The organism is Arthrobacter sp. AQ5-05 (genome assembly GCF_003287975.1).
Classification (GTDB): Bacteria; Actinomycetota; Actinomycetes; order Actinomycetales; family Micrococcaceae; genus Paeniglutamicibacter.
On the sequence record NZ_QMKQ01000007.1, the window covers coordinates 1 to 57,671 of the forward strand.

50 protein-coding genes (1 of these 50 running past the window's edge) are annotated in these 57,671 nt (G+C 67.3%); 11 read left to right on the plus strand and 39 right to left on the minus strand.

Features of this window, described 5'->3' with window-relative positions; genetic code table 11:
- Window positions 1-486: 486 nt before the first annotated feature.
- A complete protein-coding gene (locus DQ353_RS08510) occupies window positions 487-921 on the minus strand; it encodes a phage holin family protein (protein WP_113762335.1) in 435 nt (144 codons plus the stop codon).
- Complete coding sequence (locus DQ353_RS08515; protein WP_113762336.1) at window positions 918-1,280, minus strand: PadR family transcriptional regulator; 363 nt, start codon at window positions 1,278-1,280, stop codon at window positions 918-920. The genes DQ353_RS08510 and DQ353_RS08515 overlap by 4 nt, the downstream gene beginning before the upstream one ends.
- 543 nt (window positions 1,281-1,823) lie before the next feature.
- Here DQ353_RS08515 and DQ353_RS08520 point away from each other — a divergent pair.
- Complete coding sequence (locus tag DQ353_RS08520) at window positions 1,824-2,432, plus strand: recombinase family protein (RefSeq protein ID WP_113762337.1); 609 nt, start codon at window positions 1,824-1,826, stop codon at window positions 2,430-2,432.
- A 388-nt stretch (window positions 2,433-2,820) separates the two neighbouring features.
- Here DQ353_RS08520 and DQ353_RS08525 read toward each other — a convergent pair whose 3' ends face one another.
- From DQ353_RS08525 to DQ353_RS08550, 6 genes are all read right to left on the minus strand, one after another.
- The gene (locus tag DQ353_RS08525) at window positions 2,821-3,606 is read right to left on the minus strand and encodes a GntR family transcriptional regulator (protein ID WP_181578299.1); all 786 of its coding nucleotides are present in this window, start codon (window positions 3,604-3,606) and stop codon (window positions 2,821-2,823) included.
- Window positions 3,607-3,765: 159 nt separating this feature from the next.
- Window positions 3,766-4,167, minus strand: a complete 402-nt coding sequence (locus DQ353_RS08530; RefSeq protein WP_113762338.1) for a cytochrome c oxidase subunit 4 — start codon at window positions 4,165-4,167, stop codon at window positions 3,766-3,768.
- 2 nt (window positions 4,168-4,169) lie between these two features.
- Entirely contained in the window at window positions 4,170-5,888 is a 1,719-nt protein-coding gene (ctaD, locus tag DQ353_RS08535; RefSeq protein ID WP_113762339.1) for an aa3-type cytochrome oxidase subunit I, read from the minus strand.
- Between the two features lie 6 nt (window positions 5,889-5,894).
- Complete coding sequence (gene ctaC, locus DQ353_RS08540; protein WP_113762340.1) at window positions 5,895-6,770, minus strand: aa3-type cytochrome oxidase subunit II; 876 nt, start codon at window positions 6,768-6,770, stop codon at window positions 5,895-5,897.
- Between the two features lie 205 nt (window positions 6,771-6,975).
- Window positions 6,976-7,350: a HesB/IscA family protein gene (locus tag DQ353_RS08545; RefSeq protein WP_113762341.1), complete on the minus strand. Its 375-nt coding sequence runs from the start codon at window positions 7,348-7,350 to the stop codon at window positions 6,976-6,978.
- A gap of 109 nt (window positions 7,351-7,459) precedes the next feature.
- Window positions 7,460-8,869: a dipeptidase gene (locus DQ353_RS08550; protein ID WP_113762342.1), complete on the minus strand. Its 1,410-nt coding sequence runs from the start codon at window positions 8,867-8,869 to the stop codon at window positions 7,460-7,462.
- Window positions 8,870-8,939: 70 nt separating this feature from the next.
- Here DQ353_RS08550 and DQ353_RS08555 point away from each other — a divergent pair, with 70 nt between their 5' ends.
- Complete coding sequence (locus tag DQ353_RS08555; protein ID WP_113762343.1) at window positions 8,940-9,521, plus strand: DUF3043 domain-containing protein; 582 nt, start codon at window positions 8,940-8,942, stop codon at window positions 9,519-9,521.
- A gap of 292 nt (window positions 9,522-9,813) precedes the next feature.
- Here DQ353_RS08555 and DQ353_RS08560 read toward each other — a convergent pair whose 3' ends face one another.
- Both DQ353_RS08560 and DQ353_RS08565 read right to left on the minus strand, forming a co-directional pair.
- Window positions 9,814-10,317, minus strand: a complete 504-nt coding sequence (locus DQ353_RS08560; protein ID WP_113762446.1) for a dihydrofolate reductase family protein — start codon at window positions 10,315-10,317, stop codon at window positions 9,814-9,816.
- Window positions 10,318-10,464: 147 nt separating this feature from the next.
- Complete coding sequence (locus DQ353_RS08565) at window positions 10,465-11,556, minus strand: quinone-dependent dihydroorotate dehydrogenase (protein ID WP_113762447.1); 1,092 nt, start codon at window positions 11,554-11,556, stop codon at window positions 10,465-10,467.
- 60 nt (window positions 11,557-11,616) lie between these two features.
- On the opposite strand from DQ353_RS08565, the gene DQ353_RS08570 reads away from it, so the two are divergent.
- Entirely contained in the window at window positions 11,617-12,837 is a 1,221-nt protein-coding gene (locus DQ353_RS08570; protein WP_113762344.1) for an alpha/beta hydrolase, read from the plus strand.
- On the opposite strand, the gene DQ353_RS08575 is transcribed toward DQ353_RS08570, so the two are convergent.
- From DQ353_RS08575 to DQ353_RS08605, 7 genes are all read right to left on the minus strand, one after another.
- Entirely contained in the window at window positions 12,834-13,652 is an 819-nt protein-coding gene (locus DQ353_RS08575; protein ID WP_113762345.1) for an isoprenyl transferase, read from the minus strand. The genes DQ353_RS08570 and DQ353_RS08575 overlap by 4 nt on opposite strands.
- Window positions 13,649-14,401, minus strand: coding sequence for a DNA repair protein RecO (recO, locus tag DQ353_RS08580; protein ID WP_113762346.1), 753 nt, complete (start codon window positions 14,399-14,401; stop codon window positions 13,649-13,651). The genes DQ353_RS08575 and recO overlap by 4 nt, the downstream gene beginning before the upstream one ends.
- An 87-nt stretch (window positions 14,402-14,488) precedes the next feature.
- Window positions 14,489-16,228, minus strand: coding sequence for a 2-isopropylmalate synthase (gene leuA, locus DQ353_RS08585; protein WP_113762347.1), 1,740 nt, complete (start codon window positions 16,226-16,228; stop codon window positions 14,489-14,491).
- Between the two features lie 270 nt (window positions 16,229-16,498).
- Entirely contained in the window at window positions 16,499-17,470 is a 972-nt protein-coding gene (gene era, locus DQ353_RS08590) for a GTPase Era (RefSeq protein ID WP_071215057.1), read from the minus strand.
- The gene (locus DQ353_RS08595; RefSeq protein ID WP_113762348.1) at window positions 17,467-18,777 is read right to left on the minus strand and encodes a hemolysin family protein; all 1,311 of its coding nucleotides are present in this window, start codon (window positions 18,775-18,777) and stop codon (window positions 17,467-17,469) included. Before DQ353_RS08595 ends, era begins: the two co-directional genes overlap by 4 nt.
- On the minus strand, window positions 18,777-19,250 hold the full coding sequence (ybeY, locus tag DQ353_RS08600; RefSeq protein ID WP_113762349.1) for an rRNA maturation RNase YbeY: 474 nt from the start codon (window positions 19,248-19,250) through the stop codon (window positions 18,777-18,779). Before ybeY ends, DQ353_RS08595 begins: the two co-directional genes overlap by 1 nt.
- A complete protein-coding gene (locus DQ353_RS08605; RefSeq protein WP_113762350.1) occupies window positions 19,247-20,362 on the minus strand; it encodes a PhoH family protein in 1,116 nt (371 codons plus the stop codon). Before DQ353_RS08605 ends, ybeY begins: the two co-directional genes overlap by 4 nt.
- Before the next feature lie 435 nt (window positions 20,363-20,797).
- Here DQ353_RS08605 and DQ353_RS08610 point away from each other — a divergent pair, with 435 nt between their 5' ends.
- Entirely contained in the window at window positions 20,798-21,688 is an 891-nt protein-coding gene (locus DQ353_RS08610; RefSeq protein ID WP_181578300.1) for a GerMN domain-containing protein, read from the plus strand.
- Window positions 21,689-21,812: 124 nt separating this feature from the next.
- Here the strand turns inward: DQ353_RS08610 and DQ353_RS08615 are convergent, their stop codons facing one another.
- The 3 genes from DQ353_RS08615 to hrcA are packed head-to-tail and all read right to left on the minus strand — an operon-like array spanning window position 21,813 to window position 24,806.
- The gene (locus DQ353_RS08615) at window positions 21,813-22,616 is read right to left on the minus strand and encodes a 16S rRNA (uracil(1498)-N(3))-methyltransferase (RefSeq protein WP_113762352.1); all 804 of its coding nucleotides are present in this window, start codon (window positions 22,614-22,616) and stop codon (window positions 21,813-21,815) included.
- On the minus strand, window positions 22,613-23,743 hold the full coding sequence (gene dnaJ / locus DQ353_RS08620) for a molecular chaperone DnaJ (RefSeq protein ID WP_113762353.1): 1,131 nt from the start codon (window positions 23,741-23,743) through the stop codon (window positions 22,613-22,615). The genes DQ353_RS08615 and dnaJ overlap by 4 nt, the downstream gene beginning before the upstream one ends.
- Before the next feature lie 49 nt (window positions 23,744-23,792).
- A complete protein-coding gene (gene hrcA, locus DQ353_RS08625; RefSeq protein ID WP_113762354.1) occupies window positions 23,793-24,806 on the minus strand; it encodes a heat-inducible transcriptional repressor HrcA in 1,014 nt (337 codons plus the stop codon).
- Window positions 24,807-25,085: 279 nt separating this feature from the next.
- Here hrcA and DQ353_RS08630 point away from each other — a divergent pair, with 279 nt between their 5' ends.
- Together DQ353_RS08630 and DQ353_RS08635 are read left to right on the plus strand one after the other, a co-directional pair.
- A complete protein-coding gene (locus tag DQ353_RS08630; protein WP_113762355.1) occupies window positions 25,086-25,940 on the plus strand; it encodes a DUF3097 family protein in 855 nt (284 codons plus the stop codon).
- 218 nt (window positions 25,941-26,158) lie between these two features.
- Window positions 26,159-26,572 carry a DUF4870 domain-containing protein gene (locus tag DQ353_RS08635; RefSeq protein ID WP_113762356.1) on the plus strand — a complete coding sequence of 138 codons (414 nt, stop codon included), beginning with the start codon at window positions 26,159-26,161 and terminating at the stop codon, window positions 26,570-26,572.
- 105 nt (window positions 26,573-26,677) lie between these two features.
- Here the strand turns inward: DQ353_RS08635 and hemW are convergent, their stop codons facing one another.
- Complete coding sequence (hemW, locus tag DQ353_RS08640) at window positions 26,678-27,907, minus strand: radical SAM family heme chaperone HemW (RefSeq protein WP_113762357.1); 1,230 nt, start codon at window positions 27,905-27,907, stop codon at window positions 26,678-26,680.
- Window positions 27,908-27,909: 2 nt separating this feature from the next.
- The gene (gene lepA / locus DQ353_RS08645) at window positions 27,910-29,754 is read right to left on the minus strand and encodes a translation elongation factor 4 (RefSeq protein ID WP_181578301.1); all 1,845 of its coding nucleotides are present in this window, start codon (window positions 29,752-29,754) and stop codon (window positions 27,910-27,912) included.
- 134 nt (window positions 29,755-29,888) lie between these two features.
- Between lepA and DQ353_RS08650 the strand changes: the two genes are divergently transcribed.
- Window positions 29,889-30,476, plus strand: coding sequence for a type II toxin-antitoxin system PemK/MazF family toxin (locus tag DQ353_RS08650; protein WP_113762359.1), 588 nt, complete (start codon window positions 29,889-29,891; stop codon window positions 30,474-30,476).
- Between the two features lie 24 nt (window positions 30,477-30,500).
- Here DQ353_RS08650 and DQ353_RS08655 read toward each other — a convergent pair whose 3' ends face one another.
- Window positions 30,501-31,259, minus strand: a complete 759-nt coding sequence (locus DQ353_RS08655; protein ID WP_286166690.1) for a helix-turn-helix transcriptional regulator — start codon at window positions 31,257-31,259, stop codon at window positions 30,501-30,503.
- A gap of 592 nt (window positions 31,260-31,851) precedes the next feature.
- On the opposite strand from DQ353_RS08655, the gene DQ353_RS08660 reads away from it, so the two are divergent.
- The 3 genes from DQ353_RS08660 to DQ353_RS08670 all read left to right on the plus strand — a co-directional run bounded on the left by DQ353_RS08660 (window position 31,852) and on the right by DQ353_RS08670 (window position 35,256).
- A complete protein-coding gene (locus DQ353_RS08660; RefSeq protein WP_113762360.1) occupies window positions 31,852-33,696 on the plus strand; it encodes an FAD-dependent oxidoreductase in 1,845 nt (614 codons plus the stop codon).
- 316 nt (window positions 33,697-34,012) lie between these two features.
- The gene (gene rpsT, locus DQ353_RS08665; protein ID WP_113762361.1) at window positions 34,013-34,273 is read left to right on the plus strand and encodes a 30S ribosomal protein S20; all 261 of its coding nucleotides are present in this window, start codon (window positions 34,013-34,015) and stop codon (window positions 34,271-34,273) included.
- Window positions 34,274-34,524: 251 nt separating this feature from the next.
- A complete protein-coding gene (locus tag DQ353_RS08670) occupies window positions 34,525-35,256 on the plus strand; it encodes a phosphatase PAP2 family protein (protein WP_286166691.1) in 732 nt (243 codons plus the stop codon).
- A gap of 49 nt (window positions 35,257-35,305) precedes the next feature.
- Here the strand turns inward: DQ353_RS08670 and holA are convergent, their stop codons facing one another.
- The 10 genes from holA to DQ353_RS08720 all read right to left on the minus strand — a co-directional run bounded on the left by holA (window position 35,306) and on the right by DQ353_RS08720 (window position 50,326).
- Window positions 35,306-36,304: a DNA polymerase III subunit delta gene (gene holA, locus DQ353_RS08675; RefSeq protein WP_113762362.1), complete on the minus strand. Its 999-nt coding sequence runs from the start codon at window positions 36,302-36,304 to the stop codon at window positions 35,306-35,308.
- A gap of 96 nt (window positions 36,305-36,400) precedes the next feature.
- Window positions 36,401-38,872, minus strand: coding sequence for a ComEC/Rec2 family competence protein (locus DQ353_RS08680; protein WP_113762363.1), 2,472 nt, complete (start codon window positions 38,870-38,872; stop codon window positions 36,401-36,403).
- A 576-nt stretch (window positions 38,873-39,448) separates the two neighbouring features.
- A complete protein-coding gene (locus DQ353_RS08685; RefSeq protein ID WP_113762450.1) occupies window positions 39,449-40,651 on the minus strand; it encodes a Fic family protein in 1,203 nt (400 codons plus the stop codon).
- A gap of 289 nt (window positions 40,652-40,940) precedes the next feature.
- Window positions 40,941-41,360 (minus strand): hypothetical protein, encoded by a 420-nt coding sequence (locus DQ353_RS08690; RefSeq protein ID WP_146755224.1) that lies wholly within the window; start codon window positions 41,358-41,360, stop codon window positions 40,941-40,943.
- 84 nt (window positions 41,361-41,444) lie between these two features.
- Complete coding sequence (locus DQ353_RS08695) at window positions 41,445-42,227, minus strand: ComEA family DNA-binding protein (protein ID WP_181578302.1); 783 nt, start codon at window positions 42,225-42,227, stop codon at window positions 41,445-41,447.
- A gap of 117 nt (window positions 42,228-42,344) precedes the next feature.
- A complete protein-coding gene (locus tag DQ353_RS08700) occupies window positions 42,345-43,532 on the minus strand; it encodes a DegV family protein (RefSeq protein WP_113762366.1) in 1,188 nt (395 codons plus the stop codon).
- Between the two features lie 24 nt (window positions 43,533-43,556).
- Window positions 43,557-46,073, minus strand: coding sequence for a leucine--tRNA ligase (gene leuS / locus DQ353_RS08705; protein WP_286166692.1), 2,517 nt, complete (start codon window positions 46,071-46,073; stop codon window positions 43,557-43,559).
- A 172-nt stretch (window positions 46,074-46,245) separates the two neighbouring features.
- Window positions 46,246-46,710, minus strand: coding sequence for a hypothetical protein (locus DQ353_RS08710; RefSeq protein ID WP_146755225.1), 465 nt, complete (start codon window positions 46,708-46,710; stop codon window positions 46,246-46,248).
- Between the two features lie 253 nt (window positions 46,711-46,963).
- On the minus strand, window positions 46,964-48,478 hold the full coding sequence (gene glpK / locus DQ353_RS08715; protein ID WP_113762368.1) for a glycerol kinase GlpK: 1,515 nt from the start codon (window positions 48,476-48,478) through the stop codon (window positions 46,964-46,966).
- A 141-nt stretch (window positions 48,479-48,619) separates the two neighbouring features.
- Window positions 48,620-50,326: a glycerol-3-phosphate dehydrogenase/oxidase gene (locus tag DQ353_RS08720; protein ID WP_286166693.1), complete on the minus strand. Its 1,707-nt coding sequence runs from the start codon at window positions 50,324-50,326 to the stop codon at window positions 48,620-48,622.
- Between the two features lie 195 nt (window positions 50,327-50,521).
- Here DQ353_RS08720 and DQ353_RS08725 point away from each other — a divergent pair, with 195 nt between their 5' ends.
- Window positions 50,522-51,565: an alpha/beta fold hydrolase gene (locus DQ353_RS08725; RefSeq protein WP_113762370.1), complete on the plus strand. Its 1,044-nt coding sequence runs from the start codon at window positions 50,522-50,524 to the stop codon at window positions 51,563-51,565.
- Here the strand turns inward: DQ353_RS08725 and DQ353_RS08730 are convergent.
- The 6 genes from DQ353_RS08730 to mihF form a co-directional block, all read right to left on the minus strand.
- A complete protein-coding gene (locus tag DQ353_RS08730) occupies window positions 51,562-53,673 on the minus strand; it encodes a primosomal protein N' family DNA-binding protein (protein WP_113762371.1) in 2,112 nt (703 codons plus the stop codon). The two genes, DQ353_RS08725 and DQ353_RS08730, sit on opposite strands and share 4 nt — an antisense overlap.
- A 149-nt stretch (window positions 53,674-53,822) precedes the next feature.
- Window positions 53,823-55,028, minus strand: a complete 1,206-nt coding sequence (gene metK, locus DQ353_RS08735) for a methionine adenosyltransferase (protein WP_113762372.1) — start codon at window positions 55,026-55,028, stop codon at window positions 53,823-53,825.
- A gap of 169 nt (window positions 55,029-55,197) precedes the next feature.
- Complete coding sequence (locus DQ353_RS08740) at window positions 55,198-56,499, minus strand: bifunctional phosphopantothenoylcysteine decarboxylase/phosphopantothenate synthase (RefSeq protein WP_113762373.1); 1,302 nt, start codon at window positions 56,497-56,499, stop codon at window positions 55,198-55,200.
- A gap of 109 nt (window positions 56,500-56,608) precedes the next feature.
- Window positions 56,609-56,872, minus strand: a complete 264-nt coding sequence (rpoZ, locus tag DQ353_RS08745; RefSeq protein WP_113762374.1) for a DNA-directed RNA polymerase subunit omega — start codon at window positions 56,870-56,872, stop codon at window positions 56,609-56,611.
- A gap of 107 nt (window positions 56,873-56,979) precedes the next feature.
- Entirely contained in the window at window positions 56,980-57,558 is a 579-nt protein-coding gene (gmk, locus tag DQ353_RS08750) for a guanylate kinase (protein WP_113762375.1), read from the minus strand.
- Window positions 57,559-57,569: 11 nt separating this feature from the next.
- A protein-coding gene (gene mihF / locus DQ353_RS08755; RefSeq protein ID WP_113762376.1) for an integration host factor, actinobacterial type crosses the window boundary here: on the minus strand, window positions 57,570-57,671 show its end. The gene runs 234 nt beyond the window's last position; the window shows 102 of its 336 coding nt (coding positions 235-336); the start codon falls outside the window, past its right edge; its stop codon occupies window positions 57,570-57,572.

The following is a 57,671-nucleotide window of genomic DNA, read 5'->3' on the forward strand; positions in this document are numbered from 1 at the left end:
TCAGTGCCCGCCGGCCAGGGCACCGGGTGTGGTCGTCATGCTGGTGCCGCCAACGAACCTTGGTGCACGGCTGCCGTCATCGTCACCCACCCTGACTAACCATCACCAAACAATGCGACGCTCAACAGTAACCAGTCCCGCAAGGCGAAGGCGAGCGGGCAACGTTGGAGATGTGGCTCATTCCCGATGGGTGGAACGCAGAAGCTCAGGCGTCGGGAAGAAGGCGGCCTACTCCAATTGAGGTACGTCGACGGCTCCCCAGTCGTGCTTCTTCACTTTAGTGCCGTCACGGAATCACGTTACGGACAGATCGGATGGATACGAATTAGTGACGATCTGATAGGGAGAAAGGATCCATGGGCAGCGTCGGTTGCCCACGATCAGGTTGGAGCAGCTGACGACGTCTGAGTGAGGACTTCCTTGAGGTCTGATCTATGAAGCTGCGTCTGGTCCACGCGGGCCCGCCAGCCCTGTCCTCATGGCCAATCAACGGCGCAAGCGTCGAATGGACATGACCAATGCGACGGCGCTGATGATCAAGACGAAACCGCAAACGATGAGAAGCCAACCCGGTACTGGGGCAAAGGTGGCCAGAAGCAAAGGCGTCGCTGCAAGACCCAACCAAATCACAGCGAGCGTCGCGATTACCACCAGGGCGACGCGGTTAGCGCGACTACCCTTCGTCGTAGCTGGCGCCGGGTTCATTTCAAGCTCCTGGCTAACAATCTCCACCGGAGAGCCTAGCTGCCTCAGTGCTATAGAAACAGCTTCCGGTGCAGCAACTTCAGGAAGCAGCGCAGAGATATGGGAAAGTATCTCTGCGCGGAGGGTTACTCGTCGAGATTTAGGAAGAGCCTTGGCTTGCTCATCGAAGAGTGACATGTACTTCTTTACAGACGGGTTGTTTTCGAAGTTGCTCATTTGGGTTCCTCGTCGGTAGTTTTCGTTGGCAGTGCTTTGAGCAGGGTTGCTACGGATTGGGTGAACTGTCCCCAGTCACTTTTGAAGGTTTCTGCTTCTTCCCGTCCGGTTTGGGTGATCTGGTAGTAGCGTTTGGGCCGTTCATCGCTTTCAACTTCCCATTGGCTTGTCACGAATCCGCTTTCTTGCAGTCGATTTAGCAGCGGGTAGATAGTGCCTTGACTGGTCAGTAGGCCGCCTACCGCATCGAGTTCTCTGACGAGTTGCAGTCCGTAGCGGGGGCCGCTGCATAGCAATACGAGAATGCATGGTCCGATCACTCCTCGCCGGAGTTGAGTACTTGCAGTGTTATTTGCCATGCGTTAAAAGATACCTTGCGTCGCAAGACTATGGCAATCGCCAAGGAGGGGTGATCATTGTTTTCACTAGTGACCTGCCCGTGGTTGTGCCAGCTCAAGGTGTACGGACTTCTGATCTCGGCCAGTGACTGATGCTGACTTGCGCATAGTCAGGGACGATCGTTGATGCAGTCCCGAATAACGGTTGGTCGACGGGGCCGTCAGAACCAATGTGATGGATTTGAGATCGCGCATTGATGGCGTTCCACAAGTGAACCGAACACACACTACGCTCGGACGTAGCAAGACCTATACCTGGCATAGATAGCAGAATGAATGATTTCGATGCGCAAAAGGCTCCAGTGATTCTTGTACGAATCTGGGAGCGAGGATCCTGAGGGCGAGGAGTGCTAACCGGGACACACCGCGGCCGGACATAGCATGTCGAGAAACGGTCATTTGGCGACATCCCGAACCTATCGGCGACACGCCGCGGAAACCCTGTCGGAAACCCGTGCCGGACCTCAACGTCGTCAAACCATGCAGCACCGGTATTACCGACACATGTTGATCGGATACGCGCGGGTCTCCACCGCGGACCAAAACCCTGACCACCAAACGGATGACCTGGCCCGCGCCGGTGTCGAACCGGCAAACATCTACCTCGACCAGGCCAGCGGTGCCAAGGCCAGCAGGCCCGAGCTCGACAAGGCCCTCGCCTCGGCCAACCGCGCCGGCGACCAGCTGCTCATCACCCGTCTGGACAGGCTCGGACGCTCGGTGCTCCACCTGGTGACCCTCGGTGCGGCCCTCCGGGAGCGTGGTGTGGGATTACGTGTCCTTGAGCAGGGCATCGACACCACGACCGCGGAAGGACGTGCGATGTTCGGAATGCTCTCCGTCCTGGCCGAACTCCAACGAGAACTCATCGTCGCCAACACCCGCGACGGACTCGCCGCCGCCCGCGCCCACGCCCGCGGGCGAACAGGAGGAAGACGCCCGAAGCTCTCCCCCGACCAAGCCCAGCACGCCCAGCAGCTCTACGACGCGGGGACCCATACGGTCCAACGCATCGCCGACCTCCTCCAGGTCCCGCGCTCCACCATCTACGGGCACCTCAACAAGGCAAGCATCGGACGGCGCCCCACCGCCAAAGCGACCCTGGAGGCTTAGCCCTCAATCCGTCCCCATTACTACCAAGACCCCGGAACCTGGACGCATTGGTTCGCAGGGTGGTGGCGCGGGGCGTGCCCTTGCGCATGGATGCGCTAGTTGGCGTCGGCGGAAGCCAGGCCCTGGTGGAAGACCCCTCCGGTAACCGTGTCGGGCTCTTTGAAGCGCTTGGCTGAGGCTGGCTGGACGCCGTTCCCGGGGCGCCGGAGGGGCACCTGAACCGCGCCCAGGGACGGCACCGCCGGCCGCGCGGTACATGGAAGCCGGTTCGCGGGCGCTCCCCCGGGGTTGTCACGGGCGGCAAACGCGCCACGGCAACCGGAACGGCCCGCGGCCACCGCGGGATCTCCCGGTTGCGGCCGCCCAGCGCCCCGTAGGCGCCCTGGAACTACCTCAGGGTGGTGTAGCGCGGGCTGCGGCTTCCCTGCCGCTCCAACGGCACGAAGAGCTTGTAGCGGTCCGAGCGGTAGAGCGAGACCGAATAGTCCACCAGCCCCTCCCCCACGAAGGCATACCGGGTGATGCGCAACAGCGGGAACCCGACATCAACCTGCAGCAGCCCGGCCTGCTCGCTGGTGGCCGCGGTGCTTTCGATCTGGTCCTCGCCCCACTCCAGGATCAGGTTGTAGCGTTCGTGCAGCGACTGGTAGAGGGAAATCGGCGGCGGGTCGTTCAGGAAACCGGGCACCAGCTCGCTGGGCATGAAATTCTCATCCAGGCTCATCGGCTTGCCATCAGCCAGCAGCAGGCGGCTGAAGCGGATCACCGGGGCGCCCTCGTCGATCTCCATGTGTCGCGACAGCGTGCCGGAGGCGGGAACCTCCTCGAAGCGCAGCACGTGCGCATCGGGCACCATGCCGCGGCGCACCATTTCCTCGCTGTAGGAGTTGAGCCGAACCTGCAGGTCGACCTTGGGGTGCGCGACGAAGGTCCCAACCCCGACGACGCGCTTGAGGACCTGGTCCTCGACCAGGGAGTCGATGGCCTGGCGCAGGGTCTTGCGCGCAACCTTGAATCCCTCGGCCAGCTCGCGTTCGGGCGGGAGCCGGTAGCCGGGTTGGCAGACGGTCTTGGCATGGTTGCGAAGGATCTCTCGGATCTGCCGGTACTTGCCGAGCGGAGAATCCGGGTCCAAGGCGCCCTGGACCTTTGGCTGCGGCGCGTAGGGTTTCACTTTTGCTCCATCGTCCTCGGGCCGTCTCCCGGCCCGTTCTGATTCCATTCTCGCGCATCCGGGCCCTGGGCTTAAACGCCGGAAGCGGTGTTCCGATTCCCCTCACGGGGAATCGGAACACCGCTTCCGATGATTTGGCGTGCGTGCGCCAGGCCCGTGTTAGTGGGCGTGGTTGCCGCGGCTGAACTCGTAGACCCAGCCAACGAGGCCGATGACCGTGAAGCCGACCCCGATGAACAGGACCCAGAAGCCCACGGCCAGGCCGAGGAAGCCGACTGCGGCACCGGTGCCGAGGATCAACGGCCACCAGCTCCACGGAGCGAACAGGCCAATGGCTCCCGCGTTCTCGTGGATGTCGCCGTCAACGCGGTCCTCGGGACGAGCACCGACCCGACGCGATGTGTGCAGCAGGTACCAACCGACCATGAGCGTCATGCCCACGAGCATGAACGTTGCCAGTACGCCGACCGGCTCCTTCCACTCGGTCATGATCCCGTAGACGATTCCCACCGGCAGGAAGAAGAAGACGCCGCCGAGGAAGAGCCAAGATTCTACTTTCATCTCTACTTGTCCTTCTGGTCTGCCGGGCCGAAGATCTTGGCCACCGAGGAATCCGGGGTCGAGCGTGCGCTCAGTTCCGGGTGGTGGAGGTCAAGAGCCGGGCGCTCGGAACGGATGCGCGGAATCGAGTGGAAGTTGTGGCGCGGCGGCGGGCAGGAGGTTGCCCACTCCAGCGATGCACCGAAGCCCCATGGATCGTCCACGGTGACCTTCTTCGCGTGGCGGTGCGTGGTCCAAACGTTCCAGAAGAACGGGATCATTGACATGCCCAGGATGAAGGCGAACACGGTGGAGAACTGGTTCATGGTGGTGAACCCGTCTTCGGGCATGTAGTCCGCGTAGCGACGCGGCATGCCGATGACGCCCAGCCAGTGCTGGATCAGGAAGGTGCCGTGGAAGCCCACGAACAGCATCCAGAAGTGGATCTTGCCCAGGCGCTCGTTGAGCATCTTGCCGGTCCACTTGGGCCACCAGAAGTAGAATCCGGCGAACATGGCGAACACGACGGTTCCGAAGACCACGTAGTGGAAGTGCGCCACCACGAAGTAGGTGTCCGAGACGTGGAAGTCCAGCGGCGGGGCCGCCAGGATGACGCCGGTCAGGCCGCCGAAGAGGAAGGTCACCATGAAACCGATGCTCCAGAGCATCGGGGTCTCGAAGGTGATCGATCCCCGCCAAAGGGTGCCGATCCAGTTGAAGAACTTCACGCCGGTGGGCACCGCGATCAGCATCGTCATGAAGCCGAAGAACGGTAGCATGACCTGGCCGGTGGCGTACATGTGGTGCGCCCACACCGATACGGACAGTGCCGCAATCGAGATGGTCGCGAAGATCAGTCCCTTGTAGCCGAAGATCGGCTTGCGGGAGAACACCGGGAAGATCTCCGAAACGATGCCGAAGAACGGCAGCGCAATGATGTAGACCTCGGGGTGTCCGAAGAACCAGAACAGGTGCTGCCACAGCATCGGGCCGCCGGCTTCGGGATCGAAGACGTGTGCGCCGAAGCGGCGGTCCGCACCCAGTGCGAACAGCGCGGCTGCCAGCGGCGGGAAGGCCATCAGGATCAGGATCGCGGTGATCAGCGTGTTCCAGGTGAAGATCGACATGCGCCACATGGTCATGCCAGGGGCACGCAGGCAGATGATCGTGGTGATGAAGTTGACTGCGCCCAGGATGGTGCCGAAGCCCGACAGTGCCAGGCCGAAGACCCAGAGGTCACCACCGACGCCGGGGCTGAAGGTGGTGTTCGACAGCGGAGCGTAGGCGAACCAGCCGAAGGAGGCTGCGCCCTGCGGGGTGAGGTAACCGGCCAACGCGATGGTCGAGCCGAAGGAGAAGAACCAGAAGGCCAGGGCATTCAGTCGCGGGAAGGCCACGTCCGGTGCGCCGATCTGCAGCGGCATCATCACGTTGGCGAACCCGGCGAAGAGCGGGGTTGCGAACATCAACAGCATGATGGTGCCGTGCATGGTGAACAGCTGGTTGTACTGCTCCTTGGTCTGCAGGATCTGCATGCCCGGTTCAAACAGCTCGGCGCGGATGACCAAGGCCATCACACCGCCGATGCAGAAGAACACGAAGGAGGAAATCAGGTACATGTACCCGATGGTCTTGTGGTCCGTGGAGGTGATCCAGTTGACGAAGATCCGTCCCTTGGAGATCGGAACCACGCGAGGCGCAAGTGTTTTGGCCTCGTCTGTAGCGTATTCATAGGTAGTCACGACGGATTACTTTCCTTCCGAGGTGTGGGCCGAAACCTGGTTGACCTCGCCCGGCTTGCGGTCTTGGTCTTCACCGATGTGGCCATCCTTCAGGGTGGCCAGGTGGTTCAGGAATTCGCCCTCGGACACTACCTTCACGTTGAAGAGCATCTCGGAGTGGTATTCGCCGCAGAGCTCAGCGCACTTGCCGTCGAACTGTCCTTCGACCTGTGGGGTGAGGTAGATGTAGTTGGTGTGGCCCGGGAACATGTCCATCTTCTGCAGGAATGCAGGAACCCAGAACGAGTGGATGACATCACGGCTGTTCAGCTCTAGCGTGACGGTCTTGCCCACGGGTAGGACCAAGGTCGGAAGCTCGGCCTTGCGGCCTTCTGCGCCGGTCAGGTGGGCCTGAACGGTCGCGTCGTACTTTTCCTGGCCCTTGTAGCTGTAGTTGTAGTCCCATGCCCACTGCTTGGCACGGACATCGACCACGAGCTCGGAATCCACGGGGGCGTTGATGGCCTTTTCGGTGTGGTCGGAGAACGTAAAGAACGTCAAGACCATTACGAGAGGCACAGCCGTGTAGAAAATTTCGATGGGCAAGTTATAGCTGAGCTGGCGCGGGTAGCCAGTGTCATTCTTGCGACGGCGGTAGGCAATGATGCACCAAAGCATCAGGCCCCACGTCAGGATACCGATCAGAAGTACGGTAATCCACGTGTTGACCCAGAGATCCTGGATCATACCGGTGTGGTTGGTGGTGTCACGTTCGACGTTTGGGAGCCAACCTCGCTGGACTTCCGCTGAACATCCCGTCAACAACAACGCGCCGGAGCCGGCAATAGCCAAGACTTTGGCTACGCCTTTCCGGCGGCTGCTGGTTCGGTCTTGCGAACTCACAGACGGCCCTTCCTCTTTGTTGGTGCTGAATGAGTCTTCGACGCCCAGCGGCCGGACTCAAGTGAATCAACGCTGATGAGGTCGAAGAAAACCATAGTTTTACTACTTATCGTAGAGCTTACCCTCTCGGGCACGCGAATGCCGACCAAAACACCGCCCAGGGACGAAGATGTCTCAACGTTTGGGCGGTGCATTTGGTTCCGACTTAGTGGAAGGAATCTCCACAGGCGCAAGAGCCTCCGGCGGCCGGATTGTCGATGGTGAAGCCCTGCTTGGAAATCGTGTCTTCGAAGTCGATCGAAGCCCCGTCCAGGTAGGGAACGCTCATCTTGTCCACGACAACTTCAACGCCGTCGTAGTCCTTCACCGCGTCGCCTTCAAGCAGGCGCTCGTCGAAGTAGAGCTGGTAAATCAGGCCCGAGCATCCCCCTGGCTGAACGGCGACGCGCAACCGAAGATCGGTGCGGCCTTCCTGTTCAAGCAGTGAACGGACCTTTTCTGCTGCGACCTCCGAAAGCTTGACCTCGTGGCTCGGAAGCTCGGTCGGGTCTGCGGTGGTCTCATTGGCTGCAGTTGTCATGCGTGATCCTCCATATACTGCTCACTTGGGCTACGCCTCAAGCGCGGCCCCTCACCTTCCAATGATACGGCGTTGCCGCAAATGCTGTCGCGGCACCACCGGTCGGGCCTCAGAGCCCGTGGTTGTTCAAGCGTGCCAAGAGCAACGCCTCAGCCAAAATTGCATGACGGAAATCGCCCAGGTGCAGCGACTCATTGGCCGAGTGCGCCCGCGAGTCGGGGTCTTCCACGCCGGTGACCAGGATCTGTGCGGCCGGGAAGACCTCCAGCAGGTCCGAGATGAACGGGATGGAGCCGCCGATGCCGGTTTCCACGGCGGGGACGCCCCAGGCCTCCCCCAGTGCCCACAGGCTCGCCTGCGCCGCCGGGGCCGAGGTGTCGGTGGCAAAGGACTGCCCGGCCTCGTCCGACTCGAAGGTGACCTGCGCCCCGCCCAGGTCCTGGGACATGATGTGCGCGCGCACCGCCTCGGTGGCGGCCTCCGGGTCCTGGCCCGGTGCCACGCGCAGGCTCAGCTTGAAGCGCGTGGAGGGCAGCAGGGTGTTGGAGGAAACCGCAACGGAGGGGATGTCCATGCCGATGATGGAAAGTGCCGGCTTGTTCCACAGGCGGTCGGCGATGTTCCCGCTGCCGGCCAGCCTCACCGAATCCAGCACCGAGGAGTCCGCGCGGAACGAGTCTTCGGGGTAGTCGACGACGGCGTTGTCGTTGGCGACCAGCCCCTCGATCGCGACATTTCCCTGGGCGTCGTGGAAGGTGGAGATCAGGCGTGCCGCAACGGTCGGCGCATCGAGCACCGGGCCGCCGAACATGCCCGAGTGCACGGCGTGGCCCAGGGTGCGGACCTCGACCACTCCCCCGACCATGCCGCGCAGCGAGGTGGTCAGTGCCGGGACCCCGACCTTCCAGTTCGAGGAGTCGGCCACGACGATGACATCCGCCTCGAGTCGGTCGCGGTGGGTCTCGAGGAAGCGGCGGAAGCTCGGTGACCCTGCTTCCTCCTCCCCCTCCAGGAAGAACGTCACGCCCAGGCCGAAGTCGGCGACGGTGTCCAGCACCGCGCGCAGTGCGGCAACGTGCACCATGATGCCGGCCTTGTCGTCGGCGGCGCCGCGCCCATAGAGCCTCCCGTCGATCTCGGTCGCTTCGAAGGGCTTGGTGTTCCACAGCTCCTCGTCGCCCGGGGGCTGCACGTCGTGGTGCGCGTAGAGAAGGATGGTGGGTTTGCCGTCGACGGCCGGGCGGTTGGCCACGATGGCCGGGCCGCCCATCGCGCCGGTGGCGGTGGGCACGCGCAGGATGTCGACCTGCTCCATGCCGGCAGCGCGAACCAACTGCGCCACGGCCTCGGCGCTGCGGTCAAGCTGGTTCGGGTCAAACGATTCCCAGGCAATGCCGGGGATCGCCACCAGGCTGCCCAGTTCGGTGACAATTCGGTCGAAGTCTTTCTCGACGTGGGTGCTCAATGCATCGCGGTCCACGCCGAAGGACGCCGGGTCGGCGGTGTTCTTGGTAGTCATAGGAGAAAGCGTACAACCGCACCGTGTGGCCGATGCCGGCGGCTTGCCGGTCGCAAGCTAGACTGGCAAGGTGTTTGGACGCAAGAAAGATACGGCAGCTTCCGCGGAAGCGCCCACAGATGAGACCACAAAGCCCGCAGGCAAGAATGCCCCTACCCCGAAGCGCAGCGTGCAGCAGGCGCAGAACCAGCGACCGCTGGTTCCCACCGACCGCAAGCTTGCGCGCGCGGCCGAGCGCGCCCAGCGCCTCGAGGCGCAGAACCGCATGCGGTTGGCCAACGAGACCGGCGACGAACGCTTCATGGCCGCCCGCGACCAGGGCCCGCAGAAGCGCTTTGCCCGCGACTTCGTGGACCGCCGCTTCATGGTCGGCGAATACCTGATGTTCGCGGTGTTCGCCTTCCTGATCGTTTCGCTGAGCCTCTCGAAGTTCCCGCAGGTGACGGTCTACGTGACCTTTGCCCTGTGGATCCTGGTCGGTCTGGTTGCCATCGATTCGTTCATCATGTCCCGGATGCTGAAGAAGGCGCTGGTTGCGCGCTTCGGTTCGGTCGAGCGCGGCGTGATGTACTACGCCATCATGCGCGGCATGCAGTTCCGCAAGATGCGCCTGCCCAAGCCGCAGGTCCGCCGTGGCGAGGCCCCGCGCTAAAGATACGCACCAGCGTTCAGGAAACCACACCCCGGCGTGTGGCGCCCGGCCAGGAACCCCGTTTCCGGCCCGGCGCCACACGCCTTTTTGCTGCCCCGGATTGGCACCCGGCTTCCCTGTTGCGGCGAATGAGCCGCACATTCCAACCGGCCCTCCACGGTTGACGGCCTAATCGCTGGCCGGATGTTGGCCGGCGCGTCCGTCCCGGGGCGGCGATGCGCAAACCCAGCCGCAGGCCCTGTTCCGGTCTCACCGTTCGCGGTGGACCTCTTCGCGCACCCGCCCGGATCGGTCAGCGGCGCACCCGAAAGCGCAGGTGAAGGACCCGGTTGCCGTGGATCGCCAGGTCGGGATCCTCCAACAGGTGCTGTGCGTGGAAAGACCCCACGTAGCGCTTGCCGGACCCGAACACGACGGGTGCGACGTCCATGCGCACCTCGTCGAGCAGGCCCGCGGCAAGCACCTGGCCGTCGACGAAGTGAAACGGCGCCTCGGGGTCCCAGCCCGCAGGTCTGGGCCGGTGCGTGGCCACAACCACGTTCTCGACCCCGCCCGGAGGCGTCCCGTCCCAGCCCTCCGTCGTGTCAAAGACGTGCCGGACGACAATTGTCGCCCCGATCCGGTCCCAGTACGCCCGGGTGTAGTCGGAGGACGCCCGGGACACCTTCAACACGCCGCTCTGGTCCAACGGGACCTCACCGCCGGCCAACCAGTCGAACAGCACTCCGGGCTGGTCCGCATTGTCCATAATGAAGCCGTCCACCGACACCGAGCCGTACCTGACCACGTTGCCCACGGTGCGCTCCTTGGCTTTGGGGTGCACCATTTCAGCAGCCGTTCATGGTTGGGGATGTGGCGGGTGGGCGATGCCGGGGCGTTGACGCCGCGGCCCGTTGCACCGATGGTTCGGTGCCACGGGCCCGCGGGGATGTTGTGTTGGGTGCTACTTCCTGGCCAGCGACCTGCCGCGTGCCTGTGCCTCGGCGAGGGCCTTGTTGATGCCGCGGACCCAGAACGGGCCCTCGTAGAGGAACGCGGTGTAGCCCTGGACCAGGTCGGCACCGGCCTCGAGCCTCTCCATCACGTCTTCCGCGGTGCTTACCCCGCCCACCGAGATGACCGCCATGTCAGCGGGGAGCTTCTCGCGCAGCACCTTGAGCACCGCGAGCGAGCGGGCCTTCAGCGGGGCCCCGCTCAGTCCCCCGGCACCCATCTCGGCGACCTTGAACGCGTCGCTGGTCAGCGGTTCGCGGGCAATGGTGGTGTTGGTGGCGATGATGCCGTCCAGCGAGAGCTCGGTGGCCAGGGTGGCGACGTCCTCGATGTCCGCGTCATTCAGGTCCGGGGCGATCTTCACCAGCAGCGGCACGTGGCGGCCGGCAACCCGGTCGGCCTCGGCACCCACGGCCTGCAGCAGCGGCCGCAGCGTCTCCACGCCCTGGAGCAGGCGCAGCCCCGGGGTGTTGGGCGAAGACACGTTGACCACCAGGTAGTCGGCGTGGACGGCCAGTTCGCGGGTGGAGACGAGGTAGTCCTCGACGGCGTCATCGAGCTCGACGACCTTGGTCTTGCCGATGTTCACGCCGATCACCGGACGTTGCGCGCCGTAGCGGCCGGCCAGGGCCAGGCGTGCGGCGCGGATGCGCGGGGCCACCGCGTGCGCCCCGTCGTTGTTGAATCCCATGCGGTTGATGACGGCCTTGTCCTCGACCAGGCGGAAGAGCCGCGGTTTCTCGTTGCCGCTCTGTGCGGCGCCGGTGATGGTACCGACCTCCACGTGGCCGAAGCCCAAATCCGCCAGGGCCGGGATGCCGGCGCCTTCCTTGTCGAATCCTGCGGCCAGGCCGAAGGGCGAGGGAAAGTCGATGCCCATCACGGTGCGGCGCAGCGACGGGTCGGGGGCACACGGTTTCCGGTAGATGCCCGAGACCCCGAGCTTCTCTGCCAGCCGCAGTGCGTCGAAGGAAAAGTGGTGGGCTTTTTCCGGGTCCATCTTCGTGAAAACGAGCCGGAAAATCGTGGGGTAGATGCGCATGGTTCCCAGTCTTCCCGGTGTCAGGGCCGCAAACAACTTCAAGTTCGTTATGCTCGACACATGTCCCATGCCTCCTCGCCCGGTACCGGCCGGGCACTTGGTCCGGAGAACGATCCCACCGCGACCTGGCCCGAGTACAGCGTGACGACCGCACCCGGCACCTGGCAACCGGACATCCTCGGTGCGGGGTACAGCTACACCACGCTGCCGCTTGGCTCCGACGCCGAGGGCGAGTTGTGCGCCACGCTGGTGCGCCACATCCCCGACTCCAGGGGCCCGGCACACGCAAGATCTGCATCCCGGGCACCGCTGGGTTTCCGGCTGGGCAACGTGCTGCGCCGGCTGTTCGGGCAAGACCCCGCGTCTACGGTGCGGGCACGCACCGCGGGGCCCGCGGGCCGGAACCCGGTCGGGTTCGTGCTGGCGCTGCACGGTTGGAGCGACTACTTCTACAACACCGAGCTGGCCGGCTACTGGAGCGATCGCGGGTACGCGTTCTACGCCCTGGATTTCCGCCGCTACGGGCGCAGCCTCCGGGCCCACCACCTGAACCCCGGCTTCACCGCAAACCTCGGCGAATACGACCAGGACCTTGCCGCGGCCCTGGAAATGATCCGGTCGCTGGAGGGACCGGAGCTGCCGGGTATCTGCGTGGCCCACTCCACCGGCGGCCTGGTGGCCAGCCTCTGGGCCAACCGCCACCCCGGGGAGTTCACCGCCCTGGTGCTCAACAGCCCGTGGCTGGAGATGCAGGGCAGCTACCTGGTCCGCTACGCCGCCCAGGGCGTCGTCGAACCGATCGCCAGGCTGCGCCCGCGGGCCAAGCTGCACCTGCCGGAGCTGGACAACTACTGGCGCTCGCTGTCCAGGCTGGCGAGTGGCTCCTGGGACCTGCACCCGGTGTGGCGCCCGGCGATCTCGTTCCCGGTGACCGCCGGTTGGATCACCGCGGTGATGGCCGGGCACCGGGAGGTGGCCCGCGGGCTGGACATCGGGATCCCGGTGCTGGTGCTGACGTCCAAGTCGACGCACCTGTCCACGGGCTTTGACGAGTCGATGCTGCACCACGACACCGTCATCGAGGTCCAGGTGGTGCGGGAGCGTTCGGTGCGGCTGGGGCCGCAGGTCTCCAACGCGGTCATCGACGGGGCCATGCACGACGTGTTTTCCTCGCTGCCCGGCCCGCGGGCCGCCGCCTATGCGGCGATCGACCGCTGGGGAAGCGGGTACATGCCGGGGCACGGCGTGCGCGCCGTGTCGGAGGAACGCCCGGCGGGCTAGGTGACGGCCGGGGCCGCGGGCTTGTCCACCGCTGCGCCGTAGCGGCGGTCGCGGCTGGCGTATTCGCGCACCGCCTCCCACAGCGTGGTGCGGTCCACGTCGGGCCACAGCTCGTCGATGAACACCATCTCGGCGTAGGCGGACTGCCAGAGCAGGAAGTTGGAGGTGCGTTGCTCGCCGCTGGTGCGCAGGAACAGGTCGACATCCGGCATCTCGGGTTCGTCAAGGTGCCTGGCCACGGTCTTCTCGGTGATCTGCGAAGGCCTCAGGGTTCCGGCGGCGACCTGTTCGGCGATGGCCTTCACGGCATCGGCGATTTCCGCCCGGCCCCCGTAGTTCACGCACATGGTCAGCTGGCAGGTCTGGTTTGAGGCGGTGAGTTCCTCGGCGGCCTTGAGCTCGTTGACCACCGAGCGCCAGAGCCGCGGTTCGCGCCCGGCCCAGCGGATCCGCACGCCCCAGCCGTCCAGGGTGTTGCGTTGGCGGCGCAGCACATCGCGGGAGAAGCCCATCAGGAAGCGGACTTCCTCGGGGCTGCGCTTCCAGTTTTCGGTGGAGAACGCGTAGACCGAGACATACTTGATGCCCATCTGCACGGCCCCGGCCATCACGTCCAGCAGTGCGGCCTCACCGGCACGGTGGCCCTCGGTGCGGGGCAGCCCGCGCGCGTTGGCCCAGCGGCCGTTGCCGTCCATCACGATCGCCACGTGCTGCGGGATGAGCTCGGGCCTGATGTCCGGCATCGGGGCGTCGCCCGGGCGGGAGGCCGGGACTCCGGGTCCGGGCTTGCCGGTGATCTTGGGGGGTTTGCTCATTGTCGCTCCACGAGTTTGAGGGATTTGACGGCTCGTTCAAGGTGCCATTGGAGGTAGTTGGCCGTGATGGCCCCGGCCTGGCCGCGGGTGGGTGCGTCGGCGGCGTCCACGGTTTCCCAAGCGCCCTCCAGCAGCGCGGCGAGCAGCGTGATGGTGGCCGGGGACGGGGACATCGATCCGGCGGGCCGGCAGTCGTGGCAGACCACCCCGCCCAGCGGCACGTTGATGGCCTGGTGCGGGCCCACCGCCCCGCAGCGCACGCAATGGGTGAAGCTCGGCGCCCAGCCCGCCGCGGCCAGGGCACGCAGCAGGTAGGAGTCCAGCACGGTGCCCGGTTCGTGCCCGCCGCGGGCCAGGGTGGCCAGGGCGCCGTGCAGCAGCCGGTACTGCGCGCCGATGGAATCGGCCTCGGAGTCGGTCAGCCGCTCGGCGGTCTCCAGCATCGCCGCGCCGGCGGTGTAGGCGGAGTAGTCGGCCACGAGCGCCTGGCCGTAGGGATGGCGCAGCTGCGCCTGGAGGATGGTGTGCAGCGAGCGGCCTGCAACGATCTGCGCCTCGACCTCCATGAAGGGCTCAAGGGTGGCCCCCAGCTTGGAGCTGGTGCGCCGCACGCCCTTGGCCACCGCGCGCACCACCCCGAGCTCGGGGCTCAGCAGCGTGATGATCCGGTCCGCCTCGCCCAGTTTGTGGGTGCGCAGGACAATGCCGCGGGTGCGGTAGCTCTTGGCTGCGAAAGATGAACGTGACACATATACATGATCCCAGACAAAGCCGGCCCCGGGCGCGCACGACGGTGTGTCCGTGTGCACGCCCGGGGCCGGCGTGGCCGATGGCGCCTAGGCCAGGTCGCGCACCGCGCGGTTGACCGCGGAGATCACTGCCTTGAGCGAGGACATGGTGGTGTTGGTGTCAACGCCCACGCCCCAGAGCACGCGCTCGCCCACGGCTGCCTCGACGTATGCGGCCGCAGCGGCGTTGCCGCCCTCGGACAGGGCGTGCTCGGTGAAGTCCAGCACGCGCACGTCCACGCCCTCGTTGCCCAGGATGTTCACCAGGGCGTTGATCGGGCCGTTGCCGGCAGCGGTGCGGCGGTGCGGCACACCGTCGATGACCAGCGTGGTGGTCAGCTCGAAGCTTCCGTCCTCGGCGGTGTCCGCGGTGGCCGAGCCGAGCTTGAAGCGGCCCCACGGTTCGTGGTCCGAGCCCTCGGTGACCGGCAGGTACTCGTCCTGGAACACGTTCCAGATCGCGGCCGAGGAGATTTCCCCGCCCTCGCCGTCGGTCTTGCGCTGGATGACCCCGGAGAACTCGATCTGTGCGCGGCGCGGCAGATCCAGCGAGTGCTCGCTCTTGAGCAGGTAGGCGACCCCGCCCTTGCCGGACTGCGAGTTCACGCGGATCACGGCCTCGTAGGAGCGTCCGATGTCCTTCGGGTCGATCGGCAGGTACGGCACGCCCCAGGTGATCTCGTCGATGGTCTTGCCGGCGGCCGTGGCCTCGGCCTCCATGGACTCGAAGCCCTTCTTGATGGCGTCCTGGTGGGAGCCGGAGAAGGCGGTGAAGACCAGGTCCCCGCCGTAGGGGGAGCGTTCCGGGACGGGCAGCTGGTTGCAGTATTCGACGGTGCGGCGGATCTCGTCCATGTCGGAGAAGTCGATCATCGGGTCGATGCCCTGGCCGAAGAGGTTCATGCCCAGGGTCACCAAATCGACGTTGCCGGTGCGTTCGCCATTGCCGAAGAGGCAGCCCTCGATGCGGTCGGCGCCGGCCAGGTAGCCCAGCTCGGCGGCGGCGACGCCGGTGCCGCGGTCGTTGTGCGGGTGCAGGGACAGCACGATGGAGTCGCGGTTGGCCAGGTTGCGGTGCATCCACTCGATGGAGTCGGCATACACGTTGGGGGTGGCCATTTCCACGGTTGCCGGCAGGTTCAGGATCATCTTGTTTTCCGGGGAGGCCTCGAGGACCTCGGCAACGGCGTCGGAGATGCGCTTGGCGAATTCCAGCTCGGTTCCGGTGAAGGATTCCGGGGAGTATTCGTAGGTGATCTTGGTGCCGACCAGCTGCTCCTCGTACTTCTTGCACAGCCGGGCCCCGGTCAGCGCGATGTCGACGATGCCGTCCTGGTCCTGGTTGAAGACCACGCGGCGCTGCAGCACCGAGGTGGAGTTGTACAGGTGCACGATGGCCTGCTTGGCACCCTCGAGCGCCTCGTAGGTGCGCTCGATGAGGTGTTCGCGGGACTGGGTGAGAACCTGGATGGTCACGTCGTCCGGGATGCCGCGCTCGATGAGCTGGCGGACGAAGTCGAAGTCGGTCTGCGAGGCCGAGGGGAATCCGACCTCGATCTCCTTGAATCCCATCTTCACGAGCAGGTCAAACATCTTGTGCTTGCGCTCGGGGCTCATCGGGTCGATCAAGGCCTGGTTGCCGTCACGCAGGTCGACGGCGCACCAGCGCGGGGCGGCGGTGATGTACTTGTCCGGCCAGGTGCGGTCGGGCAGCGAGACGTTGATCTGGTCCTGGAACGGCACATATTTGTGGATGGGCATTCCGGAGGGCTTTTGCATGTTTTGCATTTCTTGTGGGCCTTTTCCTTGGTGGTGCGAAAGTGGGCCGGGACAGTGGGTGACTCCGCAGCGAGGGGTCGGCCGAAGGACGCGTTAGAGTCCTGTTTGGGTCTCGCCGCGGCGGCTTAGTAGAAGTAGTCCGAAATGCACAAGATCACCATAACATCGACCTCCACCCCTCCATGAAGCAGGTCACCTAATTGTTGCAGGTGCGTGTCACATAGCAATGGGTGCCCCGTAAAAACCGGGACACCCATTGCGGCCAGGTCGCCGGTGCGGCTAGAAGCCGAGCTTGCCCAGCTGCTTGGGGTCGCGCTGCCACTCCTTGGCGATCTTCACGTGCAGGTCAAGGTAGACCCGCGTGCCCAGCAGCGCCTCGATGCCCTTGCGCGAGCGGGTTCCCACGTCGCGCAGGCGTGCCCCGCCCTTGCCGATGATGATGGCCTTCTGGCTGGGGCGCTCCACATAGAGGTTTACCCGAACATCCAGCAGCGGGCTGTCCTCGGGGCGCCCCTCGCGCGGCACCATCTCCTCCACGACCACGGCCAGGGAGTGCGGAAGCTCGTCGCGCACGCCCTCCAGGGCCGCCTCGCGGATCAGCTCGGAGACCATCTTCGCCTCCGGCTCGTCGGTCAGTTCCCCGTCCGGGTACAGCGGCGGGGACAGCGGCATCTGCTTGACCAGCACGTCGGCGACCTCGGAGACCTGGAAGTCCTTGGTGGCCGAAACCGGGACGACGGCGGCCCAGCCGCCTTCGCCCAGGGTGTCGACCCCGAGCTGGGTGACCGCGAGCAGCTGGGCCATCAGCGCGGCCCGGTCCACGGTGTCGGCCTTGGTCACGATCGCGACGATGGGCTTCTTCTGCAGCTGCGCTAGCTGGGTGGCGATGAACCTGTCGCCCGGGCCGATCTTTTCGTTGGCCGGCAGGCAGAAGCCGATGGCGTCGACCTCGGAGAGCGTGTCGGCGACCAGGTCGTTGAGGCGCTGGCCCAGCAGGGTGCGCGGGCGGTGCAGGCCCGGGGTGTCGACCAGGATCAGCTGGGCGTCCTCGCGGTGCACGATGCCGCGGATGGTGTGCCTGGTGGTCTGCGGCTTCGCCGAGGTGATGGCGACCTTCTGGCCGACCAGCGCGTTGGTCAGCGTCGATTTGCCCGCGTTCGGGCGGCCCACGAAGGAGGTGAACCCGGCGCGGAAGTCCTCGGGCCAGCCTCCGGTGGGCAGCATCTGTGGCTTCTTGATGTTCCGGCTCATGATTGCTCCTTGTGATGCCCTGCATCCTTGTCGGCGACGTGTTCGCCGGTCTTGGTTTGTTCTTCTGCCTTGCGCACCAGGATCTTGCCGATCCGGTTGCGCCGTCCGCTCAATGAGAGGACCTTCATCTCGATGCCCTCGAAGCTGGCGTGCGATCCGAGCACCGGCACCGATTCCAGCACCTTGCCCAGCAGCCCGCCCACCGAGTCGACCTCGTCTTCCTCGATGTCGATGTCGAAGAGCTCGCCGAGTTCGTCGATGGAGGTGTGGGCGCGCACCACGAAGCTGCCGTCGCCCAGGTCCTCGATCTCGATCTTGGCCCGGTCGTACTCGTCGTCGATCTCCCCGACGATTTCCTCGATGAGGTCCTCGAGGGTGACCAGTCCGGCGGTGCCGCCGTACTCGTCGATGACGATGGCCATGTGGGTGGATTCCTGTTGCAGCTCGGGCAGCAGCTCGGCCACGGACTTGGATTCCGGGACGTAGCGGGTCTTGCGGGCCAGGTCCTCGACCTTGTCGGTCGAGTCCGGGCTCAGGTGCAGCCTGTAGGCCACGTCCTTGAGGTAGACGATGCCGAAGATGTCATCGGCGTCCTCCCCGATCACCGGGACACGCGAGCAGCCCGAGGCCAGGAACAGGTCCATGGCCGCGTTCAGGTCCGAGCCCTTGTCGATGGTCTTCATCTCGGTGCGCGGCACCATCACCGAGCGGACGTAGGTGTCTTCCAGATCGAAGACGGAGTTGATGATTTCCGCCGCCTCGTCCTCCAGCTCGTCGCCTTCGGTGGCCCGGTCCACCAGGTCGCGCAGTCGTTCCTTGGACAGGAAGCCCTCGTCCTCGGCGACCGAGCGCGGGCTCATGGCCTTGCCGATGCCCACCAGCCAGGCCGGGATCGGGCCCAGGACCACGCGCAGGAAACGGACCAGCGGCGCGGTGTGGCGCACCACCGATTCGGCGTGGGAGCGTCCGTAGCGCCGCGGGGATACCCCGACCAGCACGAAGCTCACCGCGGCCATGCTGACGGTGGCCAGCAGGCCGACGACCCAGATGTTCTCCAGCAGGTCGTGGTAGAAAAGTGCGACCGCGACGGCGGAAGCGGTCTCGAACCAGATGCGCCAGAAGCGCACGGCGTGGGTGTGGCTCAGCGATTCGGCGAGGATGTTGCTCAGGTGCTTCTGGGCGAACTCGCTGCGCAGCGCCTCGGCCTGCTGGCGCGAGAGGTAGAGGTAGGCCGACTCGGCGGCGGTGAGCATGGCGGCACTGAGGATGAACACCAATGCACAGATCGCGAGAATGATCGCGGTCACTAGTCCATCGTCTCCCGGGGTGCGGGGCGGCCCAGGAATCCTTCGAGCAGTGCCCGCTGCAGGGAGAACATGACTTCTTTTTCATCGGGCTCGGCGTGGTCGAAGCCCAAGAGGTGCAGCATGCCGTGGGTGGCCAGCAGCAGGATCTCGTCCTCCACCGAATGTCCCCCGGTGTTGGCCTGGACGGTGGCGACCTGCGGGCAGATCACGATGTCCCCGAGCATCCCGGCCGCGGCGGGCGAGCCGGGGGCGCCGGGGCGCAGCTCGTCCATGGGGAAGCTCATCACGTCGGTGGGGCCCTCGAGGTCCATCCATTCCACGTGCAGCGCGCTCATCGGCTCCTCGTCGAGCAGGATGATCGACACGTCGGTTTCCGGATGCACGTACAGTTCGGCGAGGATGTGGCGTCCCAGCGAGCTGATGCGCTCCAGGTCCGCGGCAATCGCGGACTCGTTGTTGACCTCTACGCTCATGGGGCGTGCTCCTGGTATACGGGCGCTGTGCCCGGCTGTTTCGTTTCTGTGGGGTGTTCGGGGTTCCGTCCGCCGCCGGCGCGGCGCCTGGCTCGGGCCTTGGAACGGTTGAAGTTGGGGTCCTGGCGCACGGTCCAGCGCTCGTAGGCACCCACGATCGCGCCGACCAGGCGGTGGCGGACCACATCGGTGGCGTCGAGTTCGCAGAAGGCGATGTCGTCGACGCCCTCGAGGATCTCGGTGACAACGCGCAGCCCGGACTTCGTGCCGCCGGGAAGGTCGACCTGGGTGATGTCGCCGGTGACCACGATCTTGGAGCCGAAGCCCAGCCGGGTGAGGAACATCTTCATCTGTTCGGGCGTGGTGTTTTGCGCCTCGTCCAGGATGATGAACGCGTCGTTGAGCGTGCGTCCGCGCATGTAGGCCAGCGGGGCGACCTCGATGGTGCCGGCGGCCAACAGCCTGGGCATCGAATCCGGCTCGATCATGTCGTGCAGCGCGTCGTAGAGCGGGCGCAGGTACGGATCGATCTTGTCGGTGAGGGTTCCGGGCAAAAAGCCCAGCTTCTCCCCCGCCTCGACGGCCGGGCGGGTCAGGATGATGCGGCTGACCTCCTTGGCCTGCAGCGCGGCGACCGCCTTGGCCATGGCCAGGTAGGTCTTGCCGGTGCCCGCGGGCCCGATGCCGAAGATCACGGTGTTGGTGTCGATGGCATCGACGTAGGACTTCTGGTTCACGGTCTTGGGGCGGATGGCCTTGCCGCGGCCCGAGAGGATCTTCAGGCCCAGCACCGATGATCCGTTCTCGGCACCGGAGTTCTCCAGCATGCGCACGAGCTGCTCGATGGTGTGGGCGGAAATGCGGGTGCCGTTGCCGGCCAGCGTGCGGGCCTCGGTGATGACGCGCAAGGCCTTGTGCGCCTGGGTCGCATCCCCGGAAACCCGCAGGTCGTTGCCGCGGGCGTGGAGCTCCACCTGCGGGTAGGCCCCGGTGATCACGCGCAGCAATTCGTCGTGCGCGCCGAGCGTGGCGACCATTTGGTCGGAACTGTCGAATTGGACCAGCGCGTCGGTGCCCCGGGGCCGGTCCTCCTGGCTCACTTGTTGGTCCATACGACTGTTGCAGCCTCCGCATTCCGTGCCGGCGAATGGCGTCCGCGGTCCTTCCGCTGCCATGGTTCCCTGCACTGGCTCAATCCTATCGTGGATGGCCACTCCCCGATCGGTGGCCGGTGCGCCCTCAAAACCGGGCAGGGACGCCGGAACCCGTGGCGGCGGGACGGAAACCCTAGCCCGAAAGGTATCTGAAGCAAATGTGCAACGATTCGGGCACAACTTCGGTTGGCAGATATCAATCACGCAACAGTCCTGCGGATCGACGGGTTTTCCTCCCTACCGTTCATCAAGTTATGCCAAGCTGGGTTGGAACCGGCAGCGAGTCTCCCCCTCGCGAATCCGGCTTCACCGGTTCCCCCGCCCAGCGACTTTCCAGAGAGCTTTCCCATCAAGATGTCCTGTTCACGTAGATCCTCCCGGACCCGCCTTGCGGTGCTGGGCCTCACTGTGGTGCTTGGCACCCTGGCGGCCTGCGGTCTGGGTTCGGCGACCGACCAGTACTCCATGCCGAAGGCCGCGACCAGCGTGCAGACCCCCGCCCCGCTCTCGAGCGTGGAAATGGAATCGTTGAACACCAACCCCCACGTCCCGGTGTACTGGTTGGCGGAGAACGTCGGGACAGTGTCCCTGTACCGCGAGTTTGTCCGGGTCAAGGACGCCGCCGACCCGATCGCCGACTCGGTCCGCTACATGCTCACCCAGAAGCCCGCAGACCCGCGCTACTTCAGCGCCTGGCGTCCCAGTGCCGCGGTGGGGGCCTCCGTCAGTCCCGACAACGTGATCACCGTGGACCTTTCGGCCAAGGCCTTCAGCTCGGAAGTCGACCAGGGCCTGGCCGAGCGTTCCATCGCCCAGCTGGTGTACACCGCCACCGCCGCCGCCTCGAATGCCGGGATCCTCGCCGAGGGCCTGGAACCGAGCGTGCGGATCCTGGTCGACGGGGAATCCGGCTACGAGGCCTTCGGCCAGATCCCCCTGGACCACAACTTCGTGCGCGACGCCCGCCTGGCCGCCCCGCTGTGGATCATCGATCCGCAGTTCGGCGGCACCGAGAAGGCCGGACAGGTCACCTTCCACGGGGTCAGCGCGTCGTTCTCCGGCGGGGAGTCCTGGGAGATCACCCGCCGCGGGGAATCCCCCGAGGATACGCAGGTCGTGGCCTCCGGCGCCCTGCACACCGGCGGCGATTCGCTGGGCCACAACGAGTTCTCCTTCACCTACGTGCTGGCACCGGGCAACTACACCTTCTCCGCCTGGGGCATCGATGCCGCCACCGGCCGCCACGCCGGCACCGAGTCCAAGGACTTCACCGTCACCAAGTAGCCGCACCGCGGGCCGCTGCGCCAAAGCACTGCCGGCACCCACCACATACACAGAGGGATCCCCCGCCCGGGGGATCCCTCTGTGCATGGTGCTTTTTGATTGGAGTGGGCCGGCAAGCGGCTTCCTAGAGCTGGCCGAGCAGGTGGCGCACCAGCACCAGGGCGGCCGGGCCGGCGGTGGAGGCCCGCAGCACGTGGCTGCCCAACAGCGCGACCTTGGCCCCTGCCGCGGTGAACTTCTGCAGCTCGGCATCCGAGATCCCGCCCTCCGGGCCCACGACCAGGGCGATTTCCGGACGCGCCCCGGCCCCGGCGGCCGGTGCCACCGGGTTGGCCTGCAGCCATTGGGTGACCACGGTGGCCAGCGAATCCTTTCCGGCCTCGTGCAGGACCACGACCAGGGTCGGCACCCCGGAGGAGGCGCGCGCGGCGATGTCCCGGGCCAGCCCGGAGCTGGTGAGCATCGGACGGACCTCGGGCAGGAAGGTGCGGCGGGACTGCTTCAGCGCCGCGAGCACAGTTGATTCCCACTTGCCCAGCGCCTTGGCCGCCTTGGCCTCGTTCCAGCGCACGATCGCACGGTCCGACTGCCAGGGCCGCACCGCATCGATGCCCAGCTCGACCGCGGACTCCACGGCCTGCAGGTCGCGGTCCCCCTTGGCCAGGGCCTGGATCAAGGTGACCCCCACCGGTGCGGCGGCCTCGACCTCCAGGGCGCGCACGATGGCATCGAGCGCGGATTTCTGCGTGCCGGTGACCTCGGCGATGGCCCGAATGCCGGATCCGTCGACCAGATCGATCATTTCCCCTGCACGCACGCGCTTGACCGTCACCGCATGGTGGCCCTCGGGCCCGTCCAGGTGCAGTTCGGTGTCCACGCGCGCGCCGGCGAGCTCACCGGCGGGAAGAACGAAGCACTGGTTGCTCATGCGCCCAGGTTGCCCAGCTTCCCGCGCAGGCGGGAGAACATGCCGCCGCTGTTTTCCATGCGGCCCTCGGCGAATTCCTCGCCGCGGAGCTTGGCCAGCTGCTCAAGCAGCTCACGCTGTGCCGCATCGACCTTGGTGGGGGTCTCGACGTGCAGGTGCACGATGATGTCCCCGCGCTTGCCGCCGCGCAGCCGCGGGACCCCGAGCCCGGGAAGGCGCACGGTGTCGCCGGACTGCGCGCCGGATTCGACCTCGATGACCTGGGAACCGTCGAAGGTCTCCAAATCCAGGTCCGCGCCCAGTGCCGCGGCGGTCATCGGGACATTCATGCGGGCGTGCAGGTCGACGCCGTCGCGTTCGAAGATCTTGTGGCGGCGCACCTCGATCTCGACGTACAGATCCCCGTTGGGACCGCCGCCGGGACCTGCCTCGCCCTGGTTGGCCAGGTGGATGCGGGTGCCGCTGGCCACGCCGGCGGGGACCTTCAGCTGCTTGGAGATGCGTTCGCGGACCCGGCCCTGGCCGCTGCAGTCGATGCAGGGGTCTTCGATGGTGGTGCCGAAGCCGCGGCAGGCGGCACAGGTCTCCACCGTCATCATCTGGCCCAGGAAGGAGCGCACCGGGCGCTGGACCTGGCCGGCGCCGTGGCAAATGGTGCAGGTGACCGGGGAGGTGCCCGGGCGGCAGCAGCTGCCCTCGCAGGTGGAGCAGGTGACTGCCGTTTCCATCTCCAGCGGGTAGACCGTCCCGGCGACGGCGTCGCCCAGGTCGATGGTGGCGGTGATCAGCGCGTCGCGGCCGCGCTGGGTGCGCGAGGCCGGTCCCTGGGCTCCGCCGCCGCCGAAGAACTGCTCAAAGATGTCCCCGAAACCTCCGCCGAAGCCGCCGCCGCCACCGAAACCGGTCTGGCCGTTGCCGTTCTCGTTGCCGGTGGCGTCGTAGTTGGCGCGCTTTTCCGCATCCGAAAGCACCTCGTAGGCGCGGGTGACCAGCTTGAACTTTTCGCTGGCATCATCACCGGGGTTCACATCCGGGTGCAGTTTGCGGGCCAGCTTGCGGTAGGCCTTCTTGATTTCCTCGCCGGTGGCGTCCTTGCTGACGCCCAGGACTTCGTAATGGGTGCTCACAGTGCTCGCTGTGTCCTTTCGTACTTCAAACAATTGCTTTGGACCCGCATCAGCCGGCCAGGATTCGTGAAAGATATCGGGCGACGGCGCGCACGGCGGCCATCGAGGCGGGGTAGTTCATCCGGGTGGGGCCCAGCACGCCGATCATGGCCTGCTCGCCGGGGCCGTAGCCGGTGGCGACGACCGAGGCCTCGGTCAGCGCCCCGTATTGGTTCTCGGCGCCGATGCCCACGGCAATGCCATGGGCATCCTGCTCCAGCTCGGAGAAGAGGCGCAAGAGCACCACCTGCTCCTCCAGGGCTTCGAGCACCGGGGTGATGCTCAGCGGGAAATCCATGTTGGCGCGTGCCAGGTTCGCGGTGCCCGCGGTGAGGATCCTGTCCACCGCGGAATTGCGGGCCAGCGCGCCCAGGGCCTCGCTGATCGCGCGCACCGCCGGGGCCAGGCGCGGCTCCACGAGATCCGGAATGCCCAGGGCAAGCCGGGCAACCTCGGCAATCGGCTTTGCATCGAGCGCCAAGAGCAGCACCTGGCGCAACCGGCGCAGGTCCTCCTCGCCCACGGCACCGGGCAGCAGGATCACGCGCTGCTCGACCTTGCCGCTGGAGGCGATGAGCACCACCAGCGTCTGCCCGGCGCCCAGCCCGACCAACTCGATATGGCGCACGGTGGCGTTGGAGAAGTGCGGGACCTGGATCAGGGCGACCTGCCGGGTGATGCTGGCCAGCAGCCGCACGGTGTTCTCCAGCACGTCGTTCACGTCGTGGGAACCCTCGAGCAGCGCGGCAATGGCGCGGCGTTCGGCGGCAGAAAGGGGTTTGATGTCCCCGATCTGGTCGACGAAGTGCCGGTAGCCCTTTTCCGTGGGGATCCGCCCCGAGGAGGTGTGCGGGGCGACGATGAGCCCCTCTTCCTCCAGGGAGGCCATGTCGTTGCGGATGGTTGCCGCCGACACGCCCAGGTTGTGGCGATCGAGCAGGGCACGCGAACCGACGGGTTCGCGCGACTGCACATAATCTTCAACAATGGCTCGAAGGACCTCGAGCCGACGTGGTTCGGTCATTCTCACCTCTCCTGACAAGCCGGTTCACCATGGTCAAGGGATGGCATTGCACACGCCCCGGCCGGAATCCGGGGTTCGGGGGCGCGCATTGGCACTCGACACGTTCAACTGCCAAGTCTAATACGTTCGGAACCTCTTGTTAGCATGGTTTGGTCCTTGACCGCGATGCCGCGTTCGACACACCCGCCGATTGCACCAAACCCGTGGCTCCGGCCCGGGGCCGGGGCCCGTGCGCGCAGCGGCCCAAGGACCTGTGAACCCATAGGTGAAAGTGACACGATGAGCTACCACGGCTGGGGCGCCCAGGATATCAGCGCCCCCAAGAAACGCGTATTGCGCAAGGTCCCGCTCGCCCTGGGCCTGCTGCTCGAGGACGTCCAGAGCGGCTGGGTCGGCGAGGTCGTGCGAAGCGAAAAGTCTGGCGGCATGCGCGTGCTGGTTCTCGAGGACCGGCACGGCCGCACCAAGTCCTTCCGCGCCGGCTTCGGCTTCCTGCTCGAGGGCGAACCGGTGGAGATCATCGAACCGGCCGCGGCTCCCGCCGCACCCCTGGGCACCGCCCGCAGCGCCTCGGGCTCACGCATGGTCACCGACCTGAAGGCCCGCACCGCCCGGGCCAGCCGCATCTGGGTCGAAGGCAAGCACGATGCCCAGCTGGTCGAGAAGGTCTGGGGCCACGACCTGCGCGTCGAGGGCATCGTGGTCGAACCGCTGCACGGCGTCGACGACCTGGCCGGCGCCATCCGCGCCTTCGCCCCCTCCCCGCAGCGCAAGCTCGGCGTCCTGGTCGACCACCTCCTCCCGGGCACCAAGGAGGCGAAGATCGCCGCCGAGGCCATGCGGGTTCCGGGGGCCGCGGGCAACGTGCTGATCGTCGGACACCCGTACGTCGATGTGTGGCAGGCCATCCGGCCCTCTGTGCTGAAGATCCGCGCCTGGCCGGTGGTTCCGCGCGGAACCGACTGGAAGACCGGCATCCTCAAGGGACTGGGCTGGCCGCACGCCGAGCAGGTCGATGTGGCCCAGGGCTGGGAACGCATCCTGGGACAGGTGCGCTCCTACGCCGACCTGGAGCCCTCGCTGCTGGGCCGGGTCGAGGAAGTCATCGACTTCCTCACCGCCGGGGACCACTGACCGGCTCCCGCAGGGCACCGGCCGGGTCCGCGGGTGAGGTTCCTCACCCGCGGACCCGTGAACGGGCACGTGGGGCCGCGGGGATGGTTACGAATCCACAACAAAGGCGGCTCGCCACCCCGAATGCGGGCCAAACGGCATTTCGCGTTCATCGGAGATCCCGGTTTGAGGATAAACTGGCCAACGGTTCAGCCAACGCAACGAAGAGGACATCAGCAGTGGTAGACGAGGCACGAGATGCACCCGGTGGCGACAGTCAGCCGGATCGATTCGAAGGTTCCTCGGCCGCACCCCTGCCCCTGACACCTTCCGAGGACCGGCAATGGGCCATGATCGCCCACTTCGGTGCGATCCTGGGATGCATTCCCTCGTTGATCATCTACGCGGTCTTCCGGGCCCGCGGCCCGTTCACCGCCCAGGAATCCAAGGAAGCGCTGAACTTCACCTTCCCGCTGACCGTCCTGGCGATCGTGCTGCACCTGTTCTCGCTGATCCCGGGCATCGGATGGATCTTCGCGATCCTGGTCGTGGCCATCTGGCTCTTCCTGACCGTCAGCGGCGTGCGCGCCGGCATCAACGCGAACAAGTCACGTCCCTACCGCTACGGCCTGAACCTGCGGCTCTTCCACTAAACCGGACCACCACCTACCAGCAGATGCAAAAGACGGTGTCTGCACCGAACCCCATGGGACCCGGTGCAGACACCGTCTTTTTCCGTTTCCCGGGCCGGGCCGGAGCTAGAAGTCCAGCAACCGCCGCAGCACCGCATCGGCCAGCAGCCGGCCCTGCAGGGTCAGCACGACCTTCTTCGCAAACGCTTCCTCGGGAACGACCAGCCCGTCGGCGATCAACCCGGCGATGGCCTTGCGGCCCTCGGGCAGCAGCTCGCCGGTGTCCATCCCATCCACGATGCGGGTGAGCAGCATGGCCTTCTCCAGGTAGCGTGCCTCGGCGTCGGGGGTTTCCCGCCCGGCCGCCGGCGAGGTCCCCGCGTCGATGCGCTGCTGGTAGGCGGCCGGGTGCTTGACGTTCCACCAGCGCAGCCCGCCCACGTGGGAGTGGGCCCCGGGGCCGGCTCCCCACCAATCGCCGCCGCGCCAGTAGGCAAGGTTGTGCAGGCAACGGCTTGATTCGTCCTTGGACCAGTTGCTGACCTCGTACCAGTTGTAACCGGCGGCAGCGAAGAGCTCGTCGGCGATCAGGTACTTGTCCGCGTGGTCGTCGTCATCGATGTTCGCGACCTCGCCGCGGCGGATCTGCCCGGCCAGCCGGGTGCCCTCCTCGATGATCAGTGCGTACGCCGAGATGTGGTCCGGATCGTAGCCAAGCGCGGTTTGCACGCTGGTGCGCCAATCCCGGATCGACTCCCCCGGGGTGCCGTAGATCAGGTCCACGCTCACCTGCAGGCCGGCGTCCTTGGCCCAGGCAACCGCCAGGCCCACCCGCTCCGGGTTGTGCGTGCGGTCCAAGGTCTTCAGCACGTGCGGCACGGCGGACTGCATGCCGATCGACACGCGCGTGAAACCGCCGTCTTTCAGCACCTGCAGGGATTCGCGGGTGACCGAGTCCGGGTTGGCCTCGGTGGTGATTTCCGCGTCGGGAGCCAAGTCCCATTGCGTGCGGATTTCGGCCAGCACCCGGACCAGGTCCTGCGCGGGCAACAACGTCGGAGTGCCGCCGCCGAAGAAGACGGTGGACACCTCGCGGCGGGGAACACCGGATTCCTCCAGGACCTTCGCGCCAAAGGCGATCTCCGCGGAGACCGCCTCGGCGTAGGTGTCCTGGCTGGATCCGGAACCCAGCTCGTGCGCGGTGTAGGTGTTGAAGTCGCAGTAGCCGCAGCGCACGGCGCAGAACGGGATGTGCACGTACACCGAGAAGGTGCGCTCCGCGGCGCCGTCGATGCAGGTTGCCGGAAGCAACCCGTGGGACGGCGCCGGGTCCCCGAGGGGCAAGGCAGAGGCCATGACTACTTCTTCTTGGGCTCGTCGGATGACAGGGCGACGATGAAGGCTTCCTGCGGAACCTCCACGCGGCCGACCATCTTCATGCGCTTCTTGCCGGCCTTCTGCTTTTCCAGCAGCTTGCGCTTGCGGCTGATGTCGCCGCCATAGCACTTGGCCAGCACATCCTTGCGGATGGCACGGATGGACTCGCGGGCGATGATGCGCGAGCCGATGGCTGCCTGGATCGGCACCTCGAACTGCTGGCGGGGAATCAGTTCGCGCAGCTTCTGGGTCATCATCAGCCCGTAGGCGTAGGCCTTGTCACGGTGGGTGACGGCGCTGAACGCATCGACCTGTTCGCCCTGGAGCAGGATGTCGACCTTGACCAGGTCCGAGATCTGTTCGCCGTCGGCCTTCCAGTCCAGCGACGCGTAGCCGCGGGTCTTGGACTTGAGCACGTCGAAGAAGTCGAAAACGATCTCTGCCAGCGGAAGCCAGTAGCGGATCTCCACGCGCTCCTCGGAGAGGTAGTCCATGCCGCGCATGACGCCGCGGCGCGACTGGCACAGTTCCATGATGGCGCCGACGAATTCGTTCGGTGCCAGGATTGTGGCGGCCACCATGGGCTCGTGGACCTCGAGGATCTTCCCGTCGGGGAACTCGCTCGGGTTGGTCACGGTGCGCAGCTTCTTGTCATCGGTCATGACCTCGTACACCACGTTCGGTGCGGTGGAGATCAAATCGAGGTTGAATTCGGCCTCGAGGCGCTCGCGGGTGATTTCCAGGTGCAACAGGCCCAGGAAGCCGACGCGGAAGCCGAAGCCCAGCGCCACCGATGTTTCCGGGACGTAGGTCAGTGCCGCGTCGTTGAGCTGGAGCTTGTCCAGTGCATCGCGCAAGGCCGGGTAGTCGGAACCATCGATCGGGTACAGGCCGGAGAAGACCATGGGCTTCGGGTCCTGGTAACCGCCCAGGGACTTCTCGGCCGGCTTGGCGAAGTTGGTGACGGTGTCGCCGACCTTGGACTGGCGCACATCCTTTACGCCGGTGATCAGGTAGCCGACCTCGCCGACGCCAAGGCCCCTGCTGGGCGTGGGTTCCGGGGAGGAAACCCCGATTTCCAGCAGCTCGTAGGTGGTGCCGGTGGACATCATCTGCACCTTTTCGCGGGGCGAGATCTTGCCGTCGACCACGCGGACATAGGTGACAACGCCGCGGTAGGTGTCGTAGACCGAGTCGAAGATCATCGCGCGGGCCGGTGCGTCCGGGTTGCCCACCGGGGCCGGCAGGTCGCGCACGACCTTGTCCAGCAGCGCCTCGACGCCCATGCCGGTCTTGCCCGAGACCTGAAGGATGTCCTCCGGGTCGCAGCCAATGAGCTTGGAGATCTCAGCGGCGTATTTCTCGGGCTGCGCGGAGGGAAGGTCGATCTTGTTGAGCACGGGAATGATCGTCATGTCATTCTCCATGGCCAGGTAGAGGTTCGCCAGCGTCTGGGCTTCGATGCCCTGGGCGGCATCCACCAGCAGGATCGCACCTTCGCAGGCAGCCAGCGAACGCGAAACCTCGTAGGTGAAGTCAACGTGCCCGGGGGTGTCGATCATGTTCAGTGCGTAGGACTGTCCATCGACCTCCCACGGCATGCGAACGGCCTGGGACTTGATGGTGATGCCGCGTTCGCGCTCAATGTCCATGCGGTCCAGGTACTGGGCCTTCATGTCGCGTGAGGAGACGATTCCCGTGAGCTGCAACATCCGGTCGGCCAGGGTCGACTTGCCGTGGTCGATGTGGGCGATGATGCAGAAGTTTCTGATGATCGCCGGATCAGTCGCGGCAGGCACCGGTGCGGTGCGGGCCATGGGTGACACGTAAGGGACCTCGCTAAGGGGGACGAAAATGTTAAGTGGGGTGCAAAATACTTCGCACAGGCCATTCTCCCATGATTGGGGCCACGGTGTCGCACTGCGACTCGGGTGCGGGGCCCAGCTGGTAGTTTGTGCACATGAAGTTCAATTCCAACTCGGTCCTGCGTTTCCTGGGCCGCGTGCTCGAATCCGCCCTGAAGGGTGCCTCAAAGCAGCAACGCGGCACCACCCGTCCGACCGGCAACCGCCCCGCGGCACCCTCGACCCGCAGGCCCGCCATGAACCGCCCTGCTTCGGATTCCCATGTGACCGGGGAATCCGGAACCTGGGAGTTCGGCGGCTACCCCGGCGATTTCACGGGAGCCGTGCGGGCCCATTACGCCCCGAAGGCCGACGGGCGCCCGGATCCGGGAGAAATCGTCTGGGCCTGGGTTCCCTACGAGGAAAACCACGCCCAGGGCAAGGACCGGCCGGTGCTGCTGGTGGGGCGCGAGAACGGCTACCTGCTGGCGTTGATGCTGACGTCCAAGGACCACAGCAACGAGCAGGTGCGGGACCGCGACTATGTCGATATCGGCACCGGGCCCTGGGACAGGCATGGCCGACCCAGCGAGGTGAAACTCGACCGGGTCATCCGCCTGCGCGAAGCCGGGATCCGTCGGGAGGGCGCGATCCTGGACGGCAAGCGCTTCGCCCTGGTCGCCGCGAAGCTCTCCGGCAACTGATCCGTCGCAGCGTGCGCGGCACCGCTAGGTATCGGTGCCGCGCAACGCCTCTTGGCGCAGCGCCAGCGGGGCAACGCCGAACCGCGCCTTGAAGGCGCGCGTGAAGTAGCCCTGCGAGGCAAAGCCAAGCTCCCCCGCGATGCGGCCCACCGACCTGGAACCGTGGGCGGGATCGGCAAGCAGATCCCTGGCCGTTTCCAGCCGCCGCTGCCTGATGTAGCCGCCGGGCGGGTCCCCCGCCTCCGTGAAGATCCGCGACAGCTGGCGCTCGCTGATGCCGATGGCCGCGGAAATCCCGGAGACGTGCAGTTCCGGGTCGTGCAGGTGTTCCTCGATGTAGTTGCGCGCGGCAAGAAGATGCCCCGGACCGGCGCCGCCGCGGCCCCCGGATGCCAACTGGCCCAGCATGTCCAGGGCGGAGCCTTCCGGGCACGCGCCGGGGTCCGATTCGCCCCGGGCCCGTCCCGCGAGGCTGTCGCTTACCAGCCGGGCCAACGCCCGCATCTGCTGGTTCCCCGCCGCACCCTGGTTGAAATCCACGACCCGCGGACGCACCAGCGGCGTCCCTCCGGAAAGTTCCAGGTAGTCGTCCCGGGGAATCGTCAGAACCAGCTCCTTCAGCCCCTTGCTGAAACCACGCATGAACGGCAGGTCGGCATCGTAGATGACCGCTTGTCCCGGCTTCAGCGATTCGTGGCCGTCCCGGTGGTAGAAACGCCTCCCCTTCCAGTGCGAAGAAGATGGCCACCACCCCGGTGGAATGTTGCCGGATGAAGCGCTCACTGCGCTCCACGACCTGCGCGCTGCCCCTGACCCCGGCAAACCTCAGCGACCCGTAGCGCAGGCTGATCTCCCTGGCCTGCAATGGGGATTCATCCATGGTGCGGATATCCAGCGGGATCAACGCCTTGGCATTGTGGTGCTCCCACAGCTCCAGCCGGTTGCCCGAAGGAATCCCGTTCGTGCTGAACTTCACGAGCCTGGCCGTCCTGGCCGGGGGCGGAACAGTGCCCGGAGCGAGTGGTTCCCGCCCCCTGGCAGCAACCTGCTGCAAGGCATCGTTTTGGTTCTTGTCCATGGCCCCAGCAGTGTAGCGCGAATCACAATGGGCCGAAAGTCCACGCGCCGCCCCACCTGCCGGTCGCGAGCCCTGCGACCCTATACCGGCGACCTACGCACGGCCCCGAGCGGCACCCCGGCGCGCGGAGCGCGCCCCCGGGCCACCGCTTTTGCCCCCACCGGACGACTTTTGGCACTTTCCGGCCATGGCCGCCGGCCGCCGACCCGCGCCGTCCTGTGAGCTGCAACACTCGAGTCATTCCCCGCACTGCCCGCCACGGGCAGTGCGCAAAAGTCCCAGCAAGGGAGGCACCCAATGCCTGTTTTCAACGATGGAATCACCGAAACCGCTTCGCCCCAGACCCCGAACATCGTCAAGACCGACGTCCTGATCGTCGGCTCCGGGCCGGCCGGCAGCTCCGCTGCACTCTTCCTGTCCAACCAGGGCATCGAGAACATCATGATCACGAAGTACCGCTGGACGGCCAACACCCCGCGCGCCCACATCACCAACCAGCGCACCATGGAGGTGCTGCGAGATGCAGGCATCGAGGACCAGGTCCTGGCCGAGGCGACGCCGCACGAGCTCATGGGTGACACCGTCTACTGCGAGTCCATGGCCGGCGAGGAAATCGGGCGCCGCCCCACCTGGGGACTGCGCCCCGACCGCCGGGCCGACTACGAGCTTGCCTCCCCCTCGATGCCCTGCGACATCCCGCAGACGCTGCTGGAGCCGATCATGCTCAAGAACGCCACCATGCGCGGAACCCAAACGCAATTCTCCACCGAATACCTCAGCCACACCCAGGACGCCGAGGGCGTGAGCGTGCAGGTACTCAACAGGCTCACCGGACACGAATACACGATCCGGGCCAACTACCTCATCGGCGCCGACGGCGCCCGCTCGAAGGTCGCCGCCGACATCGACCTGCCCATGGAGGGCGCCATGGACATCGGCGGCTCCATGAACATCACCTTCAAGGCCGACCTCGCCCATCTGGCCGCCCACCGCCCCTCGATCCTCTACTGGGTCTTCAACCCCGGTTCCAACATCGGCGGCCTGGGCGCCGGGCTGATCCGCATGGTCAGGCCGTGGAACGAGTGGCTGATCTGCTGGGGCTTCGACATCAACGGCGAGCCCCCGGTGCTCGACAACGACGAGGCCATCCGCGTCATCCGCAACCTGGTCGGCATCGGGGACCTCGAGGTCGAGATCCTGGGGTACTCGTTGTGGGGCAACAACGAGCAATACGCCACGCACTTGCAAAAGGGACGTGTCTTTTGTGCGGGAGACGCCATCCACAAGCACCCGCCAAGCCACGGGCTGGGCTCGAACACCTCCATCCAGGACGCCTACAACCTGGCGTGGAAACTTGCAGCGGTGATCAAGGGGCAGGCCGGCCCCGAGCTATTGGAAACCTACTCGGTCGAGCGGGCCCCGGTCGCCAAGCAGATCGTCACCCGTGCAAATGATTCCGGGCGCGAATACAAGCCGATCTTCGACGCCCTGGGGGTCACCGACGCCACCACCGACGAGGAATTCGTGCGGAAGCTCAAACTGCGCAAGGAAAACTCCCCCGAGGGCGCCGCACGCCGCACTGTCCTGCGGGCCGCCCTGGACAACAAGGACTACGAGTTCAACGCCCAGGGCACGGAGATCGGCCAGTTCTACGAGTCCAGCGCCGTTGTTTCCGACGGAGGCGCACGCCCCGAAGCCACCCAAGACCCGATGCTCCACCACCAGAAATCCACCTACCCGGGGTTGCGCCTTCCCCATGCCTGGCTCGGCGACAGGGACCGAAAGTTCTCCACCCACGACATCGCCAAGGGCACCGGTTTCACGCTCTTTACCGGCATCACCGGCCAGGCGTGGGCGGACGCCGCAGCCGAGGTGGCCGCGGGGCTTGGCATCGAACTGGTGGCCGTGGTCGTCGGCGAGGGCCTTGAGGTGCAGGACCTCTACGGTGATTGGATGCACCAACGCGAGATCGAAGAGGACGGTGTCATCCTGGTCCGCCCGGACAAGCACATCGGGTGGCGGTCCCATCGCATGGTTGCGGATCCGCAGGCCGCGCTTTTCGAGGTGTTGTCCTCGATACTGGGACGACCCGCCTCGGCTGCAGGCATGTCGATCGACGACCTGATGGAGCTTGCACACTAGATTGCGGGACCTGCCGGCGCATGGACTGCCCCTGTTTTCAGGGCCAGGGAGCGCTCGGTGCCGTTTGTGGCGTGACTTCACGCATGGGCTTGCCGGTGAGGCCCGCTTCGCCACGGCGGGTGTAGCTCACAATTGTTCGCGGTGCTTTCGTGTCGAGACGGCCACCTGAACCTGCTAGTATTACTTCTTGTGTGTCCGCGCAGGTCGACGGGCACTTCTCCCGGGTCGCCATAGGTATCCCCACGCCGCTCAGTCAATGGCCCGGAAGATATCCCTCACCGACCATTACAAGCGATGAGCAAGAGAGTTTAATACAGTGGCTAATATCAAGTCCCAGAAGAAGCGCATTCTCACCAACGAGAAGGCACGCCAGCGTAACGCTGCCGTCAAGTCCGAACTTCGCACCGCAATCCGCGCAGTGAACACTGCCGTTGCAGCCGAAGACAAGGACGCAGCAGCAACCGCACTGGTTACAGCTGGCCGCAAGATCGACAAGGCCGCGACCAAGGGTGTGCTGCACAAGAACAACGCAGCAAACCACAAGTCGGCCATCTCCAAGAAGGTTAACGCCCTCTAAGGATTGCGTCACTGAAGCAAAAGGCTTCCTTTCCTCCATATCTAGGGGAACGGAAGCCTTTTGTGTTTTAACACGCTTTCCGTTTCTTTGCCCACGGTCCTTGCAGGAAACACCCCGCCGGCGCCGTTATGATCGATCGGGCGCCCGGACGGGTGCCGCCTCGAGCAGCAACGGACCCGGACGCGGGTCTCATCCGACCCATGGGCAACCACACCGCACCCCGACGTGAACCTGCCCATACGGACCCGGCCATGCGACTGGAAACCCTGCCACAGATCCGGCGATGGATCATGGTGCCCGGCAGGCTTGTCGCCGCGGTGCTGACCCTGGGCTTCGGCGCCCGTTTCATTCCGGGCTATGCGGGTGCGGAATTGGTGGTGGACCAGGAGCTCAGCGGGCACCACGACGGGGTGCTCAACGCGGTGGCCATGGCCCTGAGCGGAATCTTCAGCCCTGTGGGTGGGACTGTCCTGCCGGCGCTGGCCTGCTTGATCCTGCTGGTCGTGCGCTGCTCCCCGGTCAATGCGCTGGCGTTCGGGTCGGTCGCGTCCGTGGGCTGGCTTTCCGCCCAGCTCTTCAAGGTCGTCGTGGAACGGCCGCGGCCGAACCCGGCCCTGCTCGCGGACCCGTTGGCACCCGAAAGCGGCTTCGATTCCTTCCCCTCGGGGCACGTCAGCCTGGCGGTGGGATTGGCCTTCGCCATCTGGTTACTGGCCCGCGGAACCCGCTGGGAACGGTTCTCGGTGGTTTTCGGCAGCGCGATGGTGGCCGGACTGGCGCTATCGCGCCTCTACGTGGGCGTGCATTATCCGACGGATGTGCTGGCAGCCATGGTGGGCGCCAGTGCCGAGGTCCTGTTCTTTTGCGGACTGTGGAACCGCTACGCCGTGGCGCTGGTCTCCCGCCTGGGATTCCTGGGCGCTTTCGGCCCCTTGCCGACGCGCCCGGAAGCCTCCGGTGCGTCGCCGCGGCCCAAGGCCTGAGACCTGAGGCTCGTCCGGCTTCGCGGTTCCGGGCGTAGTCGCGGTCCGCCTAGCGCCGTGCAGCCAACGATATCTGGGTCACGGCACGCTCCACGGCATATTCGGGGTCGCGTGACGCGCCTTTGACCTGGGCATCGGCCTCCGCGACGAGACGGATGCAGCGGGCAATGTCATCGACGTTCCAATGCCGGGCCTGTTCCTGGGCCTGCTGGACCTGCCACGGCGGCATCCCCAACTCGCTGGCCAGCTGGCCCGAGGACTTGCGCGCCCCGGCCACCTTGGCGACCTGGCGCAGCTTCATGGCCAGGGTTGCGACGATCGGCACCGGGTCGGTCCCCGTGGCCAATGCGTGTCTCAGCGTGCTCAGGGCGATGTCTGCCCGGCCGGCCAAGGCCGCATCGGCTACCTTGAACCCGGTGGCCTCCACGCGTCCGCCATAGTACTTGTCGACCATGTCCTGGTCGATGGCCCCGGTGGTGTCCTTCAAAAGTTGGGAGCAGGCGGCGCCCAGTTCCGAAAGGTCGCTGCCAAGTGCGGCAACCAGGGCGCGGGCGCCCTCGGCACTGAGCTTGCGCTTGGCCGCCCGGAATTCCTGGGTGACGAAGTCGATCTTTTCGGAGTCCTTCTTCAGCGGTTGGCAGTCAACGAGAACCGCTCCGGCGGCCTTGAGTGCATCCAGCAGTTTTTTCCCGCGCACTCCCCCGGAATGGTGCATGACCAAGGTGGCATCGGGCGCCGGGGACTTCGCGTAGGCCAGGGCGTCGTTGAGGAAGTCCTCGTTCATTGCGGCCATCGAGCGGACCTCGATGAGCTTGGTTTCGCTGAACAGCGAGGGGCTGGAGGCCAACAGCAGTTCGCCACGTTCGTAGCTGTTGGCTTCGAAGCGGACGAGCTCGATCTCGGCACCGGCACGCAGGGCCGAACGCACGGCATCGAAGGCGCGGCTGGCCAGCAATTCCTCGGACCCCTGCAACAGGACCAGTGGCGCGGGAGCCACGGACCGCCATGAAATGCCCGCGTTCTTGGATGTGCCTCGTGGCGCTGCCATGACCGACCTTTACCTAGTGTTTGAACAACCCCATCGATCCTATCCCCAACGCCGGAAAGCGGCATATCCCCTATGGTTGTCCGGTATTCGTGTCGATTACGGCGCAGGGACCGCGCCCGGGCCGAGGGAGGAAACCGCCAATCCCTTTCCGTCCCAGCCCACGATGATGGTCCCGCGGATATCGGTGCGCAGCGCCACCACGTGGTTCTCCTCCAGCGCCCGAAGCGCAGTCTCCGAGGGGTGGCCGTAGGTGTTCTGCGCCCCCACGCTGATCAGCGCCAGCACCGGCCGGACCGCCGGCGCCGTGCGGATCCCGCCGTTCGCGGCCCCGTGGTGCGCCACCTTCAGGATGTCGGCATGGGTGATGAGCTCCTGGTCGATGAGCTGGCCCATGGCTTCTTCCTGCATGTCCCCGGTGGCCAGCAGCGATACCGGCCGCGGCGCCCCGGGCACCTGGATCTCGAAGCGGATGACCAGCGATGCGTCGTTCTCGTCGGTGAACAGCCCCGAGGGGATCGGCCCCAGCACGCGCCACGACAACGGCCCGGCGCTGCCGGTGGCACCCGAACCCAGCTGCTTCGCCTCCGGTTCCCGGCCGCTGCCATCCGTGATCACCGGAGGGTCATCCGGGTCGTCGGCCGCGGAATAGTACAGTGCATCCACGCTCCTCCGGTCCCCCACGCCCTCCAGCCCGCCGTCGTGGTCGGCATGCCGGTGGGTGATGAACACCGCGGCGACCTCCTTGACCCGCATCCGATCCAGGCACGCATCGATCTGTCCGGGCTCGCGCCCGGTGTCCACCACCACGGCGCTTCCGTCTCCGGCGTTCAACAGCATCCCGTCGCCCTGCCCCACGTCGCAGGCGACCACCAGCCAATCGATCGCCGGGGCGGGCACCAGCGCGGTGACCGGCAGCACCAGCCCCAGCAACAACCCCGTCACCACCCCCTGCACACCGAGCCGCGCCGCTGACCGCCAGGTGCTTCCAAGCGGGCGCACCTGGCCCAGGGCAACCAGCATGCCCAGCACGATGCCCCACGCCAACAGGATCCCCGCCGCACCGGCTGGCCAGGGCCGCAGCGCCCCCGGCAGCGAGGCGATCCACGTTCCGAGGAATCCCACGACCAGCACCGGCATCCCCGCCACCCACACCAGGGCCAGGCCGACCGGCGGAACCAGCATCAGCACCACGACGCCGAGCGTCCCGGCCACGGTGATCAACGGGATGAACGGTGCCACCAGCAGGTTCGCGGGCACCGAGTACAGCGAGAAGGACGGGTTCAGGACCACCAGCACCGGCAGGCAGGCGATCTGTGCGGCCAGCGCGATGGCGGTGCCCTCGGCCAGGACCGCCGGCATCCAGCGGTTCAGCCGTTCGGCCAGGCGCCGCCCGATGACAACGATCCCGGCGGTGGCCAGGGCGGAGAGCTGGAAGGCCGGTTCGCCGGCCAGCCACGGGTCGATGGCCAGCAGCAGCACCACCGCCAGCGACAGGGCGGACATTGCGTTCCGGCCCCGGGAGGCGTGCACCCCCACGGCCGCGATGGTGCCCATGACCGCCGCGCGCAGCACGCTGGGCTCGTATCCGACCAGCAGCACGAACCCGGCCAGCGCGCCCAGGCCGAGCACCAGCGTGGGCGCCCGTCCCAGGCCCAGCACCCGGCACAGCGCCACCACGAAACCCAGCACCATGGCGCAATTTGCGCCGCTGACCGCGCTCAGGTGCGAAAGCCCCGCCACCTTCATGGCCTCGCCCAGCGCCTCGTCCGCTCCGCTGCGGTCCCCGAACACCATGCCCGGGAGCAGGGCGCGGGCCGGTTGCGGCAGCGATGCGCAGGCGGCGACGAAGCGGGCGCGCATCCCCTCGAACACCCCCGGCCGTTTCGGCTCGCCCACCGGCAGCAGGTCGGCGGCGGCGTTGAGCCAGAAGCTCAACCGGTCCCCGGGCTCGGCGGCCGAGACCGAGGCGATGACCTCCACGGTGGTGCCGGCGGCCGGCGGGACGCTGCCGGCACGGGATTCGGGGTAGCTCAGCCGCACCGGGACCCCGGAGACTATCCAGTGCCCGCTCCGGGCCACGGAGAGCACCCGCGCCTCGACGGTGAACCGGCGGTGCTCCCGGGCGTCCTCGGAAAACCTGTCGATGGCCGTCCCTGGCCTCGGGGCGGCGGTGAAGGCGAGCTGGACGCGCACCGGCGACCCGCTGGCCGCCGCGTCCTCCAGGGCGGCCGGGTTGCTGCCGGCGCCGGTGAGCACCAATTGCGTGAAGACCAGCCCCGCCGCGGCGCAGGCCAGTGCCGGTGCGGCAAAGCTCGGGGTCGCGGCCGGCCCGAGGCGCCCGTGCCGGGGGCGCAGCAGCGCCAGCAACCCGGCCCCGGCGGCAAGCCACAGTCCCACGGCCCAGTAAACCTGGGGGGCTTCGGCCAGCTGCACCCCGCACAGCGCCGCGGCCCAGGCCCCGGCCAGCGCCCAGCAGCCGCGCAGGTCAACGCGGCCGGGCTCCCGATCAGGATCCCCCTTCGGACGCCGGGCCAGGGCTGCCGGCATCAGGTCGGCGAGCCCGCCCATGGCGGGGGCCGCCTTCCACTTTCCTCCTGCGGCTTGATCACGGCGCGTGTAAGAGCCCATGCCCTCCAGTGCACACGATCCGCCTGCCGTGCGTTCCGGATCAGCGCCCGGCTGTGGAGAAACACGCCCGGTAACCCGGAAATCGACAGCGGGGCGCTTGTCGGTTCCCGGGTTCCCGGGGTTTGCCGGTTCCAGAGGCAATTTTGGTGGTTGTGTCGGGCGCTGCTCCACCGTGGGGTTCGCCCACACTCTCTTTTGGTGACGTTATCGTCTGCAGCCGCCAACCTCCCCAGGGCAGGACCCATGCCACCAAGGAATTCGTCCGGACCGAAATCGTCGCCTGATCAACAACCGGCGCGCCCCCTCGGTACGGTTCCTGGCGAGTGGATGACACCACCAGGGCTTGGGAATTCCACGCATGGCAACCGACCACACGCCTGTCGTTGCATGCTCGCGGGGTCGGTGCTGAATGGCGTAAAGCCTTGGTGGCAGGACGACGCACGAATGCCGCTCCATGACTCGATGCATTCTCCGAGATAGCAGGCGGAAGCGCTTGCCCAGACCCTTCTGCGTCTCTCAGCCGCGGCGACGCCGGGCTCGTGCGCCGAACGCATCAAGTGCGGCGAGGATCTCCGGGGCCTGCCAGATGCGGTTCCTGCGGCCGGTGTTGCTCTGGGTGAGCACCTCGGCATCGACCAGCCGGTCGATTGCTTTCTGGGCGGCAACTTCGCTGATCTGCAACTCACCGGCCAGGGTCTTTGCGTTCACAACGGGCTGGCGGAGCAGGTAGCTCTTCGCCTTGTGCACGGATGAGTCGCTTCGGGCCACGACCAGGTCGTCCCAGCGCGCAGCTGCGTCTTGGATGTCCCTCACGAGCACACGGCCGTTCCGGATCGCAGCAAAGGATGCTTCAGCCACGGCGGTGACGATGGCGGTTGTGTTCCCTGCCCGATACTCGGTCAGCGCGCGGAAGTAGGCATCGGTGTCGTAGAGGAGCCCAGCCGAGACGGGCACGGTGACATTGCGGGTCAGACCGCCGTGGCGAAGCATGCCCTGCAGGAGTGCCCGCCCGGTCCGGCCGTTGCCGTCGGGGAAGGGATGGATGGTCTCGAATTGCGCGTGGGCAATCGCTGCCTGGATGAGCACCGGCACGTCTGTGCGCCGGGCGAATGCGACAACGTCGGCCATCAGGCTCGCAACGCGGGTGTGGTGGGGCGGCACAAACGCTGCGGCGTGCGGCGAAATGCTGCCGCCGCCGATCCATACTTGTTCGTTGCGCCAGTGGCCGACATATTCGGGCGCAGTGTCCCGCAGCAACGCATCGTGCATCGCGATGATCGAGTGCTCGTCCAGCTGGTCGGACAGCGCGATGGCCGCAGTCATGGCGCGAACGTTTGCAACGACCAGGCGCGCGTTCCCGGACTTCGACTCGCCGATCTCCGCGAGGGCCACCTGCTTGGCGCTGGAGGTGAGGTTCTCCACCTCCGAGCTGGAAGCAGACTCGCTGCGCAGCAGGATGGATGCGAACGGGGCGGCGATCATTCCGGCCTCGGCGTCGAATCGGGCGAGTTCCTGGCTCGCATCATCGGCCAGGGCGATCGTCTCGGCGGGCAGTGCAACCGGGGTTGCAGCGATGAGCGGTGGGACGGCGGCCTGGTAGTCGCCGCGGGCCTGGAGCTTGGCCCGACGAGAGGCTACTTCGTTCCCGGCGCGCACCCACGGGCGTGCTTCGTATCCGGTCGCCGGCCAGACGCCGGGCTGCTGTTTATCTGTGGTCACCACCCAAACATACCAAAGGCTATGCACTTAGCCTTTGGTATGGACGATGCTTGATAGCTTTATCAAGGAGCCAGCCCAGTCGTTGGTCGCCGCCTCTGCGCGCGTATCCGCGTCGTTAGTGACTGAATTTCTGTTCTCACCCTGTGACAATCCGCCATCGCCAATAAACCTCTGCGGATCTAAGGGGGTGCACGCAGCGGTTTCTCTTTCCCGTCGGGAGCACAGCATGCACACCGTGGTGGTGACATTGGAAAATCAGAGCTGACCCTGGCGCTCGTGTGCAACTTGTTCAAGCCTGCTTGTTGATCTTCAACCCACCTTTGTAAGCATCAGTATCTACGCCGACCGCACTGAGGTGCGAAAGCCCGGCAGTCTTCATGGCCTCGGCCATCGCCTCGAACACCCCCGGCTGTTTCGGCTCGCCCACCGGCAGCAGGTCGGCGGCGGCGTTGAGCCAGAAGCGCAGCCGGTCCCCGGGCTCGGCGGCCGAGACCTTCGCGATGACTTCCACGGTGGTGCCGGCGGCCGGCGGGACGCTGCCGGCACGGGATTCGGGGTAGCTCAGCCACACCGGGACCCCGGAGACGATCCAGTCCCCGCTCCGGGCCACGGAGAGCACGCGCGCCTCGACGGTGAACCGGCGGTGCTCCCGGGCGTCCTCGGAAAACCTGTCGATGGCCGTCCCTGACCTCGGGGCGCCGGTGAGCACCAACTGCGTGAAGACCAGCCCCGCCGCGGCGCAGGCCAGCGCCGGTGCGGCAAAGCTCGGGATCGCGGCCCCCGTGCGGGGCGCTCATTCGAACACCACCAGGTCCCGCAGGTTGCCCAGCATCGCCGGACCGATGCCGCTGACGGCGTCCAGTTCGCCGAGGTTCTTGAAGGGTCCGTTGGCCTGCCTGAAGGACAGGATCCTGCCGGCTAGGGCGGGCCCGATGCCCGGCAGTTCCTCCAGCGCCGCCTGGTCGGCGGTGTTCACGTTGAGTTTGCCCGGCGCGGCCCCCGGAGGCCCGGTGCCGCCGGACGGTCCGGGATCGGGCACCGGGCCCGGTGCGGCTTCGCCGCGGCGCGGGATGCGGATCTGTTCGCCGTCGCGGATCTGGGCGGCCAGGTTGATCACCTCGGGGGCAGCGTCCTTGGCCAGGCCTCCGGCCCGGTTCACCGCATCGAGCACCCTCGAGCCCAGCGGCAGGGCATAGACCCCGGGGTCCTTCACTGCGCCGATCATGTGGACCACGGCGGTGGCACCGGCAGCAGGCGGGGCCGATCCGTCTCCATCACCGAGGGAAGCGGACACCGGGGGAACCTGTTCCCCGAGGGTTTTTTCGGGCGGGGGTTTCCCGGCCGGCGGGTCTCCGGTGGCTTGCACCTGCGGGGACTGTGCGACCTGCAGCGGGATGGTTTCGGTGTCGCCCGGGGCTCGCGGGGGCGGGTTGAACAGCAGCGATACCGAGATCCACGTCAGTGCGCCGAGGATCAGGACGATTGCCGCGGATCTGCCGATGAGCACCCGCAAGTGCCCGGGGGCCGGGCCCAGGCTGGTCCTGGCGGCATGATCCGCCCATTCGTGAGAGCCCATGCAATCCATTGCACCCGAGCCGCGTTGTTGCGCGGGTCGATCGGTGCCCGGCTGTGGAGAACCCCTGGTTGCGGGGACCCATCCTCCGGCTGCGGCCCGGTCAGGCCGGTCCCGGTGCTATGGGGTTTCGGGCCGTTCCGGGCCGGGCACCGACGGCGGGGTGTGCGCGCTTGGTGCACCTTGCGCCTGCGCCGCGGCCGTGCGGCGGCGTGCATCGCGGCGCGGGGCCTCGTTGCGGGTCTTCGGCTCCGGTTTGGGCCTGGGTTCGGGCTTCGGCTTCGGTGCCGGCTTGGGCTTCGGTTCGGGGCGTGCAGGACCCGGCGCTGCCGGTTCCTTGCCCCCGGCAATCGCGACGGCCAGCACGCCGGCGCCGGTGTGGGCGCCGAGCACCGCGGGCACCGGGATGGCCAGGACCTCGAATGCGGAGGCTCCGGCCAGTTCCTGCACGATTTCCTCGGCGGCTTCCTGGTTGCCGAAATAGTGCACCGCCAAGCGGACCTCCGGACCGCGTTCGGCGGCCTCCTGCCGGGCGATGGCCACCAGGCGGGCCAGCGTGCGCGAATGGGTGCGGACCTTTTCGTGGGCGATGATGTGGCCGTCGCACACCGACAGGATCGGCTTGACGTTCAGCAGCGTGCCCAGCACCGAGGCCAGGGCCCCGATCCGCCCGCCGCGGCGCAGCTGCTCCAGCGATGGCACGGCAAAGTACACGTGGTTTTCCGCGGCCCTTTCGGCCACGGCCCGCAATTCCTCCAGGGGCGCGCCGGTCGCGGCCAGCTCCACCACGTCCATGACGGCAAATCCCTCGGCCAGTGCCACGGTGAGCGAATCGACGACGGTGACGGGAACCGGGGAGGACCCGGCGGCCAGACGTGCGGCCTCCACCGTCCCGGAAAGCGCGCCGGAGAGGTGGATGGAGATGATTTCCTTCACCCCGGCCGCGGCGAGCTCCTGGTAGGCGCGCAGCATCTGCCCCGGCGCCGGGCGCGAGGTGCGCACCGCCTTGCCCATGGCCAGGCCCAGGGCGAGCTCGGTGGGCACGTCGTCGGTGCCCTCGGAGAAGATCTGGTCATCGACCATCACCGGCATGGGCACCACGCGCAGGAACCGCGAGTGCTGCCCCACCCAGGTCTCGGGCAGCGCGGCGGCCGAATCGGTCACCACGCCCACGGGCAGCACCACCGCGTGGGGGGCCCTGCCCTGCGCCGGGGCGCCGGTGCGTTGCCTCCGGCCCCGCAGCCGGCCCATCCAACCGCCGGGGCCCGGGGGCCGCGGCGGTTGGTGGGCGGGCTGCGATTGGTCCATGGAAGAAGGCTACCTTGCGGCGGTCTAGGAGGCCGGAACCACGTTGACCAGCTTCGGCGCGCGCACGATCACCTTGGCTACCGCCGCACCGTCGAGGTAGCGCACCACGGCTTCGTCGGCCATGGCCAGGGCCTCGAGTTCCTCGGCGGTGATGTCCACCGAAACCTCCAGCCGGGCCCGGACCTTGCCCTTGATCTGCACCACGGCGGTGATGGTGTCCTCGACCAGCAGCGCCTCGTCCACGGCGGGCCATCCGGCGTTGGCGACCGAGGGCTCGTGCCCCAGGGCCGCCCACATGTCTTCGGCCGTGTACGGGGCGAAGAGCGAGAGGATGACCGCGACGGCTTCCGCGGCCTCGCGGACCGCCGGGTCCGACGCGCCGGCACCGGAGTCGATGGCCTTGCGGGTCGCGTTGACCAGCTCCATGGTCTTGGCGATCACGACGTTGAACTTGCCGGTGTCCAGCATGCCGGAGGCCTCGTGCACCGCCTTGTGGGTGACCGAGCGCAGCGCCTTGTCACCGGTGGCCGGGTCGGTCCCCGGTGCGCTGGCAACATCCTGGGCCACGCGCCAGGCACGGGCCAGGAACTTCTGCGAACCCGAAGGGGAGACATCGGCCCAGTCCACGTCGTCCTCCGGCGGGGAGGCAAAGATCATGGTCAGGCGCACGGCGTCCACGCCGTACTTGTCCAGCTGCTCGCCCAGGTCCACGCCGTTGCCCAGCGACTTGCTCATGGCCTTGCCGCCGTTGAGCACCTGGCCCTGGTTCAGCAGCGCGCTGAAGGGTTCGGTCACGTCGATCAGGCCCAGGTCGAAGATGACCTTGGTGAAGAAGCGCGAGTAGAGCAGGTGCAGGATCGCGTGCTCGACGCCTCCGACGTACTGCCCGACCGGCATCCAGTCGCGCACCGCCTGCGGGTCGAAGGGACCCTCGGTGTAGTTCGGGGAGACGAAGCGCAGGAAGTACCAGGAGGAGTCCACGAAGGTGTCCATGGTGTCGGTGTCGCGCTTGGCGTCGGTCCCACACTTCGGGCACGGCACGTTGACCCAGTCCTCGGCGGCGGCCAGCGGGGAAGTGCCCTTGGGGGCCAGGTCCTCGCCGCGCAGGTCATCGGGCAGCCGCACCGGCAGCTGGTCGTCCGGGACCGGGACCTCGCCGCAGTGCCCGCAGTGGATGATCGGGATCGGGGTGCCCCAGAAGCGCTGGCGGGAAAGCAGCCAGTCGCGCAGGCGGAAGTTCACGAACTTCTCTCCGGTGCCGGCTGCCTCGACGATCTCGATGGCGCGGGCAATGCCCTCGGCCTTCGGCAGCCCGTCCAGCTCGCCGGAGTTCACCAGGGTGCCTTCGCCGGCGGTGGCAATGCCGGTTTCGGCCGGATCCTCGGCGCCGGTGTCAACGACCACGCGCACCGGCAGGTCGAAGGTACGGGCGAAGTCCAGGTCGCGCTGGTCGTGGGCGGGCACGGCCATGATCGCGCCGGTGCCGTATTCGGCCAGCACGTAGTCCGCGGCCCAGACCGGCAGTTTTTCCCCGTTGAGCGGGTTGATGGCGTAGCGGCCGGTGAACACGCCGGTCTTCTCGCGCTCGGTGGCCTGGCGTTCGATCTCGGAAAGGGCCTTGACCTTGTCCTGGTACTCCTCCAGCGCCTGGCGGTGCTCTTCGGTGACCAGCTCGTTGGCCAGTTCCGCATCGGCGGCGACCACGAAGAAGGTGGCGCCGTGCAGGGTGTCCGGGCGCGTGGTGAAGACCGTGGTCTTGTGTGCTTCCCGGGTGTCGGTGGCCTCGACGATGAAGTCCACGTGCGCGCCCTCGGAGCGGCCGATCCAGTTCTTCTGCATGGCCAGCACGCGCTCGGGCCAGTGCCCGTGCAGCGCGTCCATGTCATCGAGCAGGCGGTCGGCGTAGTCGGTGATCTTGAAGTACCACTGGTTCAGCGATTTCTTGGTCACCGGGGTGCCGCAGCGTTCGCAGGCGCCGTTGACCACCTGCTCGTTGGCCAGCACGGTCTGGTCCTTCGGGCACCAGTTCACCGGGTGGTTCTTGCGGTAGGCCAGGCCCTTTTCGTAGAAACGGGTGAACAGCCACTGGGTCCAGCGATAGTACTCCGGGTCGGAAGTGTGGATGCGGCGTTCCCAGTCGGCGGAGATCGCGTAGCGCTTGAAGCTGGCGGCCTGGGTGTCGATGTTCGCGTAGGTCCACTCCGAGGGGTGGGCGTTGCGCTTGATCGCGGCGTTCTCGGCCGGCAGCCCGAAGGAGTCCCAGCCGATCGGGTGCATGACGTCGTAGCCCAGCTGGCGCCAGTAGCGGGCGACCACGTCTCCCATGGCGAAGGCCTCGGCGTGGCCCATGTGCAGGTCGCCGGAGGGGTACGGGAACATGTCCAACACGTAGCGGCGCTCGGCACTGCCGTCGTCCTTGGGCGTGAAGACCCCTAGTTCGTCCCACACCGGAGCCCATTTGGCTTCCATGTCCTGGAAGCTGTAGGCCGCTGCGGTGGAATCGTTGTCCGCGGTATCGGTGCCGGTGGGCTGAGTGCTCACTATCGTGTTTCGCCTTCTTTTGTCGTGCGCCTGTGGGGGAACGTCTCTTGGCCAGCTGAGCCGAGTGGGTGTGCCTGGCGCAAATGCCCGTGACACACAAAAGCCCCTTGGCAATCAAGGGGCGGCCGTACGGGGAGTATCCCGTACGGCTAGGTTAGCAAGAGCGCAACGTTCATGTGTTCAATTCTACCGCACGAACCGTGCGGGGTGCTGGTTCGTGTCCATCGCCACGCGTCGCCCGCTTCCCCGCTGCCTCCCGCCGGGTACGTCGCTCGTCGGCAGGTGCGCCCCGGTGCGTTTGGCTCCCGGGTGCCGGACGCCGTCCCAGCCAGGCGATCGCGCCCAGCACTCCGAGCACGCCGAGCACCGCATGGGTCGCCGCCGATGTCGCCCCGGGCCACAGCACCCGCAGGTGGAACGGCGGATAGGTCCCGCAGGTGGGATCGGGCCGGACCGATTGGCACACGTCGTTGGTCCCGAAAAGCACGACGCAGGCAGACAGGACCACGGCCGCCACCACCGCACCGATCCCCGGATGCGTCGTGGACCGCACATGCCTCACGGCGGCCCAGCCGGCCAGGGCCACGGTCGGCGCGATGGCGGCGCCAAACTCCCGGGCACTGCGTGGCAATATCACGCTGGCCGGCATCCCTGCCGGATCCAGCCTGATGCCCGCATGCCTTGCCCGCCTGTCCGCGCGGCTTCCGGCCCCGGAGCGGCGGAAGCGTGGATGGGCCCGAACGCCGAAGAAAGCGGGCCGAAGTTCCTTCCACCCTGGTCAACGGTGCAGCGCACGGGGCGTTGTGGCCCACATCGTCATGCAGGTGGGACGTTGTGCAGCTCAGAAGCTGCGGCACAAGCCCGAGTGGTTTCACTGCCCACGAGGGCTCCTAGCGCACGTCCTCGTCGACCCAGTCGAAGGTGCGGGTCACCGCCTTTTTCCACAGGCGCATCTGTCGCTCGCGTTCGGCCGGCTCCATGGCAGGTTCCCAGCGCTTGTCCTCGGACCAGTTGGCCTCGAGCTCGCCGAGGTCCTTCCAGAACCCCACGGCCAGCCCGGCGGCGTAGGCCGCGCCCAGCGCCGTGGTCTCGGTGACCGTCGGGCGGATGACCGGGACCCCGAGCAGGTCGGCCTGGAACTGCATGAGTGCATCGTTGGCCACCATCCCCCCGTCGACCTTCAGCTCGGTCAGCGGAACCGCCGCGTCCGCGTTGACGGCGTCGAGCACCTCGCGGACCTGGAACGCCGTGGCCTCGAGCGCCGCGCGGGCGATGTGGTGTTTGTTGGCAAAGCGGGTCAGCCCGACGATGGCCCCGCGGGCCTCGGCGCGCCAGTACGGGGCGAAGAGCCCGGAGAAGGCCGGGACGATGTACACCCCGCCGTTGTCCGGCACGCCGGCGGCCAGGGTTTCGACCTCGGCGGCGGTGGAGATCATGCCGATGTTGTCGCGCAGCCACTGGACCAGGGATCCGGCCACGGCGATCGATCCCTCCAACGCGTAGACCGGGTCCGCGTCACCAAGCTTGTAGCCCAGGGTGGTCAGCAGCCCGTTGTTGGAGCGGACGATTTCCTCGCCGGTGTTGAAGATCAGGAAGCAGCCGGTGCCGTAGGTGTTTTTCGCATCCCCGGCGCCGAAGGCCGCCTGCCCGAAGGTTGCTGCCTGCTGGTCGCCCAGGATCCCGGCGACCGGCACCTCGCGCAAGAGCTGCGAGGAGGCCACCTTTCCGTAGACCTCCGAGGAGGACTTGATGGCCGGCAGCATCGAGGCGGGCACCCCGAAGTCCGCGAGGATCGCCTCGTCCCAGGCCAGGGTCGCCAGGTCCATGAACATGGTGCGCGAGGCGTTGGTGACGTCGGTGATGTGCACCCCGCCGTCGGTCCCGCCGGTGAGGTTCCAGGTGACCCACGAGTCGGTGTTGCCGAAGAGCAGGTCCCCGGCCTCGGCGCGTTCGCGCGCCCCGGCGACGTTGTCCAGGATCCACTTGACCTTCGTGCCGGAGAAGTAGGGGGCCAGCGGCAGCCCGGTGCGTTCCTTGTACCGCTCCGTCCCGCCGTCGGCGGCCAGCGCCTGGACGATGTCCTGGGTGCGGGTGTCCTGCCAGGTGATCGCGTTGTAGACCGGTTCGCCGGTGTGCCGGTCCCACACCACGGTGGTTTCGCGCTGGTTGGTGATCCCCACCGCCGCGATGTCGTGCCGGGTCAGGTTCCCCCCGGCCAGTGCGACGGCGATGACCTCCCGCACGTTCCGCCAGATCTCATGCGCGTCGTGCTCGACCCAGCCGGGGTGCGGGAATATCTGCGCGTGCTCCAGTTGCCCGGTGGAGGCAACGGTGCCCGCATGGTCAAAGACAATGGCGCGGGAACTGGTGGTTCCCTGGTCGATCGCAATGACGTACTGGTTCATGGCGGTGCCTTTCAGCGGCGGATGGGGGCGGTTCGGCGGTGTGCCGGGAGCAGCGGCGGGATCCAGGGGACGGGGTCGGCCCGGCGGGGCCGGGACGGGCGCGGAACCAACGCCGTTGGGCCGCCGACCCGGCGCGGAATCCTACGCGTTGGACAGCGCCGGGCGTGCCCCGTGGTCCTCGGTGAGCACGCGGCGGCACTCGGCGACCTGCGCGGCGGCCTGGCCCTGGTCCCAGCCAAGCACCGGGGCCAGCGCCTCGGCGACCTGTTCGAGCAATTCTTGGGTGACCAGTCCGCGGAAGGCCAGCGAGGTGCGCCGGATGAACACGTCGGCCAGCGATCCCAGGTGTTCATGGGTGCCCAGGTAGGCAAGCTCGGCCGCGGAAAGTTCGTCGCTGGCCGGCAGCGTCGGGTCGTCGGGCCCGATGAATTCCAGGACGGTGTCGGCGCGGGTGCCGTAGCGTTCCAGCAGCATCTCGAGCCGGCGGCGTCCGGCCAGCGCGGAGCGGGCGGCGAACCAGGCCTCGAGCGCGGCGGGGGTGCCGGGGTAGTTCCGCCCGCCCCCGATGGGCAAATTCCGGGTGGTGGGCCCCGGTGCCACGCCGAGCTCGGCCAGCACCTTCTTGCCCAGGGTCTCGCCCAGGGCGCGGAACGTCGTCCACTTCCCGCCGACCAGCGAGAGCATCGCGGTGTCGCCGGGCAGCTGTGTGCGTTCGATGCGGTAGTCGCGGGAGACGAAGCCGGGGGCGGTGTCGTCGTGGCGCGGCAGCGGGCGCACGCCGGAGAACCTGTAGACGATGTCTTCCTCGCGCACCTCGATGGACGGGAAGACGTGCCGGACCAGGTCGAAGAAGTATGCCGCCTCCGCGTCGGTGCAGCGTGCCGGGACGTCCATGTCCGCGTCGATGTCGGTGGTGCCCACCAGCACCCGATCCCCCAGCGGGTAGATCAGCACGATCCGCCCGTCGGAGTGCTCGAAGAAGATCTCCCGGCCGCCGCAGGCCTCGAGCAGGCCCCGGTGGTCAAGCACGATGTGGCTGCCCTTGGTCCCGCCCATGAAGTGGCTGGGCACCCCGATGGCCTCGTTGGTCAGATCCACCCAGGCACCGGTCGCGTTGACCAGCACGTCGGCGTCGAAGTCGAATTCCTCACCGGTGAGCTCGTCGCGCAGCCGTGCACCGTCGACACCGAACCCGGCCAGCGAGACGTAGTTGCTGGCCCGCACGTGCGGGTTGGCTTCCAGCCCGTCGCGCAGCACGTCCAGGGTGAGGCGCTCGGGGTTGTGCACCGAGGCGTCGAAGTAGGTGGCCGTGTACTTCACGTCCCCGCGCAGCAGCGGCAGCTGCGCCAGCGAGGCCTTGGCCCCGCGGAACTTGTGCCACGGGGTGTTGCGCCCCACGGCCCCGGCAAAGACGTCGTAGAGCACCAGCCCGGCCTTGATCAGCACCGCACCGCGCTCGGTGGCGGTGGAGCTGCGGTGGGTGAGGAAGCGCATGGGAGCCGAGAGGATCCCGGAGAAGGTGGAGAAGATCGGGATGGTGGTGCGCAGCGGCTTGACGTAGTGCGGGGCGATCTCCAGCAGCCGGTTGCGTTCCTGCACGGACTCGTGGACCAGGCGGAACTCGCCGTTTTCCAGGTAGCGGATGCCGCCGTGGATCATGTGCGAGGAGGCGCCCGAGGCGCCCTGGCAGTAATCTCCATGTTCCACCAGCGCCACGTCGACCCCCTGCATGGCCAGGTAGCGGAAGGTCGCCACGCCGTTGATGCCCCCGCCGACAATGAGGACCTTGGCGCCGGGCCGGGCGCGCAGCGCGGCCAATTCGGATCGGTGGGACGCTGTGGCTGCCACGATGGGGCCATCCTTCGGTGTTGCAGTGGGCGTAAAGCGTGCTTCACATGGTCTTCTCGACATTACCGGGGCGCGGGTGCCGGTGCCTAGTCCACGGGGTGAAGCGTAAGCGAATCGTTGCCGAACCCCGGCCGAACCGCGGTGGAACCCAAGCCGCGCAGCCGCGGGTGCCGCGGCCCGGGATAGGCTTGGAACATGCCCCTTTCCCCGCCGCAAACCCCTCGCCGCGCCCTGAAGAGCATCCACCATGTGCATGGTTCGGAGGTGTCGTGCTGGAGCTACCCGGCACCGGCGTCCTGCCGCGGTGTCATCCTGGCGGTGCACGGCTTCCGCGGCGACCACCACGGTCTGGCGCGGATCATCGAGCAACTGCCGGACTACACCATCATCGTTCCGGATTTGCCCGGATTCGGCTCTTCGACCCCGTTTTCAGGCGTGTCGGCCCACGGCGCGCCGAACGGTGCCCCGGAGTTCCCGGCAAGCACCGGGCCGCGCCACGACGTGGCCGGCTACGGCGAGGTCATCGGCGCGCTGCGCGGGGAACTGGGGCTGGGCCCGGCGACCATCTTGCTGGGCCACTCCTTCGGCACCGTCGTCGCCGCCTCCTACCTGGCCCGGCACCCGGGAAGCTTCGGGCAGCTGGTGCTGGTCAACCCGATCTGCGAACCGGCGCTCGAGGGCAGCCAGGCACTGATGTCCCGCGCCGCGGGCGCCTACTACGCCGCCGGCGCACGCCTGCCGGCCACTCTCGGAGAAGCGTTGCTGCGCTCGCGGCTGGTCACCGACGCGATGTCCCTGGCCATGCTCAAGTCCACGGACCGGGCGACGCGGGCCTACGTCCTTGACCAGCACCGGCGCTATTTCTCCGGGTTCACCTCGCGCTCCACCCTGCGCGAGGCCTACGCGGCCTCGATCACCGCCACGGTGCGCGAGGTGGCAGCCCGGATCAACGAGCCGACGCTGCTGGTGGTCGGAGAGCAGGACGAGCTCGGCTCGGTGCCCGCCCAGCGTTCCCTGGCCCGCACCTTCCCGCGCGCAACCATGCGGGTGATCGGGGACGTCGGTCACCTGATCCACTACGAAAAGGCGCCCGAGGCCGCTGCACTGATCGAGGAGTTTTTGGGCGCCAGGCACCCGTGGGTGCCGCGCGGCATGCCGCGCACGCTCTACCCGGGCGACGGGCGAAGGAACGGGCCGAGGCAGCCGGATCGGTCAACCGAGAGAACCCGGACGAGCTAAAGGATCCCGTCCGGGTCGATGCGGATGGCCACGACCGGCTCCTTGGCTGCGCTGAAGGTGGCACGCAGCGCACGCAGCGCCGCGGTCACTGCCGGTCCCTGGGCGTAGGAGAAGAACAGCAGCCAGCGGTGCTCGCCCTCCCCCAGCAGCACCGGCCCGTGCCGGCGCACCTCGTCGCCCAGCACCAGGGCGTCCATGAACTTGTCGGCGGTTCCCGCCGGACCCTTGACCATGGCGGTGCGAACCGCCGGGGGCAGTCCCAGGGTGCGCCGCTCATCGAGCTCCGCCTGCGCATAGGCAGCCGCGTCAAAGCGCACCAGCGCACGCATGGGCTCGGTCGGGTCCCCGGCCACCACCACGGTGCCGCCGCCCGGGTGCCCCTCGGTGGCATCCCTGCCGCGGGCCAGGTGCGCGGCGCCCATCCAGCGGTTGAGCACCTCCTCCCCGGTGCGCAGCCCCTCGCGGGCCAGCATCCGGTCCCCGTCCAGCAGCAGCACCGCCGCGTACCCGTTGGCGGCCACCGGCTCGGCGCCCGGGGTCGCGACCACCAGCGCCGGGGCATCGGGCACCGCGTGCAGCGGCTTGGCCCCGGTCGCTGCAACCACCTTGATGCCCGGGAAGGCCCGGCCAAGTTCCTCGGCGGTGCGGTCCGCCCCGATCGACGCGGCGCGCAGGCGCATGAATCCGCACTCCCCGCAGCTCCAGTCGTGGGCCACCAGGCCGCACCAGCCGCAGGCCGGGGCCCCGCGGGCATCGCCCAGCGCCAGCGGGCCGTTGCAGGCGGTGCAGCGGGCAGGGGTGCGGCAGCGTTCGCAGCGCAGCGCCGGCATGAACCCGGTGCGGGCAACCTGCACCAGCACCGGCCCGCGGGCCAGCGCGGCCTTGGCCTCGCGCCAGGCGGCGGCCGGGAGCCGGGCGGCATGCAGCAGCGGGTCGCGTTCGGCCTCGAACTCGTCCGAGGCGGCAATGACCCGCGGCGCGTGGGCGCGCAAGAGCTTCCGGTCGGCTTCCAGTTCGTGGGCCCAGCCGCTGCGCACCAGCCGCTGGGCCTCGGCGCTGCGCCCGGGTGCAGCCAGCAGCAACCCGGCGTTCTCGATGCCGCAGCGCAGCAGCAGCACCTCGCGGGCGTGGTGGTAGGGGGCGCGCGGCTCGGCGTGCGAATTGTCCGCGTCGTCCCAGATGATCGCCAGGCCCAGGTCCTTCACCGGGGCGAAGGCGGCGTTGCGGGTTCCGACGACCAGCCGTGCGGACCCACGGGCCACACGCAGGAAGTTCCGGTAGCGCGGGGTCGCCCCGTCCTCGGCGGTCAGCCGCGCGTACGCCTCGGGGCCCAGTCGCTCATCGAGTGTGGCGCAGAGCCTGGCCATGTCACGGGCGTCGGGGACGACGATGAGCACCCCGCGCCCGGAGGCCAGCACCAGTTCGGAAGCCTCGAGCAGCAGTGCGGGCCAGTCCCCGGGGCGGTTGGGCACCGCGGAGAGCACGGCCCGCGGGGATCCTCCGGTGCGCAGCATCCGGGCGTAGTCGGCCCCGCCGTGGTACTCGGACAACAGCGGGGCCGGCGAGCCACCAGCTGGTTCGCCGGCCGGGCTTTTCCCGGCCGGGTCAATCACGGCGGGAGCATCAACGGCCGGACCGGCCGCGGGCGGTTCGTCCGCCCGAATCCCATCCCCGGCATCGGTTTTCTCGGTTTCCGCCCTGGCCATGCGGGCCGGGACGGCCGAGCGCAGCACGTCCCACACCCCGCCGGCGTACCGTTCGGCCACGGCGCGGGCCGCGGCCAGCACCTCGGCGGAGAGCACCACCTCCGGGGACACGACCGCGCGCAGCGGCTGCAGCTTGATCCCGGGCTCGGAGTGCTCGAGGCGTTCGACGAGGAATCCGGCAAGTTCCTGCCCGCCGAAGCGCACCTTCACCCTGACCCCGGGCCGCGCGGCCGCATCGAGTTCGGCCGGGACCAGGTAGTCGAAGGGCCTGTCCAGGTGCGGGAGGGCCGAATCGATCACCACCCGGGCGATCGGAAGCGTGCTTGCCATGTGCGGGATCCCGGGCAGCGGCGCGGACAGGTCGAAGCCGGCCAGCAGCGAGGGCTGCAGCGACTGGTCCACGCACCCCACCTCCCGTTCCTAGGCCTTGAGAATCACACTACCGCCGACACCCCGGCTGACGGGGAGCGGCTTAAGAACGCATCGGGTGCCGCAACGCCTCGCGGGCGCGGCACCCGATGCCCGGCGGATGTCCCGGCCGGTGAACGGTGCTAGGCGTTGAAGTACGCCTTCAGCGCGTCGACGCGGTCCAGGTTCTCCCAGGTGAAGTCCGTATCCTCGCGGCCGAAGTGGCCGTGCGCGGCGGTCTTCTGGTAGATCGGGCGCAACAGGTCAAGGTCCTCGATGATGCCCAGCGGGCGCAGGTCGAAGACCTCGTTGATGGCAGCGGTGATCTTCGCCGGGTCCACGGTCTCGGTGCCGAAGGTCTCCACGTACAGGCCCACCGGTCGGGCGACGCCGATGGCGTAGGCGACCTGGACCTCGACGCGGCGCGCCAGGCCGGCGGCAACCACGTTCTTGGCGACCCAGCGCATGGCGTAGGCGGCCGAGCGGTCGACCTTGGAGGGGTCCTTGCCGGAGAACGCGCCGCCGCCGTGGCGTGCGAAGCCGCCGTAGGTGTCGACAATGATCTTGCGTCCGGTCAGCCCGGCATCCCCGACCGGTCCGCCGATGATGAACGGTCCCGACGGGTTCAGGATGATGCGGGTCTTGGAGGTGTCCAGCCCGGTGCCCTCGAGCACCGGGGTGACGACCTCGGCCAGCAGGCCGTCCTTGAGGTCCTCCAGGGAGAACTCGGCGGCGTGCTGCGACGAGACCACGATGGTCTCCACGGAGACCGGGGTGTCCCCGTCGTAGCCGACCGTCACCTGGGTCTTGCCGTCCGGGCGCAACAGCGACAGCGTGCCGTCCTTGCGGACGGCGGTGAGTCGCTCGGAGAGCCGGTGCGCCAGGTGGATCGGGGTGGGCATCAGCGTTGCCGTCTCGTCGGACGCGTAGCCGAACATCAGCCCCTGGTCGCCGGCGCCCTGCGCGTCGCGCGGGTCCACGGCGGTGCCCTCGCGGACCTCCAGGGAATTGAAGACGCCGTCGGAGATTTCCTGGGACTGCTGCCCGATGGACACCGAGACGCCGCAGCGTGCCCCGTCGAAGCCGTTGGCCGAGGAGTCGTAGCCGATGTCCAGGATGGTGCGGCGCACGATCTCCGGGATCTCGACGTACCCGTCGGTGGTGACCTCGCCGGCCACGTGCACCAAACCGGTGGTGGTCAGGGTCTCCACGGCGACCCTGGAGTTGGGGTCCTGGGCCAACATGGCATCGAGGATGGCATCGGAGATCTGGTCACAGATCTTGTCCGGATGGCCCTCCGTAACCGATTCGGAGGTGAAGAGGCGTAGCTGCGGGGATTCTAAAGTCACCCAGCCACTCTACCGGTAACCGGGCCCCGGGTCGGATTCGCGGTTCCGCCCCGTCACATGCCTGCTTTCGAGTGCCCGCATGACGGATTGCGGCGCATTGCGACGCAATCCACCGGCACATGACGGGCACCGGGTGCGCGAAGGACCGCAGCCGTCCCCCGGCGACCGGCTACCGGTCTCCGTTGCCCGCCCCCAGCGCGCCGGCCACGGCCTCGATGACCGAGGAGGCGACCTGGTCCTTGGATCCGGAGGCGTGCACGGGCTCCGCGCCGTCGGCGAAGAGGATGGTCACGGTGTTTTCGTCGGTCCCGAAGGTCAGGTTCTCCCCCACCTCGTTGACGACCAGCATTTCGCAGCCCTTGCGTGCCAGCTTGGCGGCACCGTATTCCAGCACGCTGGATTCGGCGTCGCCGGTTTCGGCGGCAAATCCCACGACCAGCGCCGGGAGCTCCCCGGAGTTTCCTTCCGCGGCGCGCTGCGCAATGAGCATGGCCAGGATGTCGGGATTGCGCACCAGGGTGATCACCGGGTCGGCGTGGTCGTCGGACTTCTTGATCTTCGCTTCCACGTATTCGGCGGGCCGGAAGTCGGCGACCGCGGCGCTCATGATCAGCACGTCGGCCCCGCGTGCGGCCTCGGTGACAGCCCCCTGCAGCTGCCGCGCGGTGGAGGCGGTGCTCAGCTCCACGCCCTCGGGGGCGGGCAGGTCCATGTGGGCGGCGATGAACCGGACGGTGGCCCCCGCCGCGAGTGCGGCCTTGGCCAGGGCGATGCCCTGCCGGCCCGAGGACCTGTTGCCGAGGTAGCGCACCGGGTCCAGCGGTTCGCGGGTGCCTCCGGCGGAAATCGCAATGACCCTCCCGGCCAGCGGACGGGGCCCGGCGGTTCGCGGGGCGGCGCCTGCCACCGGCGTGTCGGACCCCGACGCGCCCGACGGTGCCGCATCCGCCAGGTAGCGGGCGACGGCGGCGAAGATCTCCTCGGGGTCCGGAAGCCGCCCGGCGCCGGAGTCCTTGCCGGTGAGCCTGCCCACGGCAGGTTCGATGATGTGCACGCCGCGGGAACGCAGCGTCGCGACGTTGGCGACCGTGGCGGGGTGCTCCCACATCTCGGTGTGCATCGCCGGGGCCATGACCACCGGGGCACCGGTGGCCAGCAGCGTGCCGGTGAGCAGGTCGTTGGCCATCCCGGCCGCGGCGCGGGCCAACACGTCGGCGGTGGCAGGGGCGATGACGACCAGGTCGGCCTCCTGGCCCAGCCGCACGTGGTTGACGGTGTCCACCGCCTCGAACACCGCGGTGTGCACCGGGTTGCCGCTCAGCGCCTCCCAGGTGGCGGCGCCGACGAACTGAAGCGACGCGACGGTGGGGATGACATCGACGTGATGTCCTGCCTCTTTAAACAGCCGTAGCAGCAAAGCTGCCTTGTAGGCGGCGATCCCTGCGGATACACCTAGGACAATGCGCTTCACTGCTACCACCGATGCCTAGTGCGCGGCGCCGGGCCCGGCCCGCCCGGTGAGGGGTCGGGGGTTGGGTTGCGCCGGCGCCTACGCGTCGTAAATCGTTTGTGTCCGAGTGCTACTCGGCGACTTCCTCGATCTTCGTGACGCTGAGCAGGCCCTCGTTGATTTCACGCAGGGCGATGGACAGCGGCTTCTCGTTCAGGCGGGTGTCGACCAGCGGGCCGACGTACTCGAACAGGCCCTCGTGCAGCTGGGCGTAGTACGCGTTGATCTGGCGTGCGCGCTTGGCGGAGTTGATCACCAGTGCGTACTTCGAATCGGTGGTGGTCAGCAGCGAGTCGATGGACGGGCTGATGATGCCTTCAAGGTTCGTGTTCACGAAGCCTCCAAATAACTAGTTGGTGGATCAAGACAATACGTACTGCACCCGCCGTTCCCCGGGCGCCGGGCGGCGCCAAGGGGTCAACGGGTCTGACACAAAAGTTTTTAGCGTGCGTGCGGGGTCAACCCCATGAGGGTCACCAGCTCGTCAGCAGCCCGCGAAATCTCGTCGTTGACGATGGTCACGTCAAATTCGGATTCGGCAGCAAGTTCCAGTTTAGCGGTTTCCAGCCGGCGCTGCTGCTCCTCGGGCGTTTCCGTGCCGCGGCCCACAAGCCGGCGCACCAATTCGTCCCAGCTGGGAGGAGCCAGGAACACGAATTTCGCCTCCGGCAGGTTGGCCTTCACCTGGCGTGCGCCCTGCAGGTCGATCTCCAGCAGCACCCGCTTCCCCGCGGCCACCGCCTCCTCGACCTTGGTGCGGATGGTCCCGTAGCTGTTCTGCCCGTGCACGACGGCCCATTCGAGCATTTCGCCGTTTTCGACCAGTTTGCCGAACTTTTCGGGCCCGACAAAGAAGTAGTGCACCCCGTCGACTTCGCCGGGGCGCGGGTTGCGCGTGGTGGCGGACACCGAGAGCCACACCTGGGGGTAGTTGTCGCGAATGTAGGTCGAGATCGTTCCCTTACCTACGGCCGTGGGACCGGCGAGGACTGTGACCGTTGGGTGGGGGCTAACCGTCATGGTGTGCTTCGTTACTCTTTCGATTTGGGGGGCGATTGCTGGAAATGGTCCACCAATGCGATGCGCTGTTTGCGCCCCAGCCCGCGCAGGCGTCGGCTGGGTGAAATACCTAG

Excerpts from the sequence above, each read along its gene's own strand:
- DQ353_RS08510 (WP_113762335.1), bottom strand. The coding sequence starts at position 921 with ATGAGCAACTTCGAAAACAACCCGTCTGTAAAGAAGTACATGTCACTC.
- DQ353_RS08515 (WP_113762336.1), bottom strand. The coding sequence starts at position 1,280 with ATGGCAAATAACACTGCAAGTACTCAACTCCGGCGAGGAGTGATCGGA.
- DQ353_RS08520 (WP_113762337.1), top strand. The coding sequence starts at position 1,824 with ATGTTGATCGGATACGCGCGGGTCTCCACCGCGGACCAAAACCCTGAC.
- DQ353_RS08530 (WP_113762338.1), bottom strand. The coding sequence starts at position 4,167 with ATGAAAGTAGAATCTTGGCTCTTCCTCGGCGGCGTCTTCTTCTTCCTG.
- DQ353_RS08545 (WP_113762341.1), bottom strand. The coding sequence starts at position 7,350 with ATGACAACTGCAGCCAATGAGACCACCGCAGACCCGACCGAGCTTCCG.
- DQ353_RS08550 (WP_113762342.1), bottom strand. The coding sequence starts at position 8,869 with ATGACTACCAAGAACACCGCCGACCCGGCGTCCTTCGGCGTGGACCGC.
- DQ353_RS08565 (WP_113762447.1), bottom strand. The coding sequence starts at position 11,556 with ATGCGCATCTACCCCACGATTTTCCGGCTCGTTTTCACGAAGATGGAC.
- DQ353_RS08570 (WP_113762344.1), top strand. The coding sequence starts at position 11,617 with ATGTCCCATGCCTCCTCGCCCGGTACCGGCCGGGCACTTGGTCCGGAG.
- DQ353_RS08575 (WP_113762345.1), bottom strand. The coding sequence starts at position 13,652 with ATGAGCAAACCCCCCAAGATCACCGGCAAGCCCGGACCCGGAGTCCCG.
- leuA (WP_113762347.1), bottom strand. The coding sequence starts at position 16,228 with ATGCAAAACATGCAAAAGCCCTCCGGAATGCCCATCCACAAATATGTG.
- era (WP_071215057.1), bottom strand. The coding sequence starts at position 17,470 with ATGAGCCGGAACATCAAGAAGCCACAGATGCTGCCCACCGGAGGCTGG.
- ybeY (WP_113762349.1), bottom strand. The coding sequence starts at position 19,250 with ATGAGCGTAGAGGTCAACAACGAGTCCGCGATTGCCGCGGACCTGGAG.
- DQ353_RS08605 (WP_113762350.1), bottom strand. The coding sequence starts at position 20,362 with ATGGACCAACAAGTGAGCCAGGAGGACCGGCCCCGGGGCACCGACGCG.
- DQ353_RS08615 (WP_113762352.1), bottom strand. The coding sequence starts at position 22,616 with ATGAGCAACCAGTGCTTCGTTCTTCCCGCCGGTGAGCTCGCCGGCGCG.
- hrcA (WP_113762354.1), bottom strand. The coding sequence starts at position 24,806 with ATGACCGAACCACGTCGGCTCGAGGTCCTTCGAGCCATTGTTGAAGAT.
- DQ353_RS08630 (WP_113762355.1), top strand. The coding sequence starts at position 25,086 with ATGAGCTACCACGGCTGGGGCGCCCAGGATATCAGCGCCCCCAAGAAA.
- hemW (WP_113762357.1), bottom strand. The coding sequence starts at position 27,907 with ATGGCCTCTGCCTTGCCCCTCGGGGACCCGGCGCCGTCCCACGGGTTG.
- DQ353_RS08650 (WP_113762359.1), top strand. The coding sequence starts at position 29,889 with ATGAAGTTCAATTCCAACTCGGTCCTGCGTTTCCTGGGCCGCGTGCTC.
- DQ353_RS08660 (WP_113762360.1), top strand. The coding sequence starts at position 31,852 with ATGCCTGTTTTCAACGATGGAATCACCGAAACCGCTTCGCCCCAGACC.
- DQ353_RS08670 (WP_286166691.1), top strand. The coding sequence starts at position 34,525 with ATGCGACTGGAAACCCTGCCACAGATCCGGCGATGGATCATGGTGCCC.
- holA (WP_113762362.1), bottom strand. The coding sequence starts at position 36,304 with ATGGCAGCGCCACGAGGCACATCCAAGAACGCGGGCATTTCATGGCGG.
- DQ353_RS08680 (WP_113762363.1), bottom strand. The coding sequence starts at position 38,872 with ATGGGCGGGCTCGCCGACCTGATGCCGGCAGCCCTGGCCCGGCGTCCG.
- DQ353_RS08695 (WP_181578302.1), bottom strand. The coding sequence starts at position 42,227 with ATGGGCTCTCACGAATGGGCGGATCATGCCGCCAGGACCAGCCTGGGC.
- DQ353_RS08700 (WP_113762366.1), bottom strand. The coding sequence starts at position 43,532 with ATGGACCAATCGCAGCCCGCCCACCAACCGCCGCGGCCCCCGGGCCCC.
- glpK (WP_113762368.1), bottom strand. The coding sequence starts at position 48,478 with ATGAACCAGTACGTCATTGCGATCGACCAGGGAACCACCAGTTCCCGC.
- DQ353_RS08725 (WP_113762370.1), top strand. The coding sequence starts at position 50,522 with ATGCCCCTTTCCCCGCCGCAAACCCCTCGCCGCGCCCTGAAGAGCATC.
- gmk (WP_113762375.1), bottom strand. The coding sequence starts at position 57,558 with ATGACGGTTAGCCCCCACCCAACGGTCACAGTCCTCGCCGGTCCCACG.